Source organism: Rhodococcus sp. BP-316 (assembly GCF_019836105.1).
Classification (GTDB): Bacteria; Actinomycetota; Actinomycetes; order Mycobacteriales; family Mycobacteriaceae; genus Rhodococcoides.
The window spans coordinates 1-44,492 of the sequence record NZ_JABUEE010000016.1 but is presented as its reverse complement, the minus strand read 5'-3'; the positions used below and the strand labels follow the sequence as shown (position 1 = coordinate 44,492).

The following is a 44,492-nucleotide window of genomic DNA, read 5'->3' as shown; positions in this document are numbered from 1 at the left end:
CCCAGATCCCCACCACGCCCCACCCGGCACCCCTGGCGACTCCGCCGCGCGCGGTCACCCGGGCCCGTGACGCGCGAACGTGCCGTTCGACCTGCAATTATCCGGTTCACGGGGGTCGCGGAACGGTGGGGGACACCTCCACTACGCGCACGTGGGTCCTCCCGCTGCCGGACCGACTTCGCTGCTCTTTGTGCGTGCGACCTGGCCCTTTAGTGAGGAGTCACTGAAATGTTCCGCCGTGTCGATTGAATGTGGGGGAAAGTGGGGTAATGTGGCGGACAGCGGGGATCGATGGAGTCCCGCGAACTGCACGACACAGGGTCGAGGAGGTGCCGAGTGTTTCTCGGTACCTACACGCCCAAGCTCGATGACAAGTTTCGACTGACGTTGCCGGCGAAGTTTCGCGAAGACCTGGCGGGAGGAGTGATGGTGAGCAAAGGGCAGGACCACAGCCTGGCCATCTACCCCCGTGACGTGTTCGCGGAGCGGGTGGCGAAGCTGTCGAAGGCCTCGCGGTCGAACCCGCAGGCGCGCGCGTACATCCGCAACCTCGCGGCCGGTACGGACGAGCAGCGGCCGGATTCGCAGGGTCGCATCACCATCGGGTCCTCGCACCGCGAGTACGCGGCGCTGTCGAAGGACTGCGTCGTCATCGGCTCGATGGATCATCTCGAGCTGTGGGACGCCGCGTCGTGGGAGCGGTACTCGCAGGAGCACGAAGAAGATTTCTCGCAGGCAGTGGACGAATCGCTCATGGACATGTTGTAGCCACACCCGGCCGGCGGCGAGTGCCGCGTGGCCTCTGCCCGAACCGGGCCTTGACGTACTTCCCCAACGCCAAGTACCGGTCGGACCCTGACGTACTTCCCCAACGCCAGGTTCCACTGTCGGACAGAGACCTCGACGCACTCACCGCTCCACCTGGCACGACACACAGCTCGAATGCGAATCAGGCGGGAGATCACCACCATGGCGGAGGACGAGCAGGCATCCGCCTCGCCTTTCTCGCACGTTCCGGTCCGTCTTCCTCGGGCCGACGAACTTCTCGGACCGGCGTTCGTCGCCGCTGCTGCGAACGACCGCGATCCCGTCTACATCGACGCCACTCTCGGCCTCGGCGGTCATGCCGAACACTTCCTCACCGCGTATCCGCGGTTGCGTCTCGTCGGTCTCGACCGCGACCCGGACGCGTTGGCCATGGCCGGAGAACGGCTGGCTCCCTTCGGTGACCGCGTCTCGCTGATCGCGACCACGTACGACGGTATCGAGGACGCGCTGGCGTCGGTCGGCCTCGGCGCGACGGACAGCGTCGACGGGATCCTCTTCGATCTCGGCGTCTCGTCGATGCAGCTCGACTCCGCCGATCGTGGCTTCGCCTACTCCGTGGACGCACCGCTCGACATGCGGATGGATCCCACGACGGGTCGGACCGCCGCGGACATCCTCAACACCGCGTCGCACGGTGAGATCGCCCGCATCCTCAGCACGTACGGCGAGGAACGCTTCGCCGGCCGCATCGCCTCGGCGATCCTGCGCCGCCGGGAGACGGAACCGTTCGTCACCAGCGGGCCTCTCGTCGAACTGCTCTACGCGAGCATCCCGGCCGCGACGCGTCGCACCGGCGGACATCCGGCGAAGCGGACCTTCCAAGCACTGCGGGTGGCGGTGAACGAGGAACTCGACTCGTTGCGAGACGCCATCGCCCCGGCTCTCGACTCGCTGGTCGTCGGGGGACGCATCGTCTTCATGTCCTACCAGTCGCTCGAGGACCGGGTGGTCAAGCAGGAGCTGACACCGCGCACCCGGTCCACCACTCCGGAGGGGCTCCCGATGGAGCTGCCGGGAAGCGGACCCGAGTTCCGGCTGCTCACTCGCGGCGCCGAGAAGGCCTCGCAGGACGAGATCGACGACAACCCCCGCGCGGCTCCGGTCAGACTGCGCGGCGCAGAACGCATTTCCAGGAGGTCGTCATGAGTGTTCCGGTGGACGTGACCGGATCGGACGGCAACCGCCGCGCCGGGTCCTCGCTCGAGACGGTGCGCGCACCGCGGCCTCCCGCTCGCACGGGCGCGGCCAAGCGCGCGTACGACAAGCGTCGCCAGCGTGCGATGTCCCACGAGTCCGACCCGCGCGCGCATCGACCCACCCGATCCGTCGCGGCTCGGATCCCGTTCGTGGCCAGCATCATCGGGCTCCTCGCCATCGGACTCGCCTCGACACTGCTGTTGAGCACACGCGCTGCGGAGGATTCGTACCTGCTCAGTGCGGGGCGTGCCACCAACCAGGAGCTGACGGAACGGGCCGCCGCGCTGCAACGTGACGTGGAGACAGCGAACTCGGCTCCCGAGCTGGCCCGTCGCGCGACCGCACAGGGAATGATCCCGACGAAGGACGTTCCGCGACTGGTGGTCCTGCCGGACGGCGTCGTCCAGGTGATCGGTACGCCGGCACCGGCCGCCGGTCCACCGGCTCCCGACTTCGCGGCCGCCACCCCGTCGGGCGGTGCGGCGACTCCGAGTGCGCGCCCCGGGGCACCCGCGTCCGGCGGGGAGGCGCTCACTCCCGTCGGTCGCCCCGGTACGTCGCCGAGTGCGTCCGCGACCCCGACCACGTCGGCACCGGCAGCATCCACCACGCCGGCCCCCACGACGACCGCGCCCGCGGCACCGACGACCACGCCGATGCCCGAGAATGCTGCGCCGCCGCCTCTTCCGGCTCCCGCCGCCGCGGTGGGCGAGCAGCAGGTACCCATCGCAGGAGGCGCTCGGTGACCACTCGACAGCCGTACCGGAGCACTGGCCGCGACCACGGCGACCCACGCGCTCGGCCGGCCACCGGCTCCGGTCCTCGCGGTCCTCGTCCGCCGCGTCGACAGGGTCCACGCAAGTCCGAGACGTTCGACTTCCGGTTCCGCTACGGCCGTTTCGCGATGTTCGCGATCCTGGGCGTCGCGACGCTGCAGTTGCTGTGGATCCAGGGCATCGACGCCCCGTCGCTGTCGGCGCAGTCGGCCAGTCAGCGCACCACCACCATCGTCGACCCGGCGACACGAGGGTCCATCACGGACCGGGACGGCAATCCCATCGCGTTCACGATGGAGGCGAAGGCGCTGACCTTCCAGCCGCAGCGAGTGCGTGTGGAGCTCGAGGAGGCGAAGGCGAAGGACGACACGAAGCCGGATCCGGACGATCGCATCCGCGAGGTCGCTGCCGGTGTCCACGGCATCCTGGGCGACCTGGTGTCGGAGAAGGACCTTCTCGACAAGATGACCGGATCCTCGTCGTTCGAGTACCTCGTGCGCAGCATCGATCCCGCCGTCGCGGCGACCATCGCCGAGCAGTACCCCGAGGTCGGCCTCGAGCGGCAGGACATCCGCGAGTACCCGGGTGGGGCGCTCGCCGCCAACATCGTCGGGGCGACCGGCTGGGACGGCCACGGCCTGCTCGGCCTCGAGGACTCCCTCGACCCGGTGTTGGCCGGTACCGACGGCTCCCGCACCTACGACCGCGGCAGCGACGGCGCGGTGATTCCCGGTAGTTGGCGCGACCAGCAACCCGCCATCGACGGCTCGAACGTGGAGCTGACGCTCGACAGCGACATCCAGTACTACGTTCAGCAGCAGGTCCAGCAGGCCAAGGATCTGTCGGGCGCCAAGAACGCGTCGGCCGTCGTCCTGGACTCGCACACCGGCCAGGTGCTGGCCATGTCGAACGACGGCACCTTCGACCCGGCCATCGGCGTGGGCAACAACTCGCCGACGGCGCAGATGGGCAACCTCGCGGTGTCCAGCCCGTTCGAGCCGGGATCGGTGAACAAGATCGTCACGGCGGCGGCCGCCGTCGAGGACGGTCTGACGAACCCCGACGAGGTGCTGCAGGTTCCCGGCAGCATCACGATGTCCGGTGCGACGGTCAAGGACGCCTGGGATCACGGCGTCGCGCCTTACACGACCACCGGTGTGTTCGGTAAGTCCTCCAACGTGGGCACGCTGATGCTCGCGCAGCGGGTCGGCGAGGATCGCTACGCGGACATGCTGGACAAGTTCGGGCTGGGACAGCGCACCGACGTGGGCCTGCCCGGCGAGAGTGCCGGCAGTGTCCCGGCCCGCGACCAGTGGTCCGGCGGCACGTTCGCGAACCTCCCGATCGGGCAGGGCCTGTCCATGACCCTGCTGCAGATGACCGGTATGTACCAGGCGATCGCCAACGACGGCGTGCGCATCCCGCCGCGCATCGTGTCGGCGACCGTCGGCAAGGACGGTCAGCGCACCGCGGAGCCGCAGCCCGAGGGCGTGCCGGTGGTCAGTGCCGACACCGCGCGCACCGTGCGCGACATGTTCCGGGCCGTCACGCAGAACGACACCGGCAACCAGCGCGGCACCGGTGTCGCCGCCGGTATCGAGGGATACCAGGTCAGTGGCAAGACCGGCACCGCGCAGCAGGTCGATCCGGAGTGCAAGTGCTACTCCAACTCGAACTACTGGATCACCTTCGCCGGCATCGCGCCGGCGGACGATCCGCGCTACGTGATCGGCATCATGCTCGACGCCCCGACCCGCAGCTCCGACGGATCGGGCGGGCAGTCCGCCGCTCCGCTGTTCCACTCGATCGCGTCCTGGATGCTGCAGCGTGACGCGGTGCCGCTCTCGCAGGAAGGTCGTCGGCTCCTCCTGCAGGCGGACTGATCCGTCGACGGTGCAGGGCGTTCACCTGCACCGGGGCGGACTTCGCCATGGCACGTCTCGTGGCGTGCCGACTCGCCGGTAATCTGATGCGTCGGCCGCCGACCACCGGTCGGCGGCACTCGCATGTTCGGCGCCGAGGCAGTCACCGCACCGGCCTGAACACCCACCGTCCGCCCGTCACCACAGCAGAGGAGCGTCTCGAAGTGCCCAGCTCGACTCTCCGCCCGCAGCGGCCCACGGTCACGTCGGCGACCGAGCTGGCCGGAGAGATCGGTCTGCGCCACGGAGTGCTCGTCGACGGTGCGCTGGTCGACGCGACGGACGACGTCGGCGTCACGGGCATCGAACTGCGCGCGCAGAGCATCCTGGCGGGCGATCTCTTCGCGGCCCTGCCGGGCGCTCGGTCGCACGGCGCCGCCTTCGCGGGCGAGGCGCTCGAACGCGGAGCGGTCGCCGTGGTCACCGACGACGAGGGTGTGGCCCTCATGATCGGTTCCGGCGTGCCCGACGGCACTGCCGTCCTGGTGCATCCGCAGCCCCGCTCGATCCTCGGCACGCTGTCCGCGGCGGTGCACGATCGGCCGTCCGCCAAGATGACGGTCATCGGCATCACCGGCACCTCGGGGAAGACCACCACGTCCTATCTGGTGGAGGCGGCGCTGCGCGCTGCCGGACGCACTCCCGGGCTCATCGGCACCATCGAGACCCGTATCGGCACCGAACCGGTGCCGTCCGCGCTGACCACGCCCGAGGCTCCGAATCTGCACGCGATGTTCGCGGCGATGTACGAGCAGGGGGTGGACACGGTCGTCATGGAGGTGTCCTCCCACGCGCTGTCCCTCGGCCGGGTCGACGGCACCACCTTCGCGGTGGGCGCGTTCACGAACCTCTCGCAGGACCACCTCGACTTCCATCTCACCTTCGAGGACTACTTCGCGGCCAAGGCCCGGTTGTTCGCCGAGGACTCGCCGGTCCGCGCGGATCGCGCCGTCGTCTGCGTCGACGACCGGTGGGGCCGGCGCATGGCGGAGATCGCGGCGGCCGGTGGCCGAGCCGCCCCGCTCACCGTGGCGACCACGACCGAGGGGACGGCCTCCTGGGCGGTGACGTCCTGGTCGTCCGGGCCGGACGGCACCCAGCAGTTCGAGGTCGCCGCACGGGACACCGTCGTGTCGGCGTCACTCCGGATGCCGGGGCGCTACAACGTCGCGAACGCCGTGGTCGCCGCCGCCGTGTGCGCGGAGGTCGGGGTGGATCCGGCGGTCGCCCTCGCCGCGATGGCCGAGGTCGACGTGCCCGGCCGCATGCAGCGCGTCGAGCGTGGTCAGAACTTCCTGGCCGTCGTCGACTACGCCCACAAACCCGCCGCACTCGAGGCGGTGCTGGCCACTCTGCGCGCTCAGACCGACGGCCGCATCGCCGTCGTCGTCGGCGCCGGGGGAGACCGCGACGCCGAGAAGCGGCCGCTGATGGGCGAGGCCGCGGCGCGCGCCGCAGACCTGGTCGTCATCACCGACGACAACCCCAGATCCGAGGACCCGGCCGCCATCCGCGCGGCCGTTCGGCGAGGCGCCGACGCCGTCGGCGGTAGCGCCGAGGTGCGCGAGATCTCTCCGCGCGACGAGGCGATCCACGCCGTGGTGCAGTGGGCGAAGGACGGCGACGTCGTCCTGATCGCCGGCAAGGGCCACGAGGTGGGGCAGGACGTCGGCGGCATCAAGTACCCCTTCGACGACCGCCGTGTGCTCGCCGACGCCCTCGACCGACAGAAAGGCTCGATGTGATCCGACTGTCCCTGTCCGCCGTCGCGGACATCGTGGAGGGCACACTGCACGACGTCCCCGATCCCTCCGTGGAGATCACCGCCGGCGTCGAGTTCGACTCCCGGAAGATCACCGAGGGCGGACTGTTCCTCGCTCTGCCCGGCGAGCGCGTGGACGGCCACGATCATGCCGCCGGTGCCGTCGCCGCCGGTGCCGTCGCGGTGCTCGCAGCGCGGCCGGTGGGCGTTCCCGCCATCGTCGTCGAGCACGAGGACGGACCCGGCGCGGCCGTTCTGGACGCACTCGGGAAGCTGGCCGCGGCGTCCGTCGCCGAACTGGCCGCCGGCGATCTCACCGTCGTCGGTGTCACCGGAAGCTCGGGGAAGACATCGACCAAGGATCTGATCCGCGCGGTGCTCGAGCGTGCGGGCACCGTGGTCGCACCGCCCGGCTCCTTCAACAACGAGCTCGGGCATCCCTGGACCGTGCTGCGCGCGGACGCCTCGACACGGTTCCTCGTCCTCGAGCTGTCGGCGCGGGGACGCGGCCACATCGCCGCGCTGGCCGCGATCGCACCGCCGCGGATCGGTGTGGAACTCAACGTCGGCACCGCGCACCTCGGCGAGTTCGGCTCGCGCGAGAACATCGCCGAGGCCAAGTCCGAACTGGTGCAAGCGCTTCCGGCTGCGGAGGCCGGTGGTCTGGCGATCCTCAACGCCGATGATCCGCTGGTGGCAGCGATGGCGTCGAAGACCACCGCTCGCGTCGTCACCTACGGGTCGGACACCAGTGCCGACGTCCACGCGCTGGACGTCCGCCTCGACGAGACCGCGCGCGCGTCGTTCACCATGGTCACGCCGTCGGGGAGCGCTCCGGTGTCGCTGCTGGTCCACGGCGAGCACCAGGTGGGCAACGCATTGGCGGCGGCGGCCGTCGGCCTGGACTGCGGCATGGACGTCGAGACCGTCGCGGCCGCGCTGTCGGGCGCGGAGGCCGCCTCGGCCCGGCGCATGGACGTGCGCACGCGCGCCGACGGCGTCACCGTCGTCAACGACTCCTACAACGCCAACCCGGATTCGGTACGCGCCGCGCTGAAGGCGCTCGTCACGATGGCGCGCAGTGGCCGCGACAGGGGTCGGCGGTCCTGGGCCGTGCTGGGTGAGATGGCCGAACTCGGCGACGAGTCGGTGATCGAGCACGATCGGATCGGGCGCCTCGCGGTGCGTCTGGCCGTCAGCAAGATCATCGTCGTGGGAACGGGTCGCCCGTCGCACGGGCTGTACCAGGGTGCCGTCATGGAAGGGTCCTGGGGCGAGGAGGCCCACCTGGTTCCCGATGCCGACGCCGCGATCGCGCTGCTGCGCGACGAGGTTGAGCCGGGTGACCTGGTGTTGGTGAAGGCGTCCCAGTCGGTGGGGCTGTGGACCGTCGCGGAGGCATTGCTGAGCGAGCAGGGGGAGACTCGGTGAGACAGATTCTGTTCGCGGGCGGTATCGCGCTGGCGGTGGCGATCCTGCTGACGCCCGTGTTGATCAAGGCGTTCTCGAAGCAGGGGTTCGGCCAGGAGATCCGGGTCGAGGGTCCTGCGAGCCATCAGTCCAAGCGCGGCACGCCCACCATGGGCGGCGTCGCGATCCTCGCCGGTCTGTGGGCCGGCTACTGGGGCTCGCACCTCATCGGCATCGGCTACGACGCGGACGGGCCGTCCGTGTCGGCGCTCCTGGTGCTGGGTCTGACGACGGTGCTGGGCGTGGTGGGCTTCCTCGACGACTTCATCAAGATCCGCAAGCAGCGCAACCTCGGACTGAACAAGACGGCCAAGCTGGTGGGTCAGCTGTTCGCCGCGGTGATCTTCGGTGTCCTCGCACTGCAGTTCAACGGTGCCGGCGGACTGACGCCGGGCAGCGTCCAGCTGAGCTACGTGCGCGACATCGCGACCGTCTCCATGGGCGGCATCGTCTTCATCCTGTTCTGCTACCTCCTCGTCAGTGCCTGGTCCAATGCGGTCAACCTGACCGACGGCCTCGACGGACTCGCGGCCGGATCGATGACCCTGGTGCTGGGTGCGTACACCGTCATCACGTTCTGGCAGTACCGGCAGGCGTGCACCACGAGTCCGGGACCCGGCTGCTACGACGTCCGTGATCCGCTCGACCTGGCCCTGATCTGTGCCGCTGCGGCGGGTGCGTGCATCGGCTTCCTGTGGTGGAACGCGGCGCCCGCCAAGATCTTCATGGGCGACACGGGCTCGCTCGCGCTCGGTGGCCTGCTCGCCGGCCTGTCCATCGTCACCCGGACCGAGCTGCTGATGGTCGTCATCGGTGCGCTCTTCGTGGCCGAGGCCGCGTCCGTCGTGATCCAGGTGGCGGTCTTCCGGTCGAGCCGCCGACGAGTGTTCCGGATGGCCCCGTTCCATCACCACTTCGAGCTCGGAGGATGGGCCGAGACGACGGTGATCATCCGTTTCTGGTTGTTGGCCGCCATCTCGTCGGCAGTCGGACTGGCTCTGTTCTACAGCGAGTACCTCTCGGCGATCGGCGACTGACGTGGTGTTGCACGATCCCCGCGAACCCCTCACGTCACCGCTCGACCTCCGGGGTCGCCGGGTTCTCGTCGCCGGTGGTCGGGTGTCCGGCCGCGCCGTGATTCCCGCGCTGCTCGAGGTGGGAGCCTCGGTGACGGTGGCCGACTCGGACACGTCCTCACTCGAGGCCTGCGCCGATCTCGGCGTGGACACGGTGTCGATGGACGCGATCGCCACCGACCGCGACGCGGTGGCCGAGAGCGCCCTCGTCGTCACCAGCCCGGGATTCCGCCCCGATTCGCCGTTGCTCACCACCGCGCTCACGGTCGGCGTGCCGGTGTGGGGCGACATCGAGTTCTCCTGGCGTATCGATCAGGCCGAGGTCTACGGGCCGCCGCGCACCTGGTTGGTGGTCACCGGGACCAACGGCAAGACCACGACGACGTCGATGCTCGCGGCCGTCCTCGACGCGGCGGGAGTGGCGTCCGCGGCGTGCGGCAACATCGGCGTACCGGTCGTGGACGCGCTGCGGCGCGACCCCCGGGCGGACGTGCTCGCCGTGGAACTGTCCTCCTTCCAATTGTTCTGGGCGCCGTCGGTGCGACCGGCGGCCGGAGTGGTGCTCAACATCGCCGAGGACCATCTCGACTGGCACGGCGGCATGGAGGCCTACGTCCAGGCGAAGCTCCAGGCGCTGCACGGCGACGTCGCCGTGGTGGGGCTGGACGACGCGATCGCGTCCACGCTGCGAGCGCGCGCCGCGGCTCCGATCACGGTCGGGTTCACTGCGCACGACCCTGCTGCCGGCGATGTCGGTGTCGTGGACGGCACGATCGTGGACCGCGCGTTCGGTGACGCCGAGTCGCTGGTGGAGACGGACGCCATCGAACCCGCAGGGCCCGCGGGACTGCAGGATGCGCTCGCCGCGGCGTCGCTCGCGCGCGCGGCCGGGGTCTCGGCCGAGCACATCGCGGCCGGTCTGCGGTCGTTCCGCGTCGGACCGCACCGCGCCGCCGTGGTGCGTGAGCTCGGTGGGGTGCTGTTCGTCGATGACTCGAAGGCCACCAATCCGCACGCCGCGAGGTCGTCGATCCTCGCGCACGAGCGCGTCGTGTGGCTCGCGGGCGGTCTGCTCAAGGGCGCGGAGGTCGACGATCTCGTCGCCGAGGTCGCCCCGCGGCTCGTCGGTGCCGTGGTGTTCGGCCAGGACGGCGACGTGATCGCGGCAGCACTCGGGCGACACGCGCCGGATGTGCCCGTGGATCGGGTGCCGTCGGGAGACGATGCTGGAGTGGCCGATGCGACTGATGTGACTGACGGTGACGAAGTGATGGCACAGGCGGTGCGAGCAGCCGCGCGCCGCGCCGAGCCGGGAACCACCGTGCTCCTGGCACCCTCGACCGCCTCGTTCGATCAGTTCCGGGACTACGGGCACCGCGGCGACAGCTTCGCCGCCGCCGCCGCGAGCCTCGGCCCGCACGATCTCGCTCCCACCGCCGACCACGGCACGCCGGCATGAGCCCGGCCCGCGGCGCCACGACACCCCCGTCGCGCGCCGGCGGACCCGTGACCGAGCCGGTCACCGCCGCCCGCCCCGGCCGTACGGCTCCGCGTCGACGACCCGTCCGCGCGAAGTTCGAGACATGGGTGGACCGGCCCCTCGCGTCCTTCCACCTCATCGTCACCGTGGCGGCACTGCTCACCATCCTCGGACTCGTCATGGTGCTGTCCGCGTCGTCCGTCGAGGCCTACGCCGAGGACGGTTCCGCGTACACGATGTTCACCCGGCAGGCCATCTTCACCGTGGTCGGCCTGGTGCTCTTCGTCGTGGCGCTGCGCCTCCCCATCCGGATCCTGCGCAAGATGTCGTTCCCGATGTTCGTGGTGTCGGTGATCTTGCTGGTGCTCGTGCTGATCCCCGGCATCGGAACGGTCGCGCAGGGCACCCGCGGATGGTTCACCATCGGCGGAGTCGGCCTCCAGCCGTCGGAGATCTCCAAGGTGACCTTCGCCGTGTGGGGCGCGCACCTGCTGGCGTCGCGCCGGGCGGAGCGTGCCGACCTCAAGGGTCTGCTGATTCCCCTGGTGCCCGCCGCGATGGTGATCTTCTTCCTCATCGTGATGCAGCCCGACCTCGGTACCACCGTGGCCCTGGGCATCATCCTCATGGCTCTGCTGTGGTTCGCGGGTCTGCCGGTCAAGGTGTTCGGATCGGTCGTCGGCGGCCTCTTCCTGGCGGCGGTGGTGCTCGCCCTGACAGCCGGGTACCGCTCCGCGCGTATCCAGCAGTGGCTGAACCCCGGCAGCGACCCGCAGGGCACCGGGTACCAGTCGCGGCAGGCGCTGTACTCCTTGGCCGACGGTGGGTTGTTCGGTCTCGGCCTGGGTCAGAGCCGAGCCAAGTGGAGCTATCTTCCCAACGCGCACAACGACTTCATCTTCGCGATCATCGGCGAGGAACTCGGCCTGGTCGGGTGCATCGCGGTCATCGGACTGTTCGGGCTGCTGGTCTTCACGGGCCTGCGCATCGCGGCGCGGGTGCCCGATCCGTTCATGAAGATCCTGGTGGCGACGTTCACCGTCTGGATCCTCGCGCAGGCCGCCATCAACATCGGCTACGTCATCGGGCTCCTGCCCGTGACGGGACTGCAGTTGCCCCTGGTGTCCGCGGGCGGAACGTCCACCGCCATCACACTTCTGGTTCTCGGGCTGCTCGCCAACATCTCGCGACACGAGCCCGAGGCGGTGGCCGCACTCGCGTCGGGTCACGACGGGAAGTTCGGCAGACTGCTCAGACTGCCGGTGCCCGAGCCCTACTCGCCGGTCAAGGCGTCGCAGGCGCGAGGCGGACCGCGTGGTCCGGGCCGACCGGGGGTGGCGGGACCCGCTGCGCGCCAAGCGTTGCCGCCACAGGCGCGACGACGCGAGTCCGAGTCCCGCGCGGCACGCCCCGCTCCCGAGCGACACTCGTCCGGACGCCCGTCCGCGCGGGATCCCCGACGGGGCGCCGCGGACATGGCACGCAGCGCCGCTGCCCGCGACGCACGATCACGAGAACGGAGACATCACCGGTGACAGGCTCTTCCGGCGTGTCCGTCGTCGTCGCCGGCGGCGGCACGGCGGGACACATCGAACCAGCTCTCGCAGTGGCCGACGCCCTGCGGGAGCTGGACCCGTCGATACGGGTGACGGCACTCGGAACCGAACGCGGGCTCGAGACGACGCTGGTACCCGCCCGCGGTTACGAGTTGGCACTCGTTCCGCCGGTGCCGTTGCCGCGCAAGCTGACCCGGTCGCTGTTCGCGTTGCCGGCGAACGTCGTGCGATCGGTCCGCGCCACGCGTGCGGTCCTGCGCGACGTCGACGCCGACGTGGTGATCGGCTTCGGCGGGTACGTCGCGCTGCCGGCCTACCTCGCCGCTCGCGGCACGGTGCCCGTGATCGTGCACGAGGCGAACGCGCGGGCCGGTATCGCGAACAAGGTGGGCGCCCGCCTGGCGACGAGAGTCCTCGCCGCCGTCGCCGGCTCCGGGATCCACGGCCGCGGGTCGTCGGAGGCCGAGATCGTGGGCATCCCCGTCCGGCCGACCATCACCGAGCTCGACCGGGCCGGACTGCGCGCCGAGGCGCGTGCGCACTTCGGACTGCCGCAGCACGGTCCCGTGCTGCTCGTGTTCGGTGGGTCGCAGGGCGCCCGATCGCTCAACCTCGCCGTGTCCGGCGCGTCGGCCGCACTCGCGGCCGCCGGCGTGTCGGTGCTCCACGCGCACGGCCCGAAGAACACCCTCGACGTCGCCACGGCCGATCCGGACGCCCCGTACGTGGCGGTGCCGTACCTGACCCGCATGGACCTCGCCTACGCCGCCGCCGATGCCGTCGTGTGCCGGTCCGGCGCGATGACCGTCGCGGAGGTCTCGGCCGTCGGTCTGCCCGCCTTCTACGTACCCTTGCCCCATGGCAACGGGGAACAAGAACTCAACGCGGGCCCGATCGTCGCGGCCGGCGGTGGTGTCGTGATCGCCGACGCCGACCTCACGCCGGAGTTCGTGGCCACCGACGTGGTGTCGCTGCTGACCGATCCCGATCGCGTGTCGGCCATGAGTGCGGCCGCCGCGGGCGCGGGTCATCGAGGCGCCGCCGCGGAGGTCGCGCGCATCGTTCTCGAGGTCGCCGGACGAGGTGGTCGGGCATGACGCGACACACCGTCGACGCGACCCTGCCGCCCGAACTGCAGCGCGTGCACATGGTCGGCATCGGGGGAGCGGGCATGTCGGGGATAGCCCGGATCCTGCTCTCGCGCGGTGGCCAGGTGTCGGGCTCCGACGCCAAGGAGAGTCGCGGCGTGAAGGCGCTGCGCGCCCGCGGTGCCCAGATACGGATCGGGCACGACGCGTCGGCGCTCGACATGCTCGAAGGCGGCCCGACGGCGTTGGTCACGACGCACGCGGCCATCCCGAAGACGAACCCGGAGCTGGTCGCGGCCGCCGAGCGTGGTGTGCCCGTCCTCCTGCGTCCGGCCGTGCTCGCCTCGCTGATGAAGGGTTTCCGCACCGTCCTGGTGTCGGGGACGCACGGCAAGACCTCCACCACGTCGATGCTCGTCGTCGCGCTGCAGCACTGCGGTGCGGATCCGTCCTTCGCCGTGGGCGGCGAGCTGAACGAAGCGGGAACCAACTCTCATCACGGCACCGGCGAGGTCTTCGTCGCGGAGGCGGACGAGAGCGACGGGTCGCTGCTGCAGTACGACCCCGACGTCATCGTCGTCACCAACGTGGAGGCGGATCACCTCGACTACTTCGGCAGCGAGGACGCCTACGTCCAGGTGTTCGACGATTTCGCCGCTCGTCTGTCCGCCGGCGGTGCCCTGGTGGTGTGCACGGACGACCCCGGGTCGCGGGAGCTGGCGCGTCGGGTCGCCGCGAAGGCGACCGACGGTGTGCGGGTTCTGACGTACGGCTCCGAGGACGCGCAGATCGACGGCGCCGAGGTGTCCGCGACGCTGCTCGGGTGGGAGCCCGAGGACACCGGCGGCGTGGTGCAGTTCCGGCTGGCCGGCGAGGACCGTGCCCGCACCGTGCGCCTGGGTGTGCCCGGCCGGCACATGGCGCTGAACGCGCTGGCCGCCATCGTCGCCGCGCGCGAGACCGGGGCCGGAGTCGACGAGATCATCGAGGGGCTGGCCGGGTTCGCCGGTGTGCACCGACGGTTCCAGTTGCAGGGCCGTGAGCGCGGCGTGCGCGTGTTCGACGACTACGCCCACCATCCCACCGAGGTCCGCGCGGTGCTCGGTGCCGCGGCGGACCTGGTGCGCACCGCGGACACCGCGACCCCCGGTCGCGTGATCGTCGTGTTCCAGCCCCACCTGTACTCGCGCACGGTGACCTTCGCGGACCAGTTCGCGGCCGCCCTGGATCTGGCCGACGAGGTGGTCGTGCTCGACGTCTACGGCGCGCGCGAGGAGCCGGTTCCCGGTGTCAGCGGAGCGACGGTGGCCCGGTCGGTGACCAAGCCGGTGCACTACCAGCCCGATCTGTCCGCCGTGCCGCGTCAGGTGGCGCACCTGTGTGTCGCCGGCGACATCGTGGTGACGATGGGCGCGGGCGACGTGACCATGCTGGGAAGCCAGATCCTCGACGCTCTCCGCTCCACCCCGGCGCGGCGCTGAGTTCGGGACGTGACATGGCAGGACGACAGACCGTGAACGCGCGCGGTACCGGCCGCACCCGACCCGCGGCCACACCGCGTCGTGTCGGTGCGGAGCGGTCGACGCGGTCGCGCACGTCGACGCGGGCGCCGGCGCGCGAACCGCGTGTCGGTCGCCGCGGCAAGCTGTTGATCCTTCTCGCGCTCGTCGCCTCGGTCGCCTTCGTGGCGGTGTCGTACTTCGGTCCGCTGTGGGCGGTCTCCTCCGTGCAGGTGAACGGCAACGCCGCGGTCTCTCGCGAGCAGGTCGTGCAGACGCTGCAGGTCGCGGAGGGGACACCCCTGCCGAGAGTGGACACGGATGCTGCCGCGGCGCGGGTCGCCGCCATCCCGAAGGTCGCGTCGGTCCGGGTCCAGCGCGTGTACCCGTCCACGGTGCGGGTCACGGTCGAGGAGCGCGTTCCCGTCGTCTTCTTCGACGCGGCGGACGGTACCCATCTGATGGACGCCGAGGCCGTCGACTTCGCGGTGGAACCGCCCCCGCCCGGGGTGGTGCGCATGGTGGTGGCCAGCCCGTCCTTCGGCAACCTCGAGACCCGTGCGGCCCTGTCGGTGCTCACCGCGCTGCCCGGTCCGCTGCGATCGCAGGTGGCACAGATCGACGCGCCGACCATCTCGGCGGTGTCGTTGACGTTGTACGACGGCCGGGTCGTGGTGTGGGGGAGCAGTGAGGACACGGAGTACAAGGCGTCCATCGCTCTGCCACTGCTCACGCAGCCGGGTCAGACCTACGACGTGTCGAGTCCGGATCTGCCGACCATTCGGTGACGGTGACGTCCCACATATTTTTCCTGCGCGTGTCGGCGCGCCTAATGGAACCCGCCGAGCGGTGTCTCTAGCGTTTCACCCAGTCGATCACTTGACATAACTTTGAACCTATGGTTCAGGTTGAGGGTTTGCCTCGACTGCATCATGCACACCAACCACGGAAGGCGAGAGCCCATGACGCCCCCGCACAACTACCTCGCCGTAATCAAGGTCGTCGGCATCGGCGGCGGCGGCGTCAACGCGGTCAACCGCATGATCGAGCAGGGACTCAAGGGAGTCGAGTTCATCGCGGTCAACACGGACGCGCAGGCGCTGCTCATGTCGGACGCCGACGTCAAGCTCGACGTCGGTCGCGAACTCACCCGAGGCCTCGGCGCGGGTGCCGATCCCGAGGTGGGCCGCAAGGCCGCCGAGGATCACAAGGACGAGATCGAAGAGGTGCTCAAGGGTGCCGACATGGTGTTCGTCACCGCGGGCGAGGGTGGCGGTACCGGCACCGGTGGAGCCCCCGTCGTCGCGAGCATCGCGCGCAAGCTCGGCGCCCTCACCGTCGGTGTGGTGACACGCCCGTTCTCCTTCGAGGGCAAGCGGCGCGGCGGTCAGGCCGACGTCGGCATCCAGGGTCTGCGCGAGTCGTGCGACACCCTCATCGTCATCCCGAACGACCGGCTGCTGCAGCTCGGCGATGCGGCCGTCAGCCTCATGGACGCGTTCCGCTCCGCCGACGAGGTGCTGCTCAACGGTGTCCAGGGCATCACCGACCTCATCACCACTCCCGGCCTCATCAACGTGGACTTCGCCGACGTCAAGGGCGTCATGTCCGGTGCGGGCAGCGCCCTCATGGGCATCGGGTCCTCGCGCGGCGAGGGGCGCGCCATCAAGGCGGCCGAGTCGGCCATCAACTCGCCGTTGCTCGAGGCGTCCATGGAGGGTGCACGCGGAGTGCTCCTCTCCATCGCCGGCGGTTCCGATCTCGGTCTGTTCGAGATCAACGAAGCGGCATCGCTGGTGCAGGAGGCCGCGCACATCGACGCCAACATCATCTTCGGCACCGTGATCGACGATTCGCTGGGCGACGAGGTGCGCGTCACCGTCATCGCCGCCGGTTTCGACGGCAGCGGTCCGGCCCGTCGCCCCATCGAGGCACCGCAGAGTCAGTCTCGCGGCGCCACCGTGGGAACGGCTCGCGCGGGCGAGACGCGTATCGAGGACGACGGTCCCGCCGTCTTCCGCGACGCGCCGTCCTCGTCTCTTCCCCCCATCGGCGAGCGCGCCGCGCGTGCCACCGGACATCCCGTCCGGGTGGAGGACGAGGGCGACGACGATGTGGACGTGCCCTCCTTCATGCGTCGGTGAGCATCTCCGACCGCGGCTACCGTGTCCGGCGCGTGACGACGTCACGCGCCGGAGGCGTGTCCGAACCGCCCTACGATTCCTTCAATCTCGGTGATCACGTCGGTGACGACCCGGCGCACGTGGAGGCCAATCGGCGTCGTCTCGCCGAGAAGATCGGTCTGTCTCCCGAGCGTCTCGTGTGGATGGACCAGATTCACGGTCGATCCGTCGCGACGGTGGACGGACCGGTCTCCGGACCGGTCGAGGCCACCGACGCCCTCGTCACCACCCAGCGCGACCTCGCGCTCGTCGTCCTGGCCGCCGACTGCGTGCCGCTCCTGTTGTCCGACGATGCCGCGGGCGTCGTCGCCGCCGTTCACGCCGGCCGCGTCGGTGCTCGGATCGGCATCGTCCCGCGCGTTCTCGACGCCATGGTGGCCGCGGGCGCCGCCGTCTCCCGGATCGAGGCGTTCCTCGGCCCGGCGGCCGGGGGAGACGACTACGAGGTGCCGCGCACCATGCAGATCGACGTCGAGACCCACCTGCCGGGCAGCGCGACGCGTACTCGCAAGGGCACACCCGGTCTCGACATCCGGGCGGGCCTGCGTCGCCAGTTGCTCGAGGCCGGCGTCGCCGGAGTGGCCGCGGATCCGCGCGAGACCATCACGGACCGTTCGCTGTTCAGCCACCGCCGGGGGTCGCCCACGGGGCGGCACGCCGGTGTCGTGTGGATGGACACGACCTCGTGACCGCGCCGGACGATCGGCGGACGTATCTCGAGGACCATCTCGCCGAGGTCCGCGATCGGCTGTCGCGCGCCTGTGCGGCCGCGGATCGCGCACCCGATTCCGTGACCCTGCTTCCCGTCACCAAGTTCTTCCCGGCCACCGACGTCGCACTGCTGCGTGAGCTCGGGTGCACCGAGTTCGGCGAGTCGCGCGAGCAGGACGCGTCTCCCAAGGTCGCCGAGATCGGCACCGACGGTGTGCGCTGGCACATGATCGGCCGCCTGCAGCGCAACAAGGCGAAAGCTGTTGCCGCCTGGGCACATGCGATCCACTCGGTGGACACCGACCGTCTGGTCACCGCACTCGGCAAGGCGGTCGCGGGTGCGGTGGACAACGGTGACAGGACTGCGGATCTGGACGTCTACGTGCAGGTGAGTCTGGACGGTGACACGCATCGCGGAGGCGTGGACCGCGAAGACCTGGAGGCACTCACCGCGCAGGTGTCCGAGACCTCGGGTCTGCGACTCGCCGGGCTCATGGCGGTGCCCCCGTTGGGTGCGGACGCCGACGCGTCGTTCGAGGATCTGCAGCGTCTTCACACGCAGGTCCTCGCCTCGCATCCGGGCGCGACCGGACTCTCGGCCGGGATGACGGGCGACCTGGAAGAGGCTGTCCGACACGGGTCCACGTGTGTGCGTGTCGGAACCGCAATCCTCGGTCCACGGCCGATAACCTCGCCTTGACGACATGAACACCATCGTCACCACGGACTTACTCCAGTCACACGAGTACCAGCCACACCGCCACGCCAGGAAGGTCGACCGATGAGCACGTTGCACAAGTTCAAGGCTTACTTCGGCATGGTCCCACTCGACGATTTCGAGGACGACTACCTCGACGACACGGATGCGCCCGTCGCATCCCGGTCGTCGCGTGGCGGATACGGAAAATCGATGGACGACCATGACTACGCCGATCGCGACTACGCCGAGCCGGCGTTCGTCGGTGGTCGCCGGGACGAGGACGACGACTACGAGCGTCCCGAGCCCCGGCACAGCGCTCGGGTGGCGCCGCTGTCGTCGCGCTCCGGTGGCGGATCCCGCTCCGGCGGCGCGATGCGCACCTCCACCCGCGGCGCCCTCGCGATGGACACTCGCATGGACCCGCACTCGGAGCTGCGTCGCAGCGAGCCCCGTCACGCCGAACCGCGCGTGTCCGACCGCCGCCAGGCCGCACTCGACGACGGGGGCCCCATGTCGACCATCACCACGCTGCGTCCGCGCGACTACAGCGAGGCGCGCACGATCGGCGAGCGCTTCCGTGACGGCACGCCCGTCATCATGGATCTGGTCGAGATGAGCAACGCCGACGCCAAGCGCCTCGTCGACTTCGCCGCGGGCCTCGCGTTCGCGTTGCGTGGTTCGTTCGACAAGGTCGCCACGAAGGTGTTCCTGCTCTCACCGGCAGACGTCGACGTCTCCGCCGAAGAGCGTCGCCGGATCGCCGAGACGGGCTTCTACAACCAGCAGTGACGTCTCACACGGCGCGGTGGGCCGGTCTCGCGGTGCGAGATGGCCTCCCCGTGTCGCGAGATGGCCTCCCCGTGTCGCGAGATGGCCTCCCCGTGTCGCGAGATGGCATTGTGGTGTCGTGCGTGATCAGAAAGTTGTGTCGGTGTCGGTCTCTCCTGCGTCTCGCAGGACGGTGAGCTGAGTGTTCGCGGTCCTGTACTTCATCCTCTTCGTCTTCTGGCTGTTGCTCATCGGCCGGATCATCGTCGAGTTCATCCGTTCGTTCGCACGTGACTGGCGTCCGACGGGTGTGGTCGTGGTCGTACTCGAAGCGATCTTCACGGTCACCGATCCGCCGGTCAAACTGCTGCGGCGCATCATCCCGCCACTGAATCTGGGCGGTGTCCGGCTCGACCTGTCCATCATGGTGCTGCTCTTCATCGTCTTCATCCTGATGCGCGTGGTGCAGGGCGTCGGCTGACGGTGAGTTCCGTCGACGGCGACAGTGTCCCGTGTGACAGAATGTTGCTCGAAGGTGCACGATGAGTGACCATCGCTCTTTGTGCGATATAACTGAATGTCCTGGTTGCCCCCACTACGGCAGCCGGGTGCCACTGCCACTGTTGATCGAACGAATGCTCGCGTACATCGCTTGTCGATGCTCCACCGCTCTCGAGACGCGTGAAGGGACCCTTCCATGCCGCTGACTCCCGCCGATGTGCACAACGTCGCGTTCAGCAAGCCGCCCATCGGTAAGCGCGGATACAACGAGGACGAGGTCGATGCATTTCTCGATCTCGTCGAACAGGAGCTGTCGCGCCTGATCGAGGAGAACGCCGACCTGCGTCAGCGGGTCGGAGAGCTCGATCAGGATCTCGCCGAGGCCAAGAGCTCGGCAGCGTCGCGTCAGAGCACCCCTGCCCCCGCGCCTGCTCCCACCCCCGCACCGGCACCGCGTCCGGAGCCCGCCAAGCCGGCACCGGTCGTCCAGGCCGCTCCGGCACCGGCTCCTGCCCCCGCCGCGGCGTCGTCCGCCGGCGATTCGAACATGCAGGCTGCGAAGATCCTGGGTCTCGCCCAGGAGATGGCCGATCGCCTCACCGGTGACGCGAAGACCGAGTCCGAGCAGCTGCTCGGGAGCGCTCGCGCCAACTCGGACCGTCTGGTCAGCGAGGCGCAGAGCCGCGCCGAGTCCCTCGTCTCCGAGGCTCGCCAGAAGGCCGACGCGCTGCTGTCCGACGCACAGACGCGCTCGGAGACACAGCTGCGCCAGGCCAAGGAGAAGGCCGACGCGCTCGAGAGCGATGCCGAGCGCAAGCACACCGAGATCATGGCGACCATCAACCAGCAGCGTTCGGTCCTCGAGGAGCGCATCGAGCGCCTCAAGACGTTCGAGCGCGAGTACCGGGTCCGCCTCAAGTCCTACCTCGAGTCGCAGCTGCAGGAACTCGACCAGCGTTCGTCCGCACTGCCGGTCGACAGTGGTCAGGATCCGTTCAGCAAGGACAACGGCCAGTCGTCGAACTTCGGACAGTCGTACGCCAAGGGCAACAACTGATCCGTCCTCGTCGAGGCTGTTCCCGGGGGGAACCAGCGGGGGGATCGAGGGTGAACGGATGAGTGCGTGCTTGTTCTGACGCTGGTTCTGGCGGGCGTCGGGTTCGCGTTACTCGTCGTCTCGCTCGTCACGGGATCCGTGGTGTGGGCCTGGGCCTGCATCGCGGTGTGTCTCGTGGGTGCGGTCCTGCTGCTCGCCGGTGCCCTCGCGGGCCGGCGGCGGTAGACTGCCTCACGCTCGAAGTACAGGTAGGTCCAGCGATGATCCGGCCATCACCGGGGAGCTGTCCGGAAGAACGGTCTCGGCCCGCACGGGTCGGTGCTCAGTAGAACCGGACGGGTCGAGCCCGTCACAGCTCGATCGGAGAGTGGGTCGCCTCGGCGGCCAAGCGGGGTGGTACCGCGGCTTCCGGCGCAGAGTGCCGGTCGTCGTCCCCGTGCCGCATCGAACGGGCACAGGAGCACCGCAGCCATGACCACCACCGACGACACCACGACGCCCGACGCGGGGTACCCCCGCGTCCGCTACGCCTCGGAGTCCGGCAGTCCCGATTTCCCGGCTCTCGAGCAGCAGGTCCTCGCGCACTGGGACGCGGACGGCACATTCCGAGCCAGCGTCGACGCGCGTGCCGACGCGCGTGCCGACGCGGATGAGTTCGTCTTCTACGACGGGCCGCCCTTCGCCAACGGCCTCCCGCACTACGGCCATCTCCTCACCGGCTACGTGAAGGACCTGATCCCGCGTTTCCAGACCATGCGCGGGCGCAAGGTGGAGCGACGGTTCGGCTGGGACTGTCACGGTCTCCCCGCCGAGCTCGAGGCGGAGAAGCAGCTCGGCATCACCGACAAGAGCCAGATCGACACGATGGGTCTGGCGGAGTTCAACGCGTACTGCAAGCAGTCCGTTCTGCGGTACACCGGCGAGTGGCGCGACTATGTCACGCGCCAGGCGCGGTGGGTGGACTTCGACAACGACTACAAGACGCTCGACCTGGACTTCATGGAGTCGGTCATGTGGGCGTTCAAGGAACTGCACGACAAGGGCCTGGTGTACCAGGGCTTCCGCGTGCTGCCCTACAGCTGGTACGAGCAGACGCCGCTGTCGAACCAGGAGACCAGGCTCGACGACGCCTACAAGATGCGTCAGGACCCAGCGGTCACGGTGCGGATGACGTTGAGCGCGCCCGGCTCCCCGCTCGACGGTGCGGACGCACTGATCTGGACCACCACCCCGTGGACCGTGCCGTCCAACCTGGCGATGGCCGTACGCCCCGACATCGACTACGTGCAGATCGAGGACGGCGCGGGCGGCCGTGTCGTGCTCGCCCGAGATCGGGTGTCGCACTACGCCCGTGAGTTCGGCGAGGAGCCCGTGGTGGTGTCCGAACACACCGGTGCCGATCTGATCGGTCTCGCCTACGCGCCGCCGTTCGATTTCTTCCTCGGTCACGAGAACAGTCACCGTGTGCTGTCGGCCGACTACGTGACCACCGACTCCGGTACCGGAATCGTCCACCTCGCACCGGCTTTCGGTGAGGAGGACATGGACGTAGCGACGGCCAACGGTATCGAGGTGGTGCAGCCGCTCGACGCCGGCGGCAAGTTCACCGCGATGGTGCCGCCGTACGAGGGTCTGATGATCTTCGATGCCAACCCGGTGATCATCAAGGACCTCAAGGCGTCGGGAAAGCTGGTGCGGCACGAGACCATCGAGCACTCGTACCCGCACAGCTGGCGTTCGGGTCAGCCGCTGATCTACATGGCGGTGCCGTCGTGGTTCGTCTCCGTCACCAGTTTCCGCGACCGGATGGTCGAGCTGAACCAGGACATCACGTGGGTGCCCGAGCACATCCGCGACGGCCAGTTCGGCAAGTGGCTCGAAGGCGCGCGTGACTGGAACATCAGCCGGAACCGCTACTGGGGCAGCCCCATCCCGGTGTGGGTGTCGGACGACCCCGCGTACCCGCGCACCGACGTGTACGGCAGTCTCGACCAGATCGAGGCGGACTTCGGCGTCCGTCCGAACGACCTGCACCGGCCGTTCATCGACGAGCTGACCCGTCCCAACCCGGACGACCCCACGGGCCGGTCCGTCATGCGTCGAGTCCCCGAGGTACTGGACTGCTGGTTCGAGTCGGGCTCGATGCCGTTCGCCCAGGTGCACTACCCGTTCGAGAACGCCGAGTGGTTCTCCACGCACAACCCGGGCGACTTCATCGTCGAGTACAACGGTCAGACGCGTGGGTGGTTCTACACCCTCCACGTCCTGGCGACGGCGCTGTTCGACCGGCCCGCCTTCCGGACGGTCGCGGCACACGGCATCGTGCTGGGCGAGGACGGGCTCAAGATGAGCAAGTCCAAGGGCAACTACCCGGACGTCAACGAGGTGTTCGACCGCGACGGCTCCGATGCCATGCGGTGGTTCCTCATGTCGTCCCCGATCCTGCGGGGCGGCAACCTGATCGTCACCGAGCAGGGCATCCGCGAGGGTGTGCGGCAGGCACTGCTGCCGATGTGGAACGCGTGGAGTTTCCTGCAGCTGTACGCGTCGAAGCCGGGGACGTGGCGGACCGATTCCACCAACGTGCTCGATCGCTACATCCTGGCCAAGTTGGCCGAGACCACGCGCGTCATCACCGAGGCGTTGGAGGCGGTCGACATCGCGGGGGCGTGCGACGAGTTGCGTCAGTTCTGCGACGCGCTGACCAACTGGTATGTGCGGCGTTCGCGTCAGCGCTTCTGGAACGAGGACGCCGACGCGATCGACACTCTGCACACGGTGCTCGAGGTGCTCACCCGCGTCGCGGCCCCGATGCTCCCGCTCGTCAGCGAGGTCGTCTGGCGGGGACTCACCGGTGGGCGCTCCGTGCATCTCGCGGACTGGCCGGTGGTCGGTACCGAGTTGCCGGCCGATCCCGAGCTGGTCGCGGCGATGGACGAGGTCCGCACCGTCTGCGGCGCGGCACTGTCGCTGCGCAAGGCGAAGAACCTGCGCGTCCGCCTGCCGCTGCAGGAGCTCACCGTCGCCGCCGACGACGCCGAGCGGCTGCGCCCGTTCGCGGACCTCATCGCCGACGAGGTGAACGTCAAGCGTGTCGATCTCACCGAGAACGTCGACGTGCACGGCCGTTTCGAGCTCGTCGTCAACGCCCGCGTGGCCGGTCCGCGTCTGGGCAAGCAGGTGCAGGCGGTCATCAAGGCGGTCAAGGCAGGGGAGTGGAGCGAGACCGACGGCGTCGTCACGGCGGCAGGTCTCGAGCTGCTGCCCGAGGAGTTCACCCGGCGCCTGGTCGCGGCGGAACCGGAGTCGACGGCGGCGCTCCCGGGCAACGCCGGGCTGGTCGTGCTCGACTCGGAGGTGACCGAGGAGCTCGAGGCCGAGGGGTGGGCCAAGGATCGTATCCGCGAGTTCCAGGACGCCCGACGGTCCGCGGGTCTGGACGTGTCCGACCGCATCGCGGTGACGGTCGACGTTCCCGCCGAGCGCCGGTCCTGGTTCGACACGCACCGCGATCTCATCGCCGGCGAGATCCTGGCCACCGATCTGCAGGTCGGCGATCCGGGTTCGGCAGCAGTCGATCTCGGCGACGGAGTGCGGGCATCGCTGGTGAAGGCCTGACGGTGTGAGCGGCGGGTCGGCCGAGCGCAGCAGACGCTGGGTGTTGCATCTCGACATGGACGCGTTCTTCGCGTCGGTCGAGCAGCTCACCCGGCCGACGCTGCGGGGCCGACCCGTGCTCGTCGGCGGCGGCGGTGGTCGAGGCGTCGTGGCGGGATGCAGCTACGAGGCACGCGTGTTCGGTGCCCGGTCGGCGATGCCGATGCACCAGGCTCGACGACTCGTCGGATCCGGTGCGGTGGTGGTGCCGCCCCGCGGCAAGGTCTACTCGGCTCTCTCCACCGTCGTCTTCGACACCGTGCGGCGCGTCGTGCCGGTGATCGAACAGCTCTCGCTCGACGAGGCGTTCGGTGAGCCCGCGGAGTTGGCGGGAGCGACCGTGGCCGAGGTGGAGGAGTTCTGCGCCGCGCTGCGTGCGTCAGTCCTGGACGCGTCCGGGCTCGTCGCCTCCATCGGAGCAGGAGCGGGCAAGCAGATCGCGAAGATCGGCTCGGGCCTCGCGAAGCCGGACGGCATCCGGGTGGTCTCTCCGGCGGACCAGGCCGCCCTCCTCGAGACTCTGCCGGTGCGGAAGTTGTGGGGCATCGGGCCGGTGGCCGAGGACAAGCTCCGCCGACTGGGAGTGCACACGGTCGGTGCGTTCGCCGCGATGCCGGAGGCGGAGGCCGCGTCCGTGCTCGGTTCCGCCGTCGGCCCCAGCCTGCACCGTCTCGCACGTGGTCTCGACGATCGACCCGTGGCGGAACGCGCCGAGTCGAAACAGGTCAGTGCAGAGACTACCTTCGCCACCGACATCGTCGACATGGCCGGGTTGCGATCCGCCATCGTCGCCAGCGCGGAGGCCGCCCACACCCGATTGACGAAGGACGGGCGGGCGGCCCGCACCGTCGTCCTCAAGCTCCGCAAGTCCGACATGAGCATCGTGACCCGTTCGGCCACACTGCCGTACGCGACGGTCGATCTGGCGACGATCGTGGCCACCGCGCAGCGGCAGGCTCTCGATCCGCGCGAGCTCGGCAGTATCCGACTCGTGGGCGTGGGCCTCGCCGGGCTGTCGACGGTCCGGCAGGAGTCGCTGTTCCCCGAACTCGACCAGGAGGGCCTCGACGTCGACTCCTCGGTCACCGCGGCCGAGCCCGCGCCGGTCGTCACGAGCGACGTCCTGCTCTGGCGGCCGGGGCTCGACGTCCGACACGACGAGTACGGCCACGGTTGGGTGCAGGGCGCAGGGCACGACGTGGTGACCGTGCGGTTCGAGACGCGGAGCACGGGCCCCGGGGTGGCGCGGACCTTCTCCGGAGACGACGAGCACCTCGCGGTGGCGGATCCGATGGACAGTCTGGCCTGAGGCTCACCGATCGAGTCCTGTGACCCATCCGCGGGGCGCGCACCGCCGAATACGCGTGACTGCGGCGTCTGTCGCCGCACCCGTACGACGAGGAGTGCCCGTGCCCGGCACCGAGTTCACGCTGCGAGCCTCGCTCCCATGGTGAGCGATCAGCGGCACCCGCTCGCGGGTCTGCGCGGAGCCGAGTGGGTCGCCGTCTGTGCAGATCTCCTGCACGCGGACGGAGCGACCGCGGTACTCACCTCCACGCACGCCCCGGACAGCAGGCGCGTGCTGTACCCGACCGCCCACGATGCCGTGCAGCTGGCGGATCTGCAGTACCTCCTGGGCGAGGGACCGCACGCGGAGACGATGGCGGACGGTCGGATGCACAGTGTGTCGGTCGACTCGGCGGCGGATCGCGTGCGATGGCCCCTGCTGGTCGACTGTCTCATCGAGTCGGGGGTGCGATGGGTCCGGACCGTCGCGGTCGGAGCGAGCAGCCGGGTCGGCACCCTGCAGTGCCACGGACGCGGTCCCCTCGGCACACCCGACGAGAGGACCGTCGCGGCGGTGGGCAGACTCGCCGATGTGCTGGGCGACGAACTGGTCACCTCCGGCCTGGCAGGCGTACCGGCGGATCCGGGCGGTGAGTGCGACCTGATCGACGAGGCCATCGGTGTCCTGGCCGGTCGTCACCGGATCGACGCGCCCGCGGCGTCGGCCGTGCTGCGGGCGGCGGCGTTCGCGGCGGATCGCACGGTGGCCCTCCAGGCCCGAGCCGTTCTCGGCGTCTGAGCGGTGTGTCGGCAGCATCTGTCGACGCCCGGGACGACACGAGGGGGTTTCGGCGTCCGAACTGCTCGTCGTGACGGTCTTCCGGCGCTCGTTCCTTCCGTGTCTTCGGCGTTTCCGGTGACATGCGGGAAATGCGTTCGTGCAATTATGATGTGTGCGAACAAGTACTGTCACCCGACATTTCCGTCCGTTACTGTGACCGAGTCCACTGACCTTCGGGGAAAGGCTCGTCATGAATGTCAGACTTCTCGCTCGGGTGTGTGCAGCGGCGTCTGTCGCCGCTGCGGCCCTGGTCGTTCCCAGCGCTGTGGCCACCGCGGCGCCGTGTACGGACGTCGACGTCTCGTTTGCACGCGGGACCGGTGAACTGCCCGGACTCGGCATCACCGGTGGACCTTTCACCAGCAGTGTCACCTCCACGCTCGCCGGACGGTCCGTCAGCACCTACGCCGTGAACTACGCTGCCGACTTCTCGCAGGCCAGCGCCGGGCCCGGCTCGCGTGACCTGGTCGCGCACATCACCTCCGTCGCAGCAGCATGTCCTGCAACGCAATTCATCATCGGTGGGTACTCACAGGGTGCCACTGTGGTCACCAATGCCGTGGGTCTGCGCACCCCGAGCAGTCTCACCGGTTCCGTGCTGCCCGCCGGCGTCGCCGACAGGGTCAAGGCCGTCGTCGTGTTCGGCAACCCGTTCGGTCTGACCGGGAGGACCATCGAGTCGGCGAGCGGAACCTACGGCCCGCGCGCCCGCAGTTTCTGCAACTTCGGAGACCCGGTGTGCCAGATCGGCGGATTCAATTCCTTTGCGCATCTCACCTACGCGAGCAATGGCAGCGCGGGTCAGGGTGCGACATTCGCAGCCTCCCGAATCAGCTGAATCGCTCATTATTCGACTGATCGGAGCTCGGTGGACCGAATGTGCGCGGTGCATGCGGGTTCGGCGTCGAACCCGGCATCCTCCACCAGGCCAGGGGTTCGCCCCGTGCGCAGCGCGCGGTGTTCTGCGCAGAGTGCGCGCTACCCCGCACCGGCAACCAGCGCGGCGGCCACCGGCAACCACCGCGCCGGCCGACGCCGCCCACCCTGTGACCCCTCTCGAGAGCGCGACGAGCTTTACCGTTTCCTCAGAACTGGTCGGTAAGGTCTGGCCCGACGCTCGATACCGAGTCAACTCACGAGATGTAAGGACGTACACGTGAAGCTTCCCCGTACCGGACGCGCACTGGTGGCAGGCATGGCAGTCGCCGCCGCCCTGACGATGACGGCGTGCAGCAGCGGCGAGGACGGCGGCACCACCGACGCCACCACGTCGGCAGCCACCACCTCCAGCGCAGTTGCCGAGGCACCGTCCGATCTCCCCCCGGTTCCCACCGCCGAGGAGCTGAACACGCGCCTGCAGGAGAGCCTCGATCCCAACGTGCCGCTCGAGCAGAAGGTCCAGTACGTGCAGGGCGCGGAAGCCGATCCGGAGCTCATCAACAAGGTCGCCGAGGCCGCTCGCGTGAACAACGCGAAGATTCAGGTCCTCGACGTGACCGATCTGGGCGACGGCACGCTCAGCTCCAACGCCACCATCGATCTCGGTGGCCAGGTCAACCCGCTCCAGGTCGCCTACGTGGCCGAGGACGGGGAGTGGAAGCTGTCGAAGGACAACGCTTGCGCGATCGTGTCGCTGGCGCAGCTGACCTCGCCTGCCTGCACCGCCTGACACCGCAGTACCGATGACACGACGCCGGCATCACCTTCGGGTGGTGCCGGCGTCGTCGTGTCTCAACGCAGCCGGTCGGCGGCGGTGCGCGCGAGCGTCCGCACCAGGTCGGGGTCGACGGGCTCGGTCCCGGTGGCCACCAGTTGGCTCAGGGTGGATCCGGAGACGGTGAGGATCGCGTCCGTCGTCAGGGACACGCCGTCGCTGCTCACCGCGAGTCGCACCGCCACGGAGGCGTCGCCGATCGGGGCGACGTCGGTGAGCAGGGTCGAGGAGCCGACGCGGTAGTCCACCCGCACACCGTCGGCGTCCGTGCCGCTGAAGGTCGCGCATCGTGTGAGCGAGTCCTGCACGGCCGCGAACGCGGTGAGGGCGCCGGGACCGTCGTAGCTCGCGGCGTCCTGGTCGATCGACGAGAAGTCGGGTCCGCCGTAGGAGACGGATGCGGCGCTGATGACGCCGGGCACCTGGGTGGCGATGGGCGCCAGCACCGCGGCGCACTCGGCGGGGTCGGTGCTCGACCGGTCCTCGGCCGTCGCGCCCGGAGCGCTGGGGTCGAGCGGAGGCAGGTCGTAGCCGGTGTAGCCGGGTGGGAGGTCGGCGATGCTCAGGAGCCGACCGGCGAGCAGAGCGTTGTCGGTGATCGGGCCGGTGCCGGTGGCCGACGGCGGAGGGACCGGAGTGAAGGCGGGGAGCCCGACGGTGGGCGCCTCGGGCGTGGCCTCGCTCGGTGTGTCGCCGACGTCCCGATCGGTGCCGCATCCGACGAGCACCACCGCGAGCGCTGCCGTGACCGCGCCCAGTCGTCTCAACTCCACGTCACCGTGTTGCTGGTGGTCTGCTTCAGCGTCGTCTGGCTGTTGGCGTCCCGGTAGACCTGGTCGCCGCCGACGGCGACCGTGCCGCCCAGGGGAAGCGGCTTGGACGGATCGATCCGCAACTGCCCCTGGCCGGTCATCACGAACGACTCGATGTTCAGGGTGCCCTGCTCGTCGGGCAGCTGCCAGATCGGTTCCTCCGGCGACTGGGTCACGGCGACGTCGACCGTCGCGACGCCGTCGTCGAACGAGGTGAGTGTCGCCGTCGTCGTCTGCAGCAGCGAGATCCCGCTGACGACCTCCTGGGTGACGGTCCATCTCGCGCCGACGCCGATGGGCTCTGCCGGGAACGGGACGGCGCGGTACACCGCCTGGGACAGCGCCTGCTCGACGGCTGATCGAGCGATGTCCCGGGCGTCCGGCGACGGATCGATGGTGAGTGCGGTGACGGCACCCGACGGCGTGGTCGCGAAGCCTGCGGACGATCCCGCGGTGGGCCCGAGGCTCGCCTGCAGGGTGGCGTCCGACGTGGTGGCCGCACCGAGTGTCATGTCGACCTGGAGTCCGTCGGACCCGGCCGCCGAGCGTGAGGTCGCCGTCATCGGCAGCGTCAGCGGCGGGGTCGAGAAGTCCTGCGCCTCGGCAGCGTCGATCTGCTGGCTGATGGTCGACTCGGCCACGAGGGTCGCGGTCTGCTCTGCTTCCGACGGGGTCGCGGTGACGACGGTCCGCGGCTCGGCTCCGGCATCGACCAGAGTGGTGGTGACGGCGGAGACCGGGAGGGTGACCGCGGACGTGCTGGGGGTCAGCTCCTCGGTCGCGGGTACGTCGGTGTCGGTCCCGCACGCCCCGAGCGAGAGGACGACGGTGACCGCTGCCGCGGCGACGAGGGTGGTGGAGCGTCGGCGGGGTCGTGTCGAGAGCAGTGTCACGCGCCCGAGGTTAGCGTCGGATCCTGAGCGGCCGGTGAGCGGTGAGGGCAGGTAGTGGACAATGGTGGGGTGACCGACGTGGAGAATCCGGACCGACCCCTGGCCCGACGTACCCGACGGCTGTTCGCTGTCGCGGCGGTCGTGCTCGCCCTGGACCTGCTCACGAAGATCGTCGCGGTCGCCGTCATCGAGCCCGGTCGACCGATCGAGATCATCGGTGACACCGTCACCCTCCGCATGGTGCGCAACGCGGGCGCGGCGTTCTCGATGGCCACGGGCATGACCTGGCTGTTGACGCTGGTGGCCGTCGCCGTCGTGGTGGGTGTGATCCGCATCGGACGCACTCTTCGCTCCGGCTGGTGGGCCGTGGGCCTCGGCCTGGTGCTGGGCGGCGCGCTCGGCAATCTGATCGACCGATTCTTCCGCTCGCCCGGCCCGCTGCAGGGTCACGTCGTGGACTTCGTGTCCATCGGCTGGTGGCCGGTCTTCAACGTCGCCGATTCCTCCATCGTCTGCGGGGCCGTCCTGCTGGTGATCATCACGCTGTTCGGGATCGAGCCGGACGGGACTCGCCGTGCCGACGACAAGGGTGACGACCCCGCGGTGACCGAGAGCGCAGCGGCGACGGAGTCGGAGAAGAAGGCGTGAGGGAGACACGGTCGATGCCCGTTCCGGACGGGCTCGACGGCATGCGCGTGGATGCGGGACTGGCTCGGCTGCTGGGGTTGTCGCGGACCGTCGTCGCGACCCTCGCCGAGGAGGGCGCCGTCCAGGTCGACGGTTCCACTGTGGCGAAGTCCGACCGTCTCGGCGGCGGCACGTGGCTCGAGGTGGAACTGCCCGAGCCCGCGCGTCCGTTGACCATCGAGGCACAGCCGGTGCCGGGCATGGAGATCCTGTACTCGGACGACCACATCGTCGTCGTGGACAAGCCGGTCGGAGTGGCCGCGCACGCGAGCGTGGGCTGGACGGGACCGACGGTGATCGGTGGTCTCGCGGCCGCTGGATTCCGCATCTCGACGTCCGGGGTCCACGAGCGTCAGGGCATCGTGCACCGTCTCGACGTCGGGACGTCCGGCGTGATGGTGGTGGCCACGTCGGAGCATGCGTACACCGTGCTCAAGCGCGCGTTCAAGGAGCGCACCATCGACAAGCGCTATCACGCTCTGGTGCAGGGACATCCGGACCCGAGCAGCGGAACCGTCGATGCGCCCATCGGACGACACCGCAGCAACGACTGGAAGTTCGCCGTCACGGCCGACGGCAAGCCCAGCATCACCCACTACGACACGGTCGAGGCGTTCCAGGCCGCGAGCCTGCTGGACGTGCACCTCGAGACCGGGCGCACTCACCAGATCCGGGTGCACTTCTCGGCGCTGCGGCATCCGTGCTGCGGTGATCTGACCTACGGTGCCGATCCGCGCCTGGCCGAACGACTCGGCCTCGAACGCCAGTGGCTGCACGCCCGCGCACTCGGGTTCACTCATCCCGGTGACGGCCGCTACGTGGAGTTCTCGAGCCCGTACCCGGCGGATCTGCAGCACGCACTGGACGTGTTGAGAGCGGGCTGAGACGCGTGCGCGCCGTGTCCGCGGCGTCGGTCGTCGCGTTGATCGTCGCGGTGCTCGTGCTCGGTGTCCTCGACCCGGTCCGTGGTTCGTCGGTTCGCACCGATGCCCTCGGTCCCGACAACGACGAGACCGCCGCGCAGTACGTGGCCCGGGTGGACCCGCCCTCCGGCGACGGAGATCGGTGGGCGCTGGTGTCCTTCACCCGGTCGATGCGTGCCGACGAGATCGCGCCCACCGTCGACGGAATCAGGGTCTCGGTCGTCTATGCGCACGTGCCGATCGACCGCGTGCAGACCCCGCTCGTGGTGGTCCCGGTGCCGGACACCGACTCCGTGCTCGCGTCGTCCGTCCGTCTCGCCGCCGGCCTCGTTCCGCCCGGACGCGACCAGCGCGGGAACGCGATCGCGACGGTGGTGCGCGCACGCCTGCAGGCCGACTGTGACTGCGCCGCAGGAGTTCTGGTACGTGCGAGTGTTCCGGAACTCGCCGCGCTCGCGGGCCTGGACGGCATCCGCGCGGTCGAGGCATTGCCGGGGGACGCGGTCTACGGCCGGTTCGCGGTGGCACCGCTGTATCCCGAACGCGACGGCGACGCGGTGCAGCCCGACGACGGCCCGGTTCCCGCCTCCTGACCTCAGGACCCGAGCAGGCCGAAGCCGAGCACCGCCGAGTCGTCCGCCCAGTCCAGATCGTGAATGCGGATCCCGCCCATCTCGTTTCCGCCGACGGTCGTGACCGTGTCCCCGTCCACCGCGACCACGATGTTCGTGTGCTGGCCGACGAGCAGATCCCCGACGGGCCCACCCGACTCGTACAGGACGACGTCGCCGACCGCGGGGGAGTGGTCGCCGACCGGCGCGAAACGGCCCTGTTCCTGGTAGTACTCCGTCAACGTGTAGACACCGGGAATGCGCCACCCACCCGAATGCGGATTGGTGAACGGCTGTCCGGCCTGGCGCATCACGTGACTGACGAAGTCGGCGCACCAGGCCTCGTCGACGCCCTCGGAGTAGAACGTGGCGGGACGGGGATCGCGGTATTCACGCTCCACCACCTCGAGCACACGCTGCTGCGCCGGGGACAGGGACGCGTCGGCCGCGGGGAAGTCGGCGGTGTCCCACGGGTACCACCGCTCGGGCGCGGTCCACAGCACCGCCGCGACGGCGACCACCGCGAGGGCGACGACGCCGGCGACGGTACGGCGGACGCGGGTGCTGGTGGGCATGCCTCAACGCTACCGAGCCGGGCCTCCGTGGTCAGGATCGCGGCGCCGATCTTCACGGAACCCTCACATGATGGACTGGGGACATGAGACGTGTGGGGCGCCGACATCTGATCCGTGCCGTCGGCGGGTCCGCCGCCGCGGTGCTCGTCGTCGTGCTCGGATCGGCGGCGTGGGTCGCCGCCTCGTCCCACGGTCGGCTGTACACGGCGGACACCGCGCCGCGCGCTCCCGTCGCCATCGTGCTGGGCGCTCGGGTCCAGGAGGGCGAACCTTCGTCGTTTCTCGCCGGTCGGCTCGACGCGGCACTCGATCTGGTGCGTCGCGGTACCGTGCGCGCACTTCTGTTGTCGGGCAACGCCGCCGGCACATCGGGTGACGAGGTGGAGGTGATGACGCGCTACCTGGTGCGCCGCGGCGTCGATCCCGACCGCATCGTGGCCGACCCGTACGGTCTGACGACCCACGACACGTGTCGACGCGCCGTGGCGACGTACGGAGTGTCGACGGCCCTGATCGTCAGTCAGGACACCCATGCCGCACGTGCGGTGGCCCTGTGCCGAGCTGCGGGGATCGATGCCGGCGGCGTCGTCGCTCCCTGTGACTGTTCCCGGCGCTCGCTGCTGCGGCAGTTCGTACGCGAGATGCTCGCGCGTCCCAAGGCCGTGCTGGACGTGCTCCGCGGCTCCGCGCCCGCGGTGCAGTCGCCACCGACCGACGCGGTGCGCCGCGCCGTCGAGATCGGCTGACCCGAGTCACTCGGATCACCTCGAGCCCAACCCTGTTCGCACCGTCGCACCGCAAGCAGTCCGGAGACCCGAGCGCGAGTGTTCCTGTCGCGATGCTTGCGGCGACAGCTCCGGCGCATCGAGCTCAGTCCGTTCGTCTCGCGGACGACGTCGTTGCGCGGCTTCGTGTTCGACGTGGCGACCGGTGCGCTGCGTGAGGTTCAGCCGGCCTGATCGAGCGTGTCGGTCAGCCTGCGCTGCCGCGGCGGGCCTTCTCCAGCGCGGCCAGTGTCGACATGACGGTGGCGCGCTGACGTTGCAGGTCGCTGAGCCGGGCACGCGCGGGCAGACCCGACGACGCCTCGGCGTCGGCGATGCCGGTCTCGATGGCGGTGAGCTGCTCGAGCAGACCGGTCACGCGATCGGCGAGCACGGCGACGTCCACCGTGCTGACGGCACCCGACGGAGCGGAGGACGACGAGCGGGACGGGGTGGTGCGGACGGCGGCGGACGCACCGGCGCGGGCCGAGGCCTTCCGGACGTCGGCGGCCGCGGGACGCTTCGGCAGGCGGACCCGGTCGAGAGCGGCACGCGCACTGCGAGCCGCGGTGCGGTGCTCGAGCTCCTCGTCGTCGTCGGACGTCACCGCGCCGCCCAGGGGACGCAGGCCGTACATGCCGATGAAGCGACGCGCCGCGTCGATCGTGTTCTCGTGTTCACGGCACTCACCGCACCGGGGCTCGTCCCGGTAGATCTCGATGTCGGTCCGGCTGCCGCACCACACGCAGCCGCCGGGACTCCACCGCCGGGTGACGGGGGTGTCGTCCGCAGCGGTGTCGTGGGGTGAGGTGGTGGTCATCGTGGAGGAGGCGCCGGAGCCGAGATTTCGATCGTCGATCACGTCGAACCAGCGTAGTGCACGACACGAGGCCCGAGGAGCGGGAGCGGCTGTCGCCTCGTGCTTTTCGCGTCGTCGGTGACCAACGTCATGACACACCCGGCTCCGCTCGGTCGTGTCATCGGCGTGTCGCGTCAGCAGACTCGTCGGTCTTCCCCCGGGGCTCCCGACCGTCCATACTCGGCAGTCGTGAGCACACTCGAAGTCACGACCGTCGCCGACGGCGTGCACGTCGCGTTCGGGCCGGACGTCAACTGGACACTGTTGGTCGACGGCGAGGACGTGACGCTGGTCGACTCGGGATATCCGCGGTACGTCGGTGCGGTCGTCGAATCGCTGCGTCGTGTCGGTCGGCGTCCGGAGGACGTGCGGGCGATCCTGCTGACACACGCGCACATCGACCACATCGGCGGTGCCGGCCACTTCGCCTCGACCTACGGCACGCCGGTGCTCACCTCGGACACCGAGGCGCGGCATGCCCGACGTGAGTATCTCGAACAGGCATCGCCGCTCGACGTGGCGCGTAACGTCTGGCGGCGCGGTGCGCTCGCATGGACGGTGCGCATCGCTCGCGCGGGCGGAACCGAATCGGGCGCCGTCGCCGACGCCGAGGGGTTCGACTCGGTCGTCGGATCCGTGCCGGGTGGGCCGCTGGACCTGCCGGGCGGGCCGGTGCCGCTCGACAGTTCGGGTCACACGTCCGGTCACACCGGGTATCACGTGCCGGGTGCGGGGGCCGTTCTGTCCGGTGACGCTCTGGTCACCGGACACGCTCTGAGCGTTCGGACCGGACCGCAGATGCTGCCGCCCCTGTTCGCGCACGACCGGCCGCGGGAGTTCGACGCGCTCGACGCCTTCGTCGGCCTGGACGCCGACGTCCTGATTCCCGGACACGGGGGAGTGCATCGCGGGTCCGTCGACGACGCGGTGCGGCGGGTACGGTCCGCACGCGCCTGAGTCGACTCCGGGTCAGCGGGGTCGCCGAATGCGGATGGGGCCCTTCGCCGTCGACGGGTCGACCACGTTCCCGCCCTGCGTGATCTCCGCCTCGCCCACGGCGACGAGACGGCGGGCGGCGCGGCGGACGGGTTCCATCAAGGGGCGCCAGTCGTCCGGCGCCACGGCGCGAGCCACGTCGGAGGGACAGATCGACGAATCGCGCGAGCGACTGTCGAGCAGCCGCCGGATCGCGTCCTCGAGACCGTCGTCGGCTCCCGCGGAGCCGGTGCGTCGGCACGCGTCGCTGCAGTACTTCACCGAGTCCCAGTCGCGTTCCCACTTCTTACGCCACTCGATCCGTCGACCGCAGACGACGCAGGTCTTGTCCGCCCGAGCCTCGGCCTCGCCGCTCGGCGCCTTCTTCCTGTGTGCCACCTCGTCGATTGTGCACCGGTCGGGGATAGCGTGAGCGCGTGCGCAGTCTCACGTCCTCTCTCGGCTCCCGGCGCGGTGGAGCTCCCCGGTCGTCCTCCAGCGTCGGCATGGCCAGCGGTGTCGGTGCGTACGGACTGTGGGGACTGTTCCCGGCCTTCTTCGGCGTGCTGTCCTTCGCCGGACCCGTCGAGGTCCTCGCGCACCGCATCGTGTGGACGTTGGTGCTCATGCTCGTCGTCCTGGCGGTGTTGGGACGACTGTCCACGCTGCGCGGTCTCCCGGCGCGCACGTGGGGTGTGGTGGCGTTGTCGTCGGCGTTCATCTCGATCAACTGGGGCGTCTACATCTTCGCGGTCTCGCAGGACCGTGTGGTCGAGGCAGCCCTCGGATACTTCGTCAATCCGCTCGTCAGTGTCCTGCTCGGCGTCGTGGTGTTCCGGGAGCGGTTGGGCCGTGCGCAGATCGCGGCCCTCGCGCTGGCCTTCGTCGCGGTGGTCGTGCTCACCGTCGACTACGGACGGCCTCCCGTCATCGCCCTCACCCTGGCCTTCTCGTTCGCGCTGTACGGCGTCATGAAGAAGGTGGTCCGGCTCGAACCCACCACGTCGCTGACCGCGGAGGGGCTCGTGGGGGCGCCGATCGCGATCGGTTACCTGGTGGTGCTGGGCGTCACCGGGGGAGCGAGCGCCCTCTCGCTCGGGGTGCCGCACGCCCTGCTGCTCGTCCTCGCCGGGCCCGTCACCGCACTGCCGCTGCTGCTGTTCGGGGTCGCCGCGCAGAAGCTGCCGTTGGTCACCCTCGGTCTGCTGCAGTACCTGACACCGGGCCTGCAGCTCGCGTGGGGAGTGCTGGTGCTGAACGAGGACATGCCCGCGTCGCGGTGGATCGGTTTCGCACTCATCTGGTGCGCGCTGGCGATCTTCACGGTCGACTCCGTGCGGCGTCTGCGGGCGCATCGCGTGGCGTCGGTGCCGGTCGAGGCGGCGTCCGCGGACGCCCCGCGCTAGTCCTCATCCGTCACAGTCGTCACACGCCGCGTGTGCGGAGAATGTTGTCGGCCCGACGACCTAGAGTGGCTCCCGTGTCGGACTTCGTTCATCTCCACAATCACACCGAGTACTCCATGCTGGACGGGGCGGCGAAGATCGCGCCGATGTTCGCGGAGGCCCAGCGCCTGGGGATGAGCGCGGTCGGGATGACCGACCACGGCAACATGTACGGGGCCAGTGAGTTCTACAACGAGGCCAAGAAGGCCGGGGTCAAGCCCATCATCGGGATCGAGGCCTACATCGCCCCGGAGTCCCGTTTCAACAAGAAGCGCGTGCTGTGGGGAGACCGCAGCCAGAAGTCGGACGACGTCTCGGGCAGCGGCGCGTACACGCACATGACGATGGTGGCGGAGAACGCGACGGGTCTGCGCAACCTGTTCAAGCTGTCGTCCCTCGCGTCCACCGAGGGGCAGCTGGGCAAGTGGGCGCGCATGGACGAGGAGATCATCGCCAACCACGCCGAGGGCATCATCGCCACCACCGGCTGCCCGTCCGGCGAGATCCAGACCCGGCTTCGTCTGGGCCACGAGCGTGAGGCGCTCGAGGCGGCGGCCAAGTGGCAGGAGATCTGGGGCCCCGACAACTTCTTCCTCGAACTGATGGACCACGGTCTGTCGATCGAGCGGAGGGTGCGAGAAGGACTGCTGAGCATCGGGGAGCAGCTCGGCATCCCCCCGCTCGCGACCAACGACTGCCACTACGTCACCAAGGACGCGTCGGTCAATCACGAAGCGCTGCTGTGCATCCAGACCGGTAAGACGCTGAGCGATCCCACCCGGTTCAAGTTCGACGGCGACGGCTACTACCTCAAGTCCGCGGAGGAGATGCGTGCCCTCTGGGACGACGAGGTGCCCGGCGCGTGCGACTCCACGTTGCTCATCGCCGAACGCGTCCAGTCCTACGACGAGGTGTGGGAGCACCGCGACCGGATGCCGGTGTTCCCGGTGCCGGAGGGCTACACGCAGGGCACCTGGCTCCGCAAGGAGGTCATGGACGGCCTGCACCGCCGCTTCCCCGACGGTCCGACGGAGGAGTACCTCTCCCGTGCGGACTACGAGATCAGCGTCATCCTCGAGATGGGCTTCCCCGCCTACTTCCTCGTCGTCGGTGACCTCATCAACCACGCCAAGGAGGTCGGCATCCGCGTCGGCCCCGGTCGAGGTTCGGCGGCCGGGTCGCTCGTCGCCTACGCGATGGGGATCACCAACATCGACCCGCTCCCGCACGGTCTGCTGTTCGAGCGGTTCCTCAATCCCGAGCGCGTCTCCATGCCCGACATCGACATCGACTTCGACGATCGCCGACGCGGCGAGATGGTGCGCTACGCCACCGAGAAGTGGGGCAGTGATCGTGTCGCGCAGGTGATCACGTTCGGCACCATCAAGACGAAGGCCGCCATCAAGGACTCGGCCCGCGTGCAGTTCGGGCAGCCGGGCTTCGCCATCGCCGACCAGATCACCAAGGCACTGCCCCCGCCCGTGATGGCGAAGGACATCTCGGTCGCGGGCATCACCGATCCGACGCACGAGCGGTACAAGGAGGCCACCGAGGTCCGCTCGCTGATCGACTCGAACCCCGACGTCGCGAAGATCTACCAGACGGCCAAGGGTCTCGAGGGGCTGATCCGCAACGCCGGAGTCCACGCCTGCGCGGTCATCATGTCCTCGGAGCCGCTGACCGACGCCATCCCGGTGTGGAAGCGTCCGCAGGACGGCGCCATCATCACCGGCTGGGACTACCCGTCCTGCGAGGCAATCGGCCTGCTGAAGATGGACTTCCTGGGGCTGCGCAACCTCACGGTCATCGGCGACGCCATCGACAACATCAAGGCCAATCGCGGCATCGACATCGACCTCGACGCCCTGCCTCTCGATGATCCGGCGACGTTCGAACTGCTCTCGCGCGGAGACACGCTCGGCGTGTTCCAGCTCGACGGCAGCGCGATGCGGGACCTGCTGCGCAAGATGCAGCCCACCGGATTCGAGGACATCGTCGCCGTCCTGGCGCTCTACCGGCCCGGTCCGATGGGCATGAACTCGCACAACGACTACGCCGATCGCAAGAACGGCCGTCAAGAGGTCAAGCCGATTCACGCGGAACTCGAGGAACCGCTGAAGGTCATCCTCGGCGAGACGTACGGCCTGGTGGTCTACCAGGAGCAGATCATGCAGCTGGCGCAGAAGGTCGCCGGATACTCGCTCGGCCAGGCCGACCTGCTGCGGCGCGCCATGGGAAAGAAGAAGCTGTCCGAGCTGGAGAAGGCGTACGCCGGATTCCGCCAGGGCATGCTGGACAACGATTTCTCCGAGGCCGCCATCAAGGCGCTCTGGGACACCGTGCTCCCGTTCGCCGGCTACGCGTTCAACAAGTCGCACTCGGCGGGGTACGGGCTGGTGTCCTACTGGACGGCGTATCTCAAGGCCAACTACCCGGCCGAGTACATGGCCGGACTGCTCACCAGTGTCGGCGACGACAAGGACAAGGCGGCGATCTATCTCGCCGACTGCAGGCGGCTCGGCATCACCGTGCTGCCGCCGGACGTCAACGAGTCCGAGCTCAACTTCGCCTCGGTGGGCGAGGACATCCGCTTCGGTATGGGCGCGGTGCGCAACGTGGGCGCCAACGTCGTGGCGTCCATCATCTCGGCGCGCAAGGAGAAGGGGAAGTTCACCGACTTCTCCGACTACCTGGCCAAGATCGATGCGACTGCCTGCAACAAGAAGGTCACCGAGTCTCTCGTCAAGGCCGGTGGTTTCGATTCGCTGGACCATCCACGCAAGGGTTTGATGCTGATCCACGCCGACGCGATCGACTCGGTGCTGGGCACCAAGAAGGCGGAGGCCATCGGCCAGTTCGACCTGTTCGGCGGCGTCGACGCCGACGAGTCCATCACCTCCGTCTTCAACGTGAAGATCCCGCCCGAGGAGTGGGACAGCAAGCACCGTCTCGCTTTGGAGCGGGAGATGTTGGGGCTGTATGTGTCCGGGCATCCGCTGAACGGAGTCGAGCACGTGCTCGCGGCTCAGTCGGACACCGCCATTCCCACGATCCTCGAGGGCAGTCTGAAGGACGGCACGCAGGTCACGGTGGGCGGCATTCTGGCGTCGGTCAACCGACGGGTGAACAAGAACGGTCTGACCTGGGCGTCCGCCCAGCTCGAGGATCTCACCGGCGGTATCGAGGTGCTGTTCTTCCCGCAGGCGTACTCCGTGTTCGGTGCGGACGTCGCCGAGGACGCCGTGGTGCTGGTGAAGGCCAGGGTGTCGGCTCGGGACGATCGGATCTCGCTCATCGCGAACGACATCGCGGTTCCCGATCTGTCGTCCGTCGGTGTCGCCAAGCCCGTCGCCGTCAGCTTGCCGACGCGTCAGTGCACCGCGGACAAGGTCGGGGCGCTCAAGCGGGTGCTGGCCAGCCATCCCGGCACCACCGACGTGCACCTGCGCCTCATCAGTGGCGACCGGGTCACCATGCTCAAGGTGGACGAGAAGCTGCGCGTCACACCGTCATCGGCGCTGATGGGCGATCTCAAGGCGCTGCTCGGACCCGGCTGCCTCACCGTCTGACGCTGCCTCACCGTCTGACGACGGCCGACCGCTCGACGGCTGCCGCGAGGTAGGCATCGGGATCGACGCCGAACGGGTTGTCCCGCAGGCCCTCCGCGATGACGTCGCGGTAGCGGTCGGCCGGCACTCCGCGTTCTCGCACGTGGCTCGACGTCAGAGTCATCGCCGGTACGCCGTCGATGTCGTCCAGGCGCAGCGCCGCGTCGTACTTGCCGCGGTGCGGCTCGGGCGACACCTCGACCGGCAGCAGCGCCCACGCTCCCGGCCGTGTCGGTAGGGACGCGCGGACGTCGAGTGTCTGCTCCGTCTGCGCGTTCTCCACCGTCGAGATGTGGTCGAGGGCGGCCCAGTCGAGCAGGTAGGCGCGGGCGATGCTGTCGGAGTCGGGGGAGGGTGTGAGCGAGAGGAACGCGGACGCTCCGGTCCACCGGGCCGAGACGCCGGCGAAGTACACCGCATGCGGCACGGTGATCCACCGGTGTTCGCGAGGAAGCGAGAGTGTCCGCGGGGCGGCGTGCGCACCGAATCTGCTGTCGGCCGCGGAGCCGCCCAAGTAGGCGTCGAGGCGTGCGGGCAGGGTGTTCGAGCCGTAGCCGACGTACCAGACGAGTTCGTGACTGTTCACAGGGACGGACGGTACCGTCGGATCGTCACGTCGAACTCGACCGAGAGGGATGATCCCATGATCACGAACTTCATCAACGCCGTGCTCGAACTCGTCGGTGGCATCGCCGCCGGAAGCAGCGGTCTCTACCTGGCCCCCGGTGTCCTGCCGTTCGGTTCCTGACATACGGCCGGACCACACGAACGCCGACGGGGCGCCCACGTGGAGTGGGCGCCCCGTCGGTGTCTGTCCGTGATCAGTGTCGGGTGCGGAACCGCTCGGTCGCGCCGAGGGCCCACCACAGCGTCACGCCGACAGCGGCGGAGGTGAGGACTGCCGTCTGCATGCTGACTGTCAGTGCGAGAGCGGCGAAGAGGATGACGGCGACCATGATGCTCTCGAGCTTGTAGAGCGGCCAGTCGGTGCCGGCCACGTCCACGGTACGAACGCTCGTCGAGTGCCGCGGGCGTGTGAACTGCAGGTCGACCGTGGTCATACTCGCCTCCCGAACCATTCGTGTTCCGTGTGCCGTGCGTTGGTCCCCAGGCTACACGTACATGGAAGTTAGGGCGACCGAAACCTCCTGATCACCCTGCGGATGGTTGCCGGAGACCGCCGAGGTGTGTGTACTGGGATCATGCCGCTGCACGGAGAGTACGAGCCGAGTCCGTCCACCTGGGCCGCCGATCAGGCCGACCTGTACGAGAGCTCGGGAGGGACCGAGGGCACCGAGATGCGGGGGATGCCCGTCATCCTCCTCACGACCATCGGGAACAAGACGGGCAAGCTCCGTCGGACCCCTCTGATGCGCGTGGAGCACGACGGTGCGTACGCCGCCGTCGCGTCGCTCGGCGGCGCGCCGAAGCACCCCGTCTGGTACTTCAACGTGCTCGCGAACCCCCACGTCGAACTGCGGGACAAGACCGAGAAGTGGGACATGGTCGCGCGCGAGGTCCACGGCGAGGAGAAGGCGCAGTGGTGGGAGCGCGCGGTCGCGGCCTACCCCGACTACGCGGACTACCAGAAGAAGACCGACCGCGAGATCCCTGTCTTCGTGCTCGAGCGGGCCTGAGCGCAGATTCGTCACCCCCGCCGGCGGCCGCTCCGCAGGTGAGGGTGGGTCGGTGGTCGTCGCACCACCGTGGCAGCATGTCCGTGTGACCGAGACGACGAGCCGTACCGACGCCGCTGCGCCGACCGCAGACGACATCGATGCCGCGGCCGTCCGGCTGCGGGACGTGGCCACCCGCACCCCGCTCGAGTTCTGCGAGCGGTTGTCCGAGCGGACGGGTGCGCGGATCCACCTCAAGCGCGAGGATCTCCAGCGCGTGCGCTCGTACAAGTTGCGCGGCGCGTACAACCTCATGCTGCAACTCGACGACGACGAGCGCGCGGTCGGTGTCGTGGCGGCGAGCGCCGGCAATCACGCGCAGGGTGTCGCGTTCGCGTGCCGGGCGCTCGGCATCCGCGGTCGCATCTACGTGCCGACCAACACCCCGAAGCAGAAGCGCGATCGCATCGCCTTCCACGGCGGCGACATGGTGCAGGTCATCAGCGTCGGCTCCACCTTCGATGCGGCCGCGGCGGCCGCCCTCGCCGACGTCCGCACCACCGGTGCCACCATCGTGCCGCCGTTCGACGACCCGAGAACCGTGGCGGGACAGGGAACCATCGCCGCGGAGATCCTGGAGCAGCTCGGTGCCGCTCCGGACGTCGTCGTGGTCGCGGTGGGCGGTGGTGGGTGCATGACGGGCATGTCGGCCTACCTCGCCGAGCGGTCGCCGAACACCTCCGTCGTCGGTGCGGAGCCTACCGGCGCCGCATCCATGGCGGCGGCGCTCATGGCCGGCGGCCCCGTCACACTCGACGAGATCGACCCGTTCGTCGACGGCGCCGCCGTGCGCCGGATCGGCGATCTCCCGTACCGGGTCGTGTCGTCGCTCGGCGCGACCGTCGCCTCGCATGCCTCGGTGACGGTCGGTGCGGGCCACGACGGACGCGGGTCGGTGGTGGTCACGCAGGTGGACGAGGGTGCCATCTGCACCGCGATGCTGGATCTGTACCAGAGTGAGGGCATCATCGCCGAACCCGCCGGAGCGCTGTCGGTGGCCGCGCTGTCGCAGATCGACATCCCGGCCGGCTCGTCCGTCGTGTGCCTGATCTCGGGCGGTAACAACGACGTCTCGCGCTACGGGGAGATTCTCGAACGGTCGCTCGTGCACAAGGGGCTCAAGCACTACTTCCTCGTCGACTTCCCGCAGGAGCCGGGCGCACTGCGCACGTTCCTCGACGTCGTTCTCGGTCCGGAGGACGACGTGACGCTGTTCGAGTACGTCAAGCGCAACAACCGCGAGACGGGTGCCGCGCTGGTGGGTATCGAGCTCGGTTCGGCCGCGGGCCTGTCGTCCCTCCTCGAGCGGATGGAGACGTCGCCGATGCACGTCGAGCATCTCGAGCCCGGGTCTCCCGCATACCGCTACCTGACCTGAGTCATCCGGCCGACCCCTGACCGCTCGGGTCGACACTGCTCGAACCGCCACCGAGGAGCCGTTCGACCACGTCACGGTGCAGGTCGGGCGGCGTGTGGGGGAGGCCGAGCAGCGCGGCGAGGTAGATGCCGTCGCCCACCAGCCGCACGATCTCGGCCTGCACCGGATCGGTCACCTCGCGCTGCAGCGCGCGGTCCCACATGCCCATGACGTCGATGACGGCCTGCTGCACCTCGCCGGGTCTGCCGTCGATGCTGCGCAGCGCGGCGAGAGTGGAGCGGTAGAGCGCCACCTCCTCGGCGGACGAGGCGTCCGGTGGCTGGAGATACCACTGCGCCAGCGAGGTGCCGGCGGCCTCCGCCTCGACGCGTTGGACGTCGGATCGTTCACCGAGGCGACGCACCAGCGCGGCCATCATCGCGTCCTTGCTGGGGAAGTGGTACAGCAGACCACCTTTCGAGACGCCGGCCCGAGAGGCCACCGCCTCGAGGGTGGCCTTGTCCGCGCCGTCGTCGAGGAGCAGCGTCTCGAGGGCGTCCAGGATGCGGTCGCGTGTGTCGGCTGCCATGACACGCACTGTACCGGCCGGACGGTTGTTGCTACGCTGTCGGTGTCCGTCGACTGTACCGTCCGGACGGTAAATGAAAGAGGTGTCTCGTGTCCGTGTCCCCGGCAGCGTCCGTGCAGCCGAATCCCGACGATCTCGTACCGGCCGGCGCCACCCGCCGCGACTGGCTCGGTCTGGTGGTGCTGGCCGGTGCCGTGATGCTCATCGCCGTCGACGGCACCGTCCTCGACATCGCGCTGCCGTTCCTCAGCGCGGATCTCCGCCCGAGCAGCACCGAGCTGCTGTGGATCATCGACGTCTACTCGTTCGTCCTCGCCGGCCTGCTGGTCACCATGGGCACCGTCGGCGACCGCATCGGACGACGGCGGTTGCTCCTGATCGGCGCGGTTGGTTTCGGGCTGTCCTCGGTGCTCGCCGCCTTCGCGGTCGACCCCGCGATGATGATCGCGGCCCGTGTGCTGCAGGGCATCTCGGGTGCCACGTTGATGCCCGCCACCCTGGGCCTGATCCGCACGATGTTCCAGGTGCGGCGTGAACGCACGCTCGCGATCGGTGTCTGGGGTGCCATGGCCGGCGAGGACGAACGAGTAGACGTCGATGATCCACAGCAGCTCGGTGCTGCTCGGGCGGAGATCCGCGCTGAGG

The 44,492-nt window shown here is 69.4% G+C and carries 42 protein-coding genes and 2 pseudogenes; 35 read left to right on the top strand and 9 right to left on the bottom strand.

The window, feature by feature from the left end; genetic code table 11:
- The first annotated feature begins 336 nt into the window (after window positions 1-336).
- From mraZ to HQ312_RS21465, 24 genes are all read left to right on the top strand, one after another.
- Window positions 337-768, top strand: a complete 432-nt coding sequence (mraZ, locus tag HQ312_RS21580; RefSeq protein ID WP_027505841.1) for a division/cell wall cluster transcriptional repressor MraZ — start codon at window positions 337-339, stop codon at window positions 766-768.
- Between the two features lie 201 nt (window positions 769-969).
- Entirely contained in the window at window positions 970-1,974 is a 1,005-nt protein-coding gene (gene rsmH, locus HQ312_RS21575) for a 16S rRNA (cytosine(1402)-N(4))-methyltransferase RsmH (RefSeq protein ID WP_222641555.1), read from the top strand.
- On the top strand, window positions 1,971-2,771 hold the full coding sequence (locus HQ312_RS21570) for a hypothetical protein (protein WP_261782552.1): 801 nt from the start codon (window positions 1,971-1,973) through the stop codon (window positions 2,769-2,771). The genes rsmH and HQ312_RS21570 overlap by 4 nt, the downstream gene beginning before the upstream one ends.
- A complete protein-coding gene (locus HQ312_RS21565; protein ID WP_082544520.1) occupies window positions 2,768-4,684 on the top strand; it encodes a penicillin-binding protein 2 in 1,917 nt (638 codons plus the stop codon). The genes HQ312_RS21570 and HQ312_RS21565 overlap by 4 nt, the downstream gene beginning before the upstream one ends.
- Before the next feature lie 203 nt (window positions 4,685-4,887).
- Window positions 4,888-6,468, top strand: coding sequence for a UDP-N-acetylmuramoyl-L-alanyl-D-glutamate--2,6-diaminopimelate ligase (locus HQ312_RS21560; protein ID WP_308123954.1), 1,581 nt, complete (start codon window positions 4,888-4,890; stop codon window positions 6,466-6,468).
- Window positions 6,465-7,916, top strand: coding sequence for a UDP-N-acetylmuramoyl-tripeptide--D-alanyl-D-alanine ligase (gene murF / locus HQ312_RS21555; protein WP_027505846.1), 1,452 nt, complete (start codon window positions 6,465-6,467; stop codon window positions 7,914-7,916). The genes HQ312_RS21560 and murF overlap by 4 nt, the downstream gene beginning before the upstream one ends.
- Window positions 7,913-8,992: a phospho-N-acetylmuramoyl-pentapeptide-transferase gene (gene mraY / locus HQ312_RS21550; protein ID WP_027505847.1), complete on the top strand. Its 1,080-nt coding sequence runs from the start codon at window positions 7,913-7,915 to the stop codon at window positions 8,990-8,992. The genes murF and mraY overlap by 4 nt, the downstream gene beginning before the upstream one ends.
- Before the next feature lie 7 nt (window positions 8,993-8,999).
- Window positions 9,000-10,490 (top strand): UDP-N-acetylmuramoyl-L-alanine--D-glutamate ligase, encoded by a 1,491-nt coding sequence (gene murD, locus HQ312_RS21545; RefSeq protein WP_222631438.1) that lies wholly within the window; start codon window positions 9,000-9,002, stop codon window positions 10,488-10,490.
- A complete protein-coding gene (gene ftsW, locus HQ312_RS21540; RefSeq protein WP_222641538.1) occupies window positions 10,487-12,046 on the top strand; it encodes a putative lipid II flippase FtsW in 1,560 nt (519 codons plus the stop codon). Before murD ends, ftsW begins: the two co-directional genes overlap by 4 nt.
- Window positions 12,043-13,164 carry an undecaprenyldiphospho-muramoylpentapeptide beta-N-acetylglucosaminyltransferase gene (gene murG / locus HQ312_RS21535; protein WP_027505849.1) on the top strand — a complete coding sequence of 374 codons (1,122 nt, stop codon included), beginning with the start codon at window positions 12,043-12,045 and terminating at the stop codon, window positions 13,162-13,164. Before ftsW ends, murG begins: the two co-directional genes overlap by 4 nt.
- On the top strand, window positions 13,161-14,636 hold the full coding sequence (gene murC / locus HQ312_RS21530; protein ID WP_222641536.1) for a UDP-N-acetylmuramate--L-alanine ligase: 1,476 nt from the start codon (window positions 13,161-13,163) through the stop codon (window positions 14,634-14,636). Before murG ends, murC begins: the two co-directional genes overlap by 4 nt.
- 14 nt (window positions 14,637-14,650) lie before the next feature.
- Window positions 14,651-15,442, top strand: coding sequence for a cell division protein FtsQ/DivIB (locus HQ312_RS21525; RefSeq protein WP_082544518.1), 792 nt, complete (start codon window positions 14,651-14,653; stop codon window positions 15,440-15,442).
- A gap of 174 nt (window positions 15,443-15,616) precedes the next feature.
- Complete coding sequence (gene ftsZ, locus HQ312_RS21520; RefSeq protein WP_222641528.1) at window positions 15,617-16,798, top strand: cell division protein FtsZ; 1,182 nt, start codon at window positions 15,617-15,619, stop codon at window positions 16,796-16,798.
- A 2-nt stretch (window positions 16,799-16,800) separates the two neighbouring features.
- On the top strand, window positions 16,801-17,526 hold the full coding sequence (pgeF, locus tag HQ312_RS21515) for a peptidoglycan editing factor PgeF (RefSeq protein WP_027505853.1): 726 nt from the start codon (window positions 16,801-16,803) through the stop codon (window positions 17,524-17,526).
- A complete protein-coding gene (locus tag HQ312_RS21510; RefSeq protein WP_222641526.1) occupies window positions 17,523-18,248 on the top strand; it encodes a YggS family pyridoxal phosphate-dependent enzyme in 726 nt (241 codons plus the stop codon). The genes pgeF and HQ312_RS21510 overlap by 4 nt, the downstream gene beginning before the upstream one ends.
- An 81-nt stretch (window positions 18,249-18,329) precedes the next feature.
- Window positions 18,330-19,037 (top strand): cell division protein SepF, encoded by a 708-nt coding sequence (locus HQ312_RS21505; protein WP_027505855.1) that lies wholly within the window; start codon window positions 18,330-18,332, stop codon window positions 19,035-19,037.
- A 181-nt stretch (window positions 19,038-19,218) separates the two neighbouring features.
- A complete protein-coding gene (locus HQ312_RS21500) occupies window positions 19,219-19,497 on the top strand; it encodes a YggT family protein (protein ID WP_027505856.1) in 279 nt (92 codons plus the stop codon).
- A gap of 216 nt (window positions 19,498-19,713) precedes the next feature.
- The gene (locus HQ312_RS21495; RefSeq protein WP_027505857.1) at window positions 19,714-20,574 is read left to right on the top strand and encodes a DivIVA domain-containing protein; all 861 of its coding nucleotides are present in this window, start codon (window positions 19,714-19,716) and stop codon (window positions 20,572-20,574) included.
- Between the two features lie 66 nt (window positions 20,575-20,640).
- On the top strand, window positions 20,641-20,799 hold the full coding sequence (locus HQ312_RS21490) for a hypothetical protein (RefSeq protein ID WP_027505858.1): 159 nt from the start codon (window positions 20,641-20,643) through the stop codon (window positions 20,797-20,799).
- A gap of 246 nt (window positions 20,800-21,045) precedes the next feature.
- Window positions 21,046-24,192 carry an isoleucine--tRNA ligase gene (gene ileS, locus HQ312_RS21485; RefSeq protein WP_222641516.1) on the top strand — a complete coding sequence of 1,049 codons (3,147 nt, stop codon included), beginning with the start codon at window positions 21,046-21,048 and terminating at the stop codon, window positions 24,190-24,192.
- A 55-nt stretch (window positions 24,193-24,247) separates the two neighbouring features.
- On the top strand, window positions 24,248-25,540 hold the full coding sequence (locus HQ312_RS21480) for a DNA polymerase IV (protein WP_373428381.1): 1,293 nt from the start codon (window positions 24,248-24,250) through the stop codon (window positions 25,538-25,540).
- Between the two features lie 138 nt (window positions 25,541-25,678).
- The gene (locus tag HQ312_RS21475) at window positions 25,679-26,317 is read left to right on the top strand and encodes a hypothetical protein (RefSeq protein ID WP_222641506.1); all 639 of its coding nucleotides are present in this window, start codon (window positions 25,679-25,681) and stop codon (window positions 26,315-26,317) included.
- A gap of 232 nt (window positions 26,318-26,549) precedes the next feature.
- Window positions 26,550-27,197: a cutinase family protein gene (locus HQ312_RS21470; RefSeq protein ID WP_056445560.1), complete on the top strand. Its 648-nt coding sequence runs from the start codon at window positions 26,550-26,552 to the stop codon at window positions 27,195-27,197.
- 318 nt (window positions 27,198-27,515) lie between these two features.
- On the top strand, window positions 27,516-28,028 hold the full coding sequence (locus HQ312_RS21465; protein WP_027505863.1) for a hypothetical protein: 513 nt from the start codon (window positions 27,516-27,518) through the stop codon (window positions 28,026-28,028).
- A 62-nt stretch (window positions 28,029-28,090) separates the two neighbouring features.
- Here the strand turns inward: HQ312_RS21465 and HQ312_RS21460 are convergent, their stop codons facing one another.
- On the bottom strand, window positions 28,091-28,846 hold the full coding sequence (locus HQ312_RS21460) for a sensor domain-containing protein (protein WP_037185720.1): 756 nt from the start codon (window positions 28,844-28,846) through the stop codon (window positions 28,091-28,093).
- Complete coding sequence (locus tag HQ312_RS21455; protein ID WP_156380553.1) at window positions 28,837-29,778, bottom strand: hypothetical protein; 942 nt, start codon at window positions 29,776-29,778, stop codon at window positions 28,837-28,839. Before HQ312_RS21455 ends, HQ312_RS21460 begins: the two co-directional genes overlap by 10 nt.
- Window positions 29,779-29,847: 69 nt before the next feature.
- Between HQ312_RS21455 and lspA the strand changes: the two genes are divergently transcribed.
- Genes lspA through HQ312_RS21440 form a run of 3 tightly spaced genes read left to right on the top strand, consistent with a single transcriptional unit; the run spans window position 29,848 to window position 31,981 of the window.
- On the top strand, window positions 29,848-30,426 hold the full coding sequence (lspA, locus tag HQ312_RS21450) for a signal peptidase II (RefSeq protein WP_231476321.1): 579 nt from the start codon (window positions 29,848-29,850) through the stop codon (window positions 30,424-30,426).
- Window positions 30,423-31,349 carry an RluA family pseudouridine synthase gene (locus HQ312_RS21445; RefSeq protein WP_027505865.1) on the top strand — a complete coding sequence of 309 codons (927 nt, stop codon included), beginning with the start codon at window positions 30,423-30,425 and terminating at the stop codon, window positions 31,347-31,349. The genes lspA and HQ312_RS21445 overlap by 4 nt, the downstream gene beginning before the upstream one ends.
- Before the next feature lie 5 nt (window positions 31,350-31,354).
- Complete coding sequence (locus tag HQ312_RS21440) at window positions 31,355-31,981, top strand: hypothetical protein (protein WP_051613372.1); 627 nt, start codon at window positions 31,355-31,357, stop codon at window positions 31,979-31,981.
- A 2-nt stretch (window positions 31,982-31,983) separates the two neighbouring features.
- Here the strand turns inward: HQ312_RS21440 and HQ312_RS21435 are convergent, their stop codons facing one another.
- On the bottom strand, window positions 31,984-32,574 hold the full coding sequence (locus HQ312_RS21435) for a CHAP domain-containing protein (protein ID WP_222630607.1): 591 nt from the start codon (window positions 32,572-32,574) through the stop codon (window positions 31,984-31,986).
- A gap of 92 nt (window positions 32,575-32,666) precedes the next feature.
- On the opposite strand from HQ312_RS21435, the gene HQ312_RS21430 reads away from it, so the two are divergent.
- Together HQ312_RS21430 and HQ312_RS21425 are read left to right on the top strand one after the other, a co-directional pair.
- On the top strand, window positions 32,667-33,320 hold the full coding sequence (locus HQ312_RS21430) for a vancomycin high temperature exclusion protein (protein WP_373425280.1): 654 nt from the start codon (window positions 32,667-32,669) through the stop codon (window positions 33,318-33,320).
- Window positions 33,321-33,416: 96 nt separating this feature from the next.
- Window positions 33,417-33,533 (top strand): annotated as a pseudogene (locus tag HQ312_RS21425) (carbonic anhydrase); the annotation flags it as partial.
- A 13-nt stretch (window positions 33,534-33,546) separates the two neighbouring features.
- On the opposite strand, the gene HQ312_RS21420 reads toward HQ312_RS21425, so the two are convergent.
- Window positions 33,547-34,200: a hypothetical protein gene (locus HQ312_RS21420; RefSeq protein WP_307092468.1), complete on the bottom strand. Its 654-nt coding sequence runs from the start codon at window positions 34,198-34,200 to the stop codon at window positions 33,547-33,549.
- 186 nt (window positions 34,201-34,386) lie between these two features.
- On the opposite strand from HQ312_RS21420, the gene HQ312_RS21415 reads away from it, so the two are divergent.
- A complete protein-coding gene (locus HQ312_RS21415) occupies window positions 34,387-35,154 on the top strand; it encodes an MBL fold metallo-hydrolase (protein WP_027505869.1) in 768 nt (255 codons plus the stop codon).
- 12 nt (window positions 35,155-35,166) lie between these two features.
- Here HQ312_RS21415 and HQ312_RS22125 read toward each other — a convergent pair whose 3' ends face one another.
- Together HQ312_RS22125 and HQ312_RS22290 are read right to left on the bottom strand one after the other, a co-directional pair.
- A complete protein-coding gene (locus tag HQ312_RS22125; protein ID WP_308115659.1) occupies window positions 35,167-35,454 on the bottom strand; it encodes a DUF3253 domain-containing protein in 288 nt (95 codons plus the stop codon).
- Window positions 35,437-35,571, bottom strand: a pseudogene (locus HQ312_RS22290) (DUF2256 domain-containing protein); the annotation flags it as partial. The pseudogene HQ312_RS22290 and the gene HQ312_RS22125, both read right to left, overlap by 18 nt.
- Window positions 35,572-35,678: 107 nt before the next feature.
- On the opposite strand from HQ312_RS22290, the gene rarD reads away from it, so the two are divergent.
- Together rarD and dnaE are read left to right on the top strand one after the other, a co-directional pair.
- Window positions 35,679-36,578 carry an EamA family transporter RarD gene (gene rarD / locus HQ312_RS21405; RefSeq protein ID WP_222631447.1) on the top strand — a complete coding sequence of 300 codons (900 nt, stop codon included), beginning with the start codon at window positions 35,679-35,681 and terminating at the stop codon, window positions 36,576-36,578.
- Between the two features lie 41 nt (window positions 36,579-36,619).
- Entirely contained in the window at window positions 36,620-40,186 is a 3,567-nt protein-coding gene (dnaE, locus tag HQ312_RS21400; protein WP_051613374.1) for a DNA polymerase III subunit alpha, read from the top strand.
- Between the two features lie 7 nt (window positions 40,187-40,193).
- On the opposite strand, the gene HQ312_RS21395 is transcribed toward dnaE, so the two are convergent.
- Window positions 40,194-40,811 (bottom strand): hypothetical protein, encoded by a 618-nt coding sequence (locus tag HQ312_RS21395; protein WP_027505873.1) that lies wholly within the window; start codon window positions 40,809-40,811, stop codon window positions 40,194-40,196.
- Between the two features lie 235 nt (window positions 40,812-41,046).
- Window positions 41,047-41,286, bottom strand: coding sequence for a hypothetical protein (locus HQ312_RS21390; RefSeq protein ID WP_027505874.1), 240 nt, complete (start codon window positions 41,284-41,286; stop codon window positions 41,047-41,049).
- A 141-nt stretch (window positions 41,287-41,427) separates the two neighbouring features.
- Between HQ312_RS21390 and HQ312_RS21385 the strand changes: the two genes are divergently transcribed.
- Together HQ312_RS21385 and ilvA are read left to right on the top strand one after the other, a co-directional pair.
- Window positions 41,428-41,862 carry a nitroreductase family deazaflavin-dependent oxidoreductase gene (locus HQ312_RS21385; RefSeq protein WP_027505875.1) on the top strand — a complete coding sequence of 145 codons (435 nt, stop codon included), beginning with the start codon at window positions 41,428-41,430 and terminating at the stop codon, window positions 41,860-41,862.
- Between the two features lie 85 nt (window positions 41,863-41,947).
- Window positions 41,948-43,279, top strand: coding sequence for a threonine ammonia-lyase IlvA (gene ilvA, locus HQ312_RS21380; protein ID WP_222641495.1), 1,332 nt, complete (start codon window positions 41,948-41,950; stop codon window positions 43,277-43,279).
- 1 nt (window position 43,280) lies between these two features.
- Here ilvA and HQ312_RS21375 read toward each other — a convergent pair whose 3' ends face one another.
- Window positions 43,281-43,847 (bottom strand): TetR/AcrR family transcriptional regulator, encoded by a 567-nt coding sequence (locus HQ312_RS21375; protein WP_056446231.1) that lies wholly within the window; start codon window positions 43,845-43,847, stop codon window positions 43,281-43,283.
- 197 nt (window positions 43,848-44,044) lie between these two features.
- Between HQ312_RS21375 and HQ312_RS21370 the strand changes: the two genes are divergently transcribed.
- Window positions 44,045-44,492 (top strand): MFS transporter (locus tag HQ312_RS21370; protein WP_222641540.1); only part of this gene is annotated, 448 nt, incomplete at its 3' end.

Coding starts and splice junctions, on each gene's coding strand:
- HQ312_RS21525 (WP_082544518.1), top strand. CDS start 14,651: ATGGCAGGACGACAGACCGTGAACGCGCGCGGTACCGGCCGCACCCGA.
- HQ312_RS21570 (WP_261782552.1), top strand. CDS start 1,971: ATGAGTGTTCCGGTGGACGTGACCGGATCGGACGGCAACCGCCGCGCC.
- dnaE (WP_051613374.1), top strand. CDS start 36,620: ATGTTGTCGGCCCGACGACCTAGAGTGGCTCCCGTGTCGGACTTCGTT.
- HQ312_RS21390 (WP_027505874.1), bottom strand. CDS start 41,286: ATGACCACGGTCGACCTGCAGTTCACACGCCCGCGGCACTCGACGAGC.
- HQ312_RS21475 (WP_222641506.1), top strand. CDS start 25,679: ATGGTGAGCGATCAGCGGCACCCGCTCGCGGGTCTGCGCGGAGCCGAG.
- HQ312_RS21375 (WP_056446231.1), bottom strand. CDS start 43,847: ATGGCAGCCGACACACGCGACCGCATCCTGGACGCCCTCGAGACGCTG.
- HQ312_RS21480 (WP_373428381.1), top strand. CDS start 24,248: ATGGACGCGTTCTTCGCGTCGGTCGAGCAGCTCACCCGGCCGACGCTG.
- rarD (WP_222631447.1), top strand. CDS start 35,679: ATGGCCAGCGGTGTCGGTGCGTACGGACTGTGGGGACTGTTCCCGGCC.
- HQ312_RS21505 (WP_027505855.1), top strand. CDS start 18,330: ATGAGCACGTTGCACAAGTTCAAGGCTTACTTCGGCATGGTCCCACTC.
- murC (WP_222641536.1), top strand. CDS start 13,161: ATGACGCGACACACCGTCGACGCGACCCTGCCGCCCGAACTGCAGCGC.
- ftsZ (WP_222641528.1), top strand. CDS start 15,617: ATGACGCCCCCGCACAACTACCTCGCCGTAATCAAGGTCGTCGGCATC.
- ftsW (WP_222641538.1), top strand. CDS start 10,487: ATGAGCCCGGCCCGCGGCGCCACGACACCCCCGTCGCGCGCCGGCGGA.
- ileS (WP_222641516.1), top strand. CDS start 21,046: ATGACCACCACCGACGACACCACGACGCCCGACGCGGGGTACCCCCGC.
- rsmH (WP_222641555.1), top strand. CDS start 970: ATGGCGGAGGACGAGCAGGCATCCGCCTCGCCTTTCTCGCACGTTCCG.
- HQ312_RS21470 (WP_056445560.1), top strand. CDS start 26,550: ATGAATGTCAGACTTCTCGCTCGGGTGTGTGCAGCGGCGTCTGTCGCC.
- HQ312_RS21495 (WP_027505857.1), top strand. CDS start 19,714: ATGCCGCTGACTCCCGCCGATGTGCACAACGTCGCGTTCAGCAAGCCG.
- HQ312_RS21435 (WP_222630607.1), bottom strand. CDS start 32,574: ATGCCCACCAGCACCCGCGTCCGCCGTACCGTCGCCGGCGTCGTCGCC.
- HQ312_RS21385 (WP_027505875.1), top strand. CDS start 41,428: ATGCCGCTGCACGGAGAGTACGAGCCGAGTCCGTCCACCTGGGCCGCC.